Source organism: Tsukamurella pseudospumae, assembly GCF_001575195.1.
GTDB classification, from domain to species: domain Bacteria; phylum Actinomycetota; class Actinomycetes; order Mycobacteriales; family Mycobacteriaceae; genus Tsukamurella; species Tsukamurella pseudospumae.
The window spans coordinates 1-55,806 of the sequence record NZ_LSRF01000023.1; the positions used below are offsets into that span (position 1 = coordinate 1).

General features: G+C 70.5%; 55 protein-coding genes, 1 tRNA gene, 1 pseudogene and 1 riboswitch (1 of these 58 only partly in view). Of the genes and pseudogenes, 33 read left to right on the forward strand and 24 right to left on the reverse strand.

Going from position 1 to position 55,806, the window contains the following annotated elements:
- Together AXK60_RS09890 and AXK60_RS27390 are read left to right on the forward strand one after the other, a co-directional pair.
- A partial coding sequence (locus tag AXK60_RS09890) for a transposase (RefSeq protein WP_175399981.1) occupies window positions 1-267 on the forward strand: 267 nt, incomplete at its 5' end.
- 193 nt (window positions 268-460) lie between these two features.
- Complete coding sequence (locus AXK60_RS27390) at window positions 461-1,651, forward strand: DUF5343 domain-containing protein (RefSeq protein ID WP_197466879.1); 1,191 nt, start codon at window positions 461-463, stop codon at window positions 1,649-1,651.
- Here the strand turns inward: AXK60_RS27390 and AXK60_RS25780 are convergent.
- Entirely contained in the window at window positions 1,648-2,064 is a 417-nt protein-coding gene (locus tag AXK60_RS25780; protein WP_139057861.1) for a site-specific integrase, read from the reverse strand. The genes AXK60_RS27390 and AXK60_RS25780 overlap by 4 nt on opposite strands.
- Before the next feature lie 303 nt (window positions 2,065-2,367).
- Between AXK60_RS25780 and AXK60_RS09900 the strand changes: the two genes are divergently transcribed.
- On the forward strand, window positions 2,368-4,134 hold the full coding sequence (locus tag AXK60_RS09900) for a hypothetical protein (protein WP_068570984.1): 1,767 nt from the start codon (window positions 2,368-2,370) through the stop codon (window positions 4,132-4,134).
- A 62-nt stretch (window positions 4,135-4,196) separates the two neighbouring features.
- Window positions 4,197-5,351, forward strand: a complete 1,155-nt coding sequence (locus AXK60_RS09905) for a DUF7847 domain-containing protein (protein ID WP_139057862.1) — start codon at window positions 4,197-4,199, stop codon at window positions 5,349-5,351.
- A gap of 9 nt (window positions 5,352-5,360) precedes the next feature.
- Here AXK60_RS09905 and AXK60_RS09910 read toward each other — a convergent pair whose 3' ends face one another.
- The 5 genes from AXK60_RS09910 to AXK60_RS09925 all read right to left on the reverse strand — a co-directional run bounded on the left by AXK60_RS09910 (window position 5,361) and on the right by AXK60_RS09925 (window position 10,344).
- A complete protein-coding gene (locus AXK60_RS09910) occupies window positions 5,361-7,130 on the reverse strand; it encodes an HNH endonuclease signature motif containing protein (protein ID WP_068570986.1) in 1,770 nt (589 codons plus the stop codon).
- 83 nt (window positions 7,131-7,213) lie between these two features.
- Window positions 7,214-7,759 (reverse strand): hypothetical protein, encoded by a 546-nt coding sequence (locus tag AXK60_RS27605; RefSeq protein ID WP_244881081.1) that lies wholly within the window; start codon window positions 7,757-7,759, stop codon window positions 7,214-7,216.
- Between the two features lie 12 nt (window positions 7,760-7,771).
- Window positions 7,772-8,419: an acyltransferase family protein gene (locus tag AXK60_RS27610; RefSeq protein WP_244881082.1), complete on the reverse strand. Its 648-nt coding sequence runs from the start codon at window positions 8,417-8,419 to the stop codon at window positions 7,772-7,774.
- Between the two features lie 111 nt (window positions 8,420-8,530).
- Entirely contained in the window at window positions 8,531-9,664 is a 1,134-nt protein-coding gene (locus AXK60_RS09920) for an alkaline phosphatase family protein (RefSeq protein ID WP_068570987.1), read from the reverse strand.
- Between the two features lie 41 nt (window positions 9,665-9,705).
- Window positions 9,706-10,344 carry a Type 1 glutamine amidotransferase-like domain-containing protein gene (locus AXK60_RS09925; RefSeq protein WP_244881083.1) on the reverse strand — a complete coding sequence of 213 codons (639 nt, stop codon included), beginning with the start codon at window positions 10,342-10,344 and terminating at the stop codon, window positions 9,706-9,708.
- 57 nt (window positions 10,345-10,401) lie between these two features.
- On the opposite strand from AXK60_RS09925, the gene AXK60_RS09930 reads away from it, so the two are divergent.
- The 5 genes from AXK60_RS09930 (at window position 10,402) to AXK60_RS09950 (ending at window position 14,510) form a co-directional block, all read left to right on the forward strand.
- Window positions 10,402-11,334, forward strand: coding sequence for an ABC transporter substrate-binding protein (locus AXK60_RS09930; protein WP_068571072.1), 933 nt, complete (start codon window positions 10,402-10,404; stop codon window positions 11,332-11,334).
- A 92-nt stretch (window positions 11,335-11,426) separates the two neighbouring features.
- Window positions 11,427-12,392, forward strand: coding sequence for a FecCD family ABC transporter permease (locus AXK60_RS09935; RefSeq protein ID WP_082777952.1), 966 nt, complete (start codon window positions 11,427-11,429; stop codon window positions 12,390-12,392).
- Window positions 12,389-13,156, forward strand: coding sequence for an ABC transporter ATP-binding protein (locus AXK60_RS09940; protein WP_068570990.1), 768 nt, complete (start codon window positions 12,389-12,391; stop codon window positions 13,154-13,156). The genes AXK60_RS09935 and AXK60_RS09940 overlap by 4 nt, the downstream gene beginning before the upstream one ends.
- A gap of 5 nt (window positions 13,157-13,161) precedes the next feature.
- Window positions 13,162-13,875 (forward strand): adenosylcobinamide amidohydrolase, encoded by a 714-nt coding sequence (locus AXK60_RS09945; RefSeq protein WP_244881084.1) that lies wholly within the window; start codon window positions 13,162-13,164, stop codon window positions 13,873-13,875.
- 47 nt (window positions 13,876-13,922) lie between these two features.
- Window positions 13,923-14,510, forward strand: coding sequence for a hypothetical protein (locus AXK60_RS09950; protein WP_068570992.1), 588 nt, complete (start codon window positions 13,923-13,925; stop codon window positions 14,508-14,510).
- Here the strand turns inward: AXK60_RS09950 and AXK60_RS09955 are convergent.
- Entirely contained in the window at window positions 14,507-15,019 is a 513-nt protein-coding gene (locus AXK60_RS09955; protein ID WP_068570993.1) for a helix-turn-helix domain-containing protein, read from the reverse strand. The genes AXK60_RS09950 and AXK60_RS09955 overlap by 4 nt on opposite strands.
- A 22-nt stretch (window positions 15,020-15,041) precedes the next feature.
- Here AXK60_RS09955 and AXK60_RS09960 point away from each other — a divergent pair, with 22 nt between their 5' ends.
- The gene (locus tag AXK60_RS09960) at window positions 15,042-16,223 is read left to right on the forward strand and encodes a benzoate/H(+) symporter BenE family transporter (protein ID WP_139057863.1); all 1,182 of its coding nucleotides are present in this window, start codon (window positions 15,042-15,044) and stop codon (window positions 16,221-16,223) included.
- Here AXK60_RS09960 and AXK60_RS09965 read toward each other — a convergent pair.
- Both AXK60_RS09965 and AXK60_RS09970 read right to left on the reverse strand, forming a co-directional pair.
- Window positions 16,212-17,633 (reverse strand): protein kinase domain-containing protein, encoded by a 1,422-nt coding sequence (locus AXK60_RS09965; RefSeq protein ID WP_068570995.1) that lies wholly within the window; start codon window positions 17,631-17,633, stop codon window positions 16,212-16,214. The two genes, AXK60_RS09960 and AXK60_RS09965, sit on opposite strands and share 12 nt — an antisense overlap.
- Before the next feature lie 189 nt (window positions 17,634-17,822).
- A tRNA-Pro gene (locus AXK60_RS09970) sits at window positions 17,823-17,896 on the reverse strand.
- A 90-nt stretch (window positions 17,897-17,986) separates the two neighbouring features.
- Window positions 17,987-18,073: riboswitch (ZMP/ZTP riboswitch) on the forward strand.
- Between the two features lie 14 nt (window positions 18,074-18,087).
- On the opposite strand from AXK60_RS09970, the gene AXK60_RS09975 reads away from it, so the two are divergent.
- The 3 genes from AXK60_RS09975 to AXK60_RS09985 all read left to right on the forward strand — a co-directional run bounded on the left by AXK60_RS09975 (window position 18,088) and on the right by AXK60_RS09985 (window position 20,039).
- Window positions 18,088-18,912 (forward strand): bifunctional 5,10-methylenetetrahydrofolate dehydrogenase/5,10-methenyltetrahydrofolate cyclohydrolase, encoded by an 825-nt coding sequence (locus AXK60_RS09975; protein ID WP_068570996.1) that lies wholly within the window; start codon window positions 18,088-18,090, stop codon window positions 18,910-18,912.
- Window positions 18,913-19,033: 121 nt separating this feature from the next.
- Window positions 19,034-19,699 (forward strand): DUF1361 domain-containing protein, encoded by a 666-nt coding sequence (locus tag AXK60_RS09980; protein ID WP_068570997.1) that lies wholly within the window; start codon window positions 19,034-19,036, stop codon window positions 19,697-19,699.
- A gap of 19 nt (window positions 19,700-19,718) precedes the next feature.
- Complete coding sequence (locus AXK60_RS09985) at window positions 19,719-20,039, forward strand: hypothetical protein (RefSeq protein WP_068570998.1); 321 nt, start codon at window positions 19,719-19,721, stop codon at window positions 20,037-20,039.
- Between the two features lie 30 nt (window positions 20,040-20,069).
- On the opposite strand, the gene AXK60_RS27800 is transcribed toward AXK60_RS09985, so the two are convergent.
- From AXK60_RS27800 to AXK60_RS10000, 5 genes and pseudogenes are all read right to left on the reverse strand, one after another.
- Window positions 20,070-20,198 (reverse strand): MFS transporter small subunit, encoded by a 129-nt coding sequence (locus AXK60_RS27800; RefSeq protein ID WP_280512885.1) that lies wholly within the window; start codon window positions 20,196-20,198, stop codon window positions 20,070-20,072.
- A gap of 13 nt (window positions 20,199-20,211) precedes the next feature.
- Window positions 20,212-21,609, reverse strand: a complete 1,398-nt coding sequence (locus AXK60_RS09990; RefSeq protein ID WP_068570999.1) for an L-lactate MFS transporter — start codon at window positions 21,607-21,609, stop codon at window positions 20,212-20,214.
- A gap of 57 nt (window positions 21,610-21,666) precedes the next feature.
- Window positions 21,667-22,035 (reverse strand): DUF488 domain-containing protein, encoded by a 369-nt coding sequence (locus AXK60_RS27615; RefSeq protein WP_175399984.1) that lies wholly within the window; start codon window positions 22,033-22,035, stop codon window positions 21,667-21,669.
- 27 nt (window positions 22,036-22,062) lie between these two features.
- Window positions 22,063-22,806, reverse strand: a pseudogene (locus AXK60_RS09995) (uracil-DNA glycosylase); the annotation flags it as partial.
- Window positions 22,807-22,995: 189 nt separating this feature from the next.
- Window positions 22,996-24,273 carry an ATP-binding protein gene (locus AXK60_RS10000; protein ID WP_068571000.1) on the reverse strand — a complete coding sequence of 426 codons (1,278 nt, stop codon included), beginning with the start codon at window positions 24,271-24,273 and terminating at the stop codon, window positions 22,996-22,998.
- A gap of 177 nt (window positions 24,274-24,450) precedes the next feature.
- On the opposite strand from AXK60_RS10000, the gene AXK60_RS10005 reads away from it, so the two are divergent.
- The gene (locus AXK60_RS10005) at window positions 24,451-25,353 is read left to right on the forward strand and encodes an NADP-dependent oxidoreductase (RefSeq protein ID WP_068571001.1); all 903 of its coding nucleotides are present in this window, start codon (window positions 24,451-24,453) and stop codon (window positions 25,351-25,353) included.
- A 12-nt stretch (window positions 25,354-25,365) separates the two neighbouring features.
- On the opposite strand, the gene AXK60_RS10010 is transcribed toward AXK60_RS10005, so the two are convergent.
- From AXK60_RS10010 to AXK60_RS10020, 3 genes are all read right to left on the reverse strand, one after another.
- On the reverse strand, window positions 25,366-26,685 hold the full coding sequence (locus AXK60_RS10010) for an MFS transporter (RefSeq protein WP_068571002.1): 1,320 nt from the start codon (window positions 26,683-26,685) through the stop codon (window positions 25,366-25,368).
- A gap of 67 nt (window positions 26,686-26,752) precedes the next feature.
- Entirely contained in the window at window positions 26,753-27,178 is a 426-nt protein-coding gene (locus tag AXK60_RS10015; RefSeq protein WP_068571003.1) for a tautomerase family protein, read from the reverse strand.
- A gap of 29 nt (window positions 27,179-27,207) precedes the next feature.
- Window positions 27,208-27,909, reverse strand: a complete 702-nt coding sequence (locus AXK60_RS10020) for an SDR family oxidoreductase (RefSeq protein ID WP_068571004.1) — start codon at window positions 27,907-27,909, stop codon at window positions 27,208-27,210.
- Between the two features lie 88 nt (window positions 27,910-27,997).
- Between AXK60_RS10020 and AXK60_RS10025 the strand changes: the two genes are divergently transcribed.
- Window positions 27,998-28,534, forward strand: a complete 537-nt coding sequence (locus AXK60_RS10025) for a winged helix-turn-helix transcriptional regulator (protein ID WP_068746801.1) — start codon at window positions 27,998-28,000, stop codon at window positions 28,532-28,534.
- Here the strand turns inward: AXK60_RS10025 and AXK60_RS10030 are convergent.
- The 3 genes from AXK60_RS10030 to AXK60_RS10040 form a co-directional block, all read right to left on the reverse strand.
- Window positions 28,485-29,240 (reverse strand): YoaK family protein, encoded by a 756-nt coding sequence (locus AXK60_RS10030; RefSeq protein WP_082777945.1) that lies wholly within the window; start codon window positions 29,238-29,240, stop codon window positions 28,485-28,487. The two genes, AXK60_RS10025 and AXK60_RS10030, sit on opposite strands and share 50 nt — an antisense overlap.
- A 106-nt stretch (window positions 29,241-29,346) precedes the next feature.
- On the reverse strand, window positions 29,347-29,868 hold the full coding sequence (gene speG / locus AXK60_RS10035; RefSeq protein ID WP_068571005.1) for a spermidine N1-acetyltransferase: 522 nt from the start codon (window positions 29,866-29,868) through the stop codon (window positions 29,347-29,349).
- A gap of 63 nt (window positions 29,869-29,931) precedes the next feature.
- A complete protein-coding gene (locus tag AXK60_RS10040; protein ID WP_068571006.1) occupies window positions 29,932-30,318 on the reverse strand; it encodes a DUF1304 domain-containing protein in 387 nt (128 codons plus the stop codon).
- 168 nt (window positions 30,319-30,486) lie between these two features.
- Between AXK60_RS10040 and tig the strand changes: the two genes are divergently transcribed.
- The 4 genes from tig to clpX all read left to right on the forward strand — a co-directional run bounded on the left by tig (window position 30,487) and on the right by clpX (window position 34,781).
- Complete coding sequence (gene tig, locus AXK60_RS10045) at window positions 30,487-31,908, forward strand: trigger factor (protein ID WP_068571007.1); 1,422 nt, start codon at window positions 30,487-30,489, stop codon at window positions 31,906-31,908.
- 137 nt (window positions 31,909-32,045) lie between these two features.
- A complete protein-coding gene (locus AXK60_RS10050; RefSeq protein ID WP_175399982.1) occupies window positions 32,046-32,639 on the forward strand; it encodes an ATP-dependent Clp protease proteolytic subunit in 594 nt (197 codons plus the stop codon).
- An 18-nt stretch (window positions 32,640-32,657) separates the two neighbouring features.
- Window positions 32,658-33,320: an ATP-dependent Clp protease proteolytic subunit gene (locus AXK60_RS10055; protein WP_068571008.1), complete on the forward strand. Its 663-nt coding sequence runs from the start codon at window positions 32,658-32,660 to the stop codon at window positions 33,318-33,320.
- Window positions 33,321-33,506: 186 nt separating this feature from the next.
- On the forward strand, window positions 33,507-34,781 hold the full coding sequence (gene clpX, locus AXK60_RS10060) for an ATP-dependent Clp protease ATP-binding subunit ClpX (RefSeq protein ID WP_068571009.1): 1,275 nt from the start codon (window positions 33,507-33,509) through the stop codon (window positions 34,779-34,781).
- Between the two features lie 93 nt (window positions 34,782-34,874).
- On the opposite strand, the gene AXK60_RS10065 is transcribed toward clpX, so the two are convergent.
- Both AXK60_RS10065 and AXK60_RS10070 read right to left on the reverse strand, forming a co-directional pair.
- Window positions 34,875-36,494: an ABC-F family ATP-binding cassette domain-containing protein gene (locus AXK60_RS10065; protein ID WP_068571010.1), complete on the reverse strand. Its 1,620-nt coding sequence runs from the start codon at window positions 36,492-36,494 to the stop codon at window positions 34,875-34,877.
- Between the two features lie 34 nt (window positions 36,495-36,528).
- Entirely contained in the window at window positions 36,529-38,172 is a 1,644-nt protein-coding gene (locus AXK60_RS10070; protein WP_082777946.1) for a DUF2207 family protein, read from the reverse strand.
- Between the two features lie 46 nt (window positions 38,173-38,218).
- Between AXK60_RS10070 and AXK60_RS10075 the strand changes: the two genes are divergently transcribed.
- From AXK60_RS10075 to proB, 10 genes are all read left to right on the forward strand, one after another.
- Window positions 38,219-39,640, forward strand: a complete 1,422-nt coding sequence (locus AXK60_RS10075; protein WP_139057864.1) for a neutral zinc metallopeptidase — start codon at window positions 38,219-38,221, stop codon at window positions 39,638-39,640.
- 52 nt (window positions 39,641-39,692) lie between these two features.
- Window positions 39,693-42,395: a valine--tRNA ligase gene (locus AXK60_RS10080; protein WP_068571013.1), complete on the forward strand. Its 2,703-nt coding sequence runs from the start codon at window positions 39,693-39,695 to the stop codon at window positions 42,393-42,395.
- Window positions 42,392-43,819 carry a bifunctional tetrahydrofolate synthase/dihydrofolate synthase gene (folC, locus tag AXK60_RS10085; RefSeq protein ID WP_068571014.1) on the forward strand — a complete coding sequence of 476 codons (1,428 nt, stop codon included), beginning with the start codon at window positions 42,392-42,394 and terminating at the stop codon, window positions 43,817-43,819. Before AXK60_RS10080 ends, folC begins: the two co-directional genes overlap by 4 nt.
- On the forward strand, window positions 43,816-44,214 hold the full coding sequence (locus AXK60_RS10090) for a DUF4233 domain-containing protein (protein ID WP_068571015.1): 399 nt from the start codon (window positions 43,816-43,818) through the stop codon (window positions 44,212-44,214). The genes folC and AXK60_RS10090 overlap by 4 nt, the downstream gene beginning before the upstream one ends.
- Before the next feature lie 63 nt (window positions 44,215-44,277).
- Window positions 44,278-44,691, forward strand: a complete 414-nt coding sequence (ndk, locus tag AXK60_RS10095; RefSeq protein WP_068571016.1) for a nucleoside-diphosphate kinase — start codon at window positions 44,278-44,280, stop codon at window positions 44,689-44,691.
- Between the two features lie 302 nt (window positions 44,692-44,993).
- Complete coding sequence (locus tag AXK60_RS10100) at window positions 44,994-48,017, forward strand: translation initiation factor IF-2 N-terminal domain-containing protein (RefSeq protein WP_068571017.1); 3,024 nt, start codon at window positions 44,994-44,996, stop codon at window positions 48,015-48,017.
- A gap of 147 nt (window positions 48,018-48,164) precedes the next feature.
- Window positions 48,165-48,476, forward strand: a complete 312-nt coding sequence (gene rplU / locus AXK60_RS10105) for a 50S ribosomal protein L21 (RefSeq protein ID WP_068571018.1) — start codon at window positions 48,165-48,167, stop codon at window positions 48,474-48,476.
- A 44-nt stretch (window positions 48,477-48,520) separates the two neighbouring features.
- On the forward strand, window positions 48,521-48,784 hold the full coding sequence (gene rpmA, locus AXK60_RS10110) for a 50S ribosomal protein L27 (RefSeq protein ID WP_068571019.1): 264 nt from the start codon (window positions 48,521-48,523) through the stop codon (window positions 48,782-48,784).
- 114 nt (window positions 48,785-48,898) lie between these two features.
- Entirely contained in the window at window positions 48,899-50,359 is a 1,461-nt protein-coding gene (obgE, locus tag AXK60_RS10115) for a GTPase ObgE (RefSeq protein ID WP_068571020.1), read from the forward strand.
- A gap of 44 nt (window positions 50,360-50,403) precedes the next feature.
- Window positions 50,404-51,498 (forward strand): glutamate 5-kinase, encoded by a 1,095-nt coding sequence (proB, locus tag AXK60_RS10120; protein ID WP_068571075.1) that lies wholly within the window; start codon window positions 50,404-50,406, stop codon window positions 51,496-51,498.
- Between the two features lie 12 nt (window positions 51,499-51,510).
- On the opposite strand, the gene AXK60_RS10125 is transcribed toward proB, so the two are convergent.
- On the reverse strand, window positions 51,511-52,017 hold the full coding sequence (locus AXK60_RS10125; protein ID WP_414930012.1) for an SRPBCC family protein: 507 nt from the start codon (window positions 52,015-52,017) through the stop codon (window positions 51,511-51,513).
- Between the two features lie 108 nt (window positions 52,018-52,125).
- Here AXK60_RS10125 and AXK60_RS10130 point away from each other — a divergent pair, with 108 nt between their 5' ends.
- The 3 genes from AXK60_RS10130 to AXK60_RS10140 all read left to right on the forward strand — a co-directional run bounded on the left by AXK60_RS10130 (window position 52,126) and on the right by AXK60_RS10140 (window position 54,443).
- Window positions 52,126-53,133: an AurF N-oxygenase family protein gene (locus AXK60_RS10130; RefSeq protein ID WP_068571021.1), complete on the forward strand. Its 1,008-nt coding sequence runs from the start codon at window positions 52,126-52,128 to the stop codon at window positions 53,131-53,133.
- A gap of 111 nt (window positions 53,134-53,244) precedes the next feature.
- A complete protein-coding gene (locus AXK60_RS10135; protein WP_068571022.1) occupies window positions 53,245-53,862 on the forward strand; it encodes a ClpP family protease in 618 nt (205 codons plus the stop codon).
- Window positions 53,859-54,443, forward strand: a complete 585-nt coding sequence (locus tag AXK60_RS10140) for a ClpP family protease (protein ID WP_068571023.1) — start codon at window positions 53,859-53,861, stop codon at window positions 54,441-54,443. The genes AXK60_RS10135 and AXK60_RS10140 overlap by 4 nt, the downstream gene beginning before the upstream one ends.
- A 20-nt stretch (window positions 54,444-54,463) precedes the next feature.
- Here the strand turns inward: AXK60_RS10140 and AXK60_RS10145 are convergent, their stop codons facing one another.
- Window positions 54,464-54,805, reverse strand: coding sequence for a helix-turn-helix domain-containing protein (locus AXK60_RS10145; protein ID WP_068571024.1), 342 nt, complete (start codon window positions 54,803-54,805; stop codon window positions 54,464-54,466).
- An 80-nt stretch (window positions 54,806-54,885) separates the two neighbouring features.
- Here AXK60_RS10145 and AXK60_RS10150 point away from each other — a divergent pair, with 80 nt between their 5' ends.
- A protein-coding gene (locus AXK60_RS10150) for a glycoside hydrolase family 3 N-terminal domain-containing protein (protein ID WP_068571077.1) crosses the window boundary here: on the forward strand, window positions 54,886-55,806 show its 5' portion. The gene runs 81 nt beyond the window's last position; 921 of the gene's 1,002 nt are visible here — the first part of the coding sequence; it begins with the start codon at window positions 54,886-54,888; its stop codon lies beyond the right edge, outside the window.

Here is a 55,806-nt window from a genome sequence, read left to right on the forward strand (position 1 = left end):
CTGCACCGGTTCGCGAAGAACCGGATCTGGACCGCGATCGCCGCGCTGGCTGCCGACCTCATAGCCTGGACCCAAATGCTCGCCCTGACCAGCCATGATGCCCGCCGGTGGGAACCCAAACGACTGCGCCACCGACTCTTCTGCATCGCCGGATCCATCGCCCGGCACGCCCGCCGCACCCGCCTGCACCTCGCCGCGACAGCCCCCGACACCGGCCTGCTGATCGCCGGCCTACAGCGCCTGAACCGGATGCGAGCACCCACATGACCGACACGACTTCCTTGACAATCCGATCACGAAACACCCCCACGGGACAGTGGAACCCGACGCCACCCGACGCAACACCGGGCCGCATCACCATGCCCACGAACGAAACCCTCACTCGAGGACACCAATCCGAAACCGATCAGGAGGGGACGACCACCTCACGAAAGATCGAGGCTAGCGGGGAGACGGATCCATGGCGTTGCCGAAGGCCTACCTGACGAGCACGAAGAATCTCGGTGCTGTGCTGGAAGCAGCGCAGAATGCCCAGGCTCCAGAGCGATTCACTCAAAAGTTCTTAGAGGATCTCGGTTTCACTAGCAGCGCCGACCGACTAGTAATCGGAATGCTCAAGTCCCTGGAGTTCATTGGTGATACTGGAACTCCGCTGAAGAGGTATCACGAGTATCTCGACAAGACTGAGTCGAAGAAGGTGATGGCAAAGGCTATCCGAGAGGCTTATGCCGACTTGTTTCAAATAAACAAGAATGCACAGACCCTCACCAAGGCCGAAGCTCAATCCAAGATGAAAACCCTGTCGCAGGGGCAGTACAGCGACGACATTCTTAGCAAGATGGCTACTACATTCAAGGCGCTGTGCGGACTAGCCGACTTCGACGCGCCGACCGATAAAGATGCCTCCGATGACAGTGGTGATGATCCTGGTTCGGAGGACGACGGCAAGGGCGTCGACCAACCCTCTGGCAGCAAGCTGACAATGTCTGGGCTTCATTATAACATCAACATTCATCTTCCTGAATCCCGCGACCCCGCCGTTTACGATGCTCTGTTTCGAAGTTTGAATGGAGCATCTGGGGTGAACGGAGAGATGTACAACTTCGTATACCGCGCACTGTTGACAGAGGAGGCGCTGGATCGCGCCGGGCGGCACAAAGCGGTCGGATACGGCGACGAAGAAGCATTGCGCATGGCCCTGAACTATGATCTTCTCGATCAGGAAGATCTCGCCGCAGGGTTGCGTATGGCAAATATATATGCTGCAATTACCGCCTTTGAGCGAAGCGCTCGTACTTTTGTGGAAAAGGTTCTACAACAGGCCCACGGCGACAATTGGTGGGACACGAAGGTCTCCGACAAGATTAGAACCTTCGCGGAAGATCGTCGTGAAGAAGAAGACAAAGTCAAATGGCATGGCACACGAGGAGACGAGCCGCTAACCTATACGCAGATGGACCATTTGACGAAGATTATGCAGCAAAATTGGCCGGATTTCGAGCCATTTGTACGACGAATCGATTGGATGAACTCGATATTCTCCAATATCGAGCGCTCTAGAAACGTGATTATGCACAGTGGTGTCCTAGACGATGCTGACGTCGAGCGCGTCGGGATGAATATTAGAGACTGGATTCGCCAAGTCGGCTAACCCCATCCGCGCAGCGGGGTGACGTTGTCTCGGCGGGCTGCTCCGACGTTGCCGAGCGCGGCCATTGCCTCGGTGTGGTCGTCCTCGAATAGGTGGGCGTAGATGCCCATTGTGGTGTTGACCGACGCGTGGCCCATGTAGTCGGCGATCTGCTTCGGGTGCAGGCCCGCGCTGACACAGAACGAGGCGTAGGTGTGGCGCAGGCTATGGGCGGTGCGTCGTCTGGATCGGCGGGTCTTGGGCGAGTCGTAGACGGCGTGGGGTCCGGTCGCTGTGGTTTCGCCGGTGGCCGGAGCGCCGTGCACGACCAATGCGGTGCGCTGGACGCTGACGGATGGGTTGCGGCCAAGGTCGATGTCGCCGATTTGGAGGCCTGCGAGTTCGCCGCTGCGGAGGCCGGTCCAGGCGGCCATGTGGACCAGGATGTTGAACGGCCAGGATGTGGCGTCGGTGAGGTATTCGACCTGCTCTGCGGTGAGGAATGCGGCGTCCTCGGTCGAGCCGTGTGCGCGGGGTGTGGACCCCGGGTTGTTCAGCCCTAGTTTGGAAGACTAAGTCTCTCCAGCGGGGGCACGGGCTTCAGCTGGCGCTGAAAGCGGCAAATTGCCTGCTGGCGTCGGTTTCCGGCCGGGGACTTTGTCGTGTCGTGGGGTCGCGCGAAGAGGCGTACCGTCGGAGCGGATGGAGCCCGCGTGGGCGGGGGAACGGGGACAGGGATGAGTGGGGACCGGACGGCGTCGTTGACTGCGCTGATCGGGATCGTGGGGCGGGAGATCACGGCGACGGGGGTTCCGTGGGACGCGTTCGCGGTGGTGGCGTGGTTCGACCCGCCGGCCCGGACCGCACGGCTCGCGACGTGGTGGTACTCCGAACACGACGCTCTGCCGCGCCTCGTCGGATCGACCGCCCCGGCGGGACGCGCGTTCGAGGAACTCCGGGACGCGGTCGAGGTTCCAGAGCATCTGGTCCGCGTCGCCGTGGTGACCCACGTGCGGGCGAGCGGGGCGACGGACCTGCGCCTGCACACGGCCGCGGAGAATCTCGACTACTACCTCGGCGTCGGGGCGACGGCCGAGTCGATCGGCGGGGGACTGCGGCCCCTCGCGCCCCCGCAGGCCGCGTCGCCGCAGGCAGCGGCACCGTCGGACCCGAAGCCCGTACCGAGTACGGCGGGCCCCGACATGTCCCGCGTGGGGGTTCCGGACCACGTCCGGCGAGCCGCCGAGCAGGAGGCGCTGTCGGGACCGACGATCCCGCTGACCGTCTGGCGGCCGGATATGCGCGATCCGACCGGCGGCATGCCCGACGACCTCTGTGCGCGACTGTCCGCGGACGATGCCAGGCAGCTCGCCGACTACCTCGACGGCGGCGCGCTGGTCGCCGCGGCGCGCGGATTCCTCCCGGACCCGTGGAGCGGATCGGACCGCGGCGTCGTGCCGATCCACAAACGGACGGACGGGCACTTCACCTGGGACGACGCGATCACGTACTACGTCCGCACGTACCGGCTGAACCCCGGCTCGGCGATCCTCGCGCAGGCTCGCGCACGGGGCTTCGTGGCTCCCGATGTGCCGAAGGAACGGGTGAGCCGCATCATCGACCAGCTCTTCAGCGGCGCCCCGGGCGGCGGGAAGGTGCGCGAGTGGGGCGTCCGCCTCGACGGCAGCCAGGTGCTGCCCGGCGACGTGTACTGCGTGTACCGCGGGCGCGTGTACCGGTTCGGGCCCGACGCGTCGGCGGCCGGCGACTACTCCTCGGTCCGGATCACGGCACTGCCCGGGTCGGTGATCCCCGACGGCTTCGTCGAGGTGGACGAGTACGACGCCGTGAAGCAGACCTCGGCGTACGGCATCGTGCCCATGGCCGAGATCACCGGGATCCACCTCGTGGCCACGGCGTGCCGGTACAAGGGGGCCAAGGCGACCGTCTCCCGGATCGACGGCAACCGGTGGGAGCTGCAGATGGACGGCCCCGACGGTGACGGTCCGGCACCGTCGGACGCGGACTGGAAGATCTTCCCGCGGGTCGACGCGAGTCGGGCGCCGAGGTACTTCGCGCGGGTCGACCCCGACGAGGTGGCCCGCGTCACCGTCGTCGTGCTGGCGTGCCGCATGGTGAACGGGAGGCTCGTGACCGAGCGGGAGGCGTTGGGTACGAGCGCGGGGGACGTGGCGTACGGGATCCCCTCGGCGGCAGACAGTCCGTTCCTCCCGCCCCGGACGGCGGTCGAGACCTTCAGCCAGCGGATCGCGGCGATCGACCCGAACTTCACGAAGTTCGACATCAACCTGCACCGGCTGAAGCACGCGTGGCGGATAGCGGTCAGCGATCCGACCTTCGCCGGCTACTACGTCGATGACGACGGCGAGGTCTACCAGATGGATCCGGCTGTGCCGCCGGAGCAGGTCGACGTGCCACTCACCGCGGAGTACCTCGGGCGGCACCCCGCGATCGACCCGCCGGGAGGGTACTGGCCGGTGTGACCCGAGACGGAGGCGGCTTGCACGAAGTTGTCGGGACTGCATCCGCAATGCAGGATGGGTGTGTGAGCACAGATGAGCCGGTACGCCAGAGCTATCCGCAGTACGGCTACGCACAGCCCGGGTACCCACCGCCGGGGTTCCCGCCCGGACCGGGCTTCCCAACCGGACAGGGCTTTCCCGCCGGACCGGGCTGGGGCGCGCCCGCACCCGAGGTGAAGGTCGGCATCGTCCCGATCCGGCCGCTCGACCTCGGCGGGCTGTACGGCGGAGCCTTCGCGGCGATCCGCGCGAACCCGGCGGTGATGGTCGGGCTGACGGCGATCGTCGTGGTGCTCTCCCAGGTGGTCACCTTCCTGGCGCAGATCCCGCTGACCACTGTGTCGACGGATCCGAAGGCGGACGACGACGCATCGGTCGCCCTCATCCTCGGCTCGTCCGCCGCCAGCCTCGGGATATCCCTCATCGCAGCGATCGCCACTCTGTTCCTCACGGGCGTCCTCACCGTGGTCGTGGCGCGGTCGGTCCTCGGCGAGAAGACCAGCATCGGGGAGGCGGCTCGTCTGGTCGGCCCCAGGCTGTTGCCACTGATCGGGCTCAGCGTGATCCAGTTCCTCATCTTCTTCGTTCCGATGCTGCTCATCTTCGGAGCAGCGATCGGGATGACCATCGGCGGCCTCGGCAACACCGGCATGGTGGTCGGCACCGTCCTCGTCGCTGTGCTCGCGTTCGTGCTCATCGTGGCAGGCGCGATTGCTCTCATGCCCGCGTTCTCGCTGTCCTACCAGGCCGTCGTGCTCGAGCGACTCGGGCCGATCACCGCGCTGCGCCGAGCCTGGCGCCTGCAGGAGCCGGGGTACTGGCGACTCGTCGGCATCCTCCTGCTGACGTACGTCGTCACGGGGATCGTCGCCGCCATCGTCGCGATCCCGTTCGGCGTCGGCACGGCGCTGGTCGAATCGGGCGACGCGACGCGCAACCTCGCCGGTGGCACGGTCGTCGGGCTGGCGATCGCGGCGGTCGGATCCGCGATCGGACAGGTGCTGACGGTGCCCTTCACCGCGGGCGTCCAGGCGCTGCTCTACATCGATCAGCGGATGCGCAACGAGGGACTCGACCACGCACTGCGCGCCGAGGCGATCCACCGCTGGCAGACCGGGACGGTCGGCGTCCCGACGGAGAACCTCTGGGTGTCGAGCGGATATCCGCAGCAGTACTGACTTTCCGGGTCAGAACGGCGGCGGCTTCAGCGGCGCGGTGACGTCGTACGTGCGTCCCTGGGCCTCAGCCTCCCGACACTCCCGTTCGCGCTCGCGGGCTTCGGCTTCCGCAGCCTCGCGCCCGCGCCGTTCATGGCGGAGGAGCCGATTCTCGATGCGCAGCGCGCGCCGCGCCGTGGCCCGGCGCTTCGCGTCGGACTCCAACCCGTCGGGGTTCTTCGTGCGGGCCGGACCCGGCTCGGGGCCGTCCCAGATGATCAGTCCCAGGCCGGGGAGGAGATCCCTCGCCGTGCCGGGTGGGACCGTCCAGATGCCGCCGGCGGGATGCCGCCATTCGACGGTGCCGTCCTGCAGGATGTCGGACAGCCAACCGGTCTCCGTCTTGATCCGGTGGTGGAAACCGCAGAGCGGCACCAGGTTCCCGGCCGTGCCTCGGCCCGCCACCGTTGTCTGCCCGCCCGCGGAGGGGTCGGCATGGTCGTACTCGCCGACGTGATCGGCCTGGCATCGGCCCGCGGACACGCTGCACCCGGGGAACACGCAGGTGGGGTAGGTGAGCCGCATGACCAACAGTTGGTACCAGGTGGGCCGGTATCCGGACGCGCCGTGCGCGTGGACGGTGCCGGTGGCCGGGTCACGCCGCCCGAGGATGCGGAACTGGGTCCGGGACTGCGCGATCAACTCCCGGGCCTGTTCGACGGTGACCGGCCCGTTGAGGCCCGGATCGCCGGTCAGCACGATCGCCCCGCGTCCCGCTGCAGCCTCGGAATGGGGCTCAGCCCCGCAATCGGGCTGGGCCTCGGGCTCCGGGGCGGGATCGTGCTCGGGGATGGCTTCGGGCGCGGACTCCGGTGAGAAGAGGTCTGCTTCGGTGCAGGTCGCGTCGAACAGGTCGGTCTCGTTGAGCACGATCACGGCGAGTGCCTGGATGTCGGGTGAGACGGCCCCGGTTCGTGGGCGGGCCTCCCGGAGGTCGCACCCCTCCCGGCCGCAGCGGCAGCCCAGACTCCCGTAGCCCTCGGCCAGCGCGACGAGGGCGGCGACCTGCCGCTGCCCCAGCGTACGGCCGTCGTCTCGGCACACCGACTCCGCGACCGGGCCGACCAGGGCGGACAGGCGGATCGCCTCCGCCTTCGGCATGACCGCCTCCAGATCGACCAGCCCGTCGGCGCGAGAGTGGAACTCCAGCCGTTCCCGGGGCTCTGTCGGCGGAACCTCGCGCGCGGCAGCCGGATCGAGCCGAGTGAGTATCGACTTCGCGGCGTCGGCAACGGCACGCGCGGTGATCGACAGGCCCGCACGGGCAGCGAGCCACGCGGTGATCCGATCGTCGAACATCGCGGTCACCCGGTCGTCGAGAACCGCCGCGGAGGAGCGCAGGACCTCCCGGACGAGCGGCAGGCTGACTCGCCCGGCCGCGAACAGCTCGAACAGCCGAGGGCAGCGCTCCCGCAGATCGAGGCCGCGGTGGACCGCAGCGCCCGCGGCGGAGCGGCCGGTCCCGAGTGCAGCACCGACCTCTGCGACGAGCTCGTCCCAATCGTCGACGAAGCGGCGGGAGGACTCCTCCCGCACGCGACGCGCATCGTCCCGAAGCTCGTACAACCTGGTCAACACGGCGGAGCGCTCCGCCTCCAGCCGGTTCTGCTGCGCGGTCAACACGCGCAGCCGCGACAGCGCACCTGCCGCGCTCAACCCGGACACCGCACCGTCGAACACCCCGGGCAGCGGGGCGCTGGCCCGCCTGCCCAGTGTGAAGGCGTCGTCCGAGTGGTTCATGCCTTCTATTCTACCGCAGAAAATCGAACAAAAATGAGAATTATCGAAGAGGTTCGAGTGTGTGTTCGAAGTAAGGAGGTGTGTCAGGCGGCCGCGCTACCGCTGCGGATCCGGTCGCGCGCCACGAACCACCGGCTGACCGGCGTGCGGAGCATCAGGTCCACGAACAGCAGCGACATGGCCAGCACGATCACCGCGAGCGTCGTGGTGCGCAGCACGGCGGACGCGGGGAACCAGGTGCCGAGCACGTCGAAGAAGCCGAGATGGCTCAGGATGTCGAGCATCAGCGGATGCACGGCGAACACGCCGAACGCCCGCACCGTCGCCCATGACACGACGCGCTCACCGACGGGCCGCCCCGAAGCACGCAGGTCGTCCCACATCATCGCGGCGAGCCACAGCAGGATGACCCCCGCCACGTACCACGGCAGATAGAGGGGGTTCCATGCGGTGACCGCGCTGTCCGGCACGACGCCCGGGTGGGTGGCCCGCAGGTAGGCGATCAGGCTGAACGCCGACGCCGCGAGGCACACCGCGATGACGCGCAGTGCGTGCGATCGGAGCCAGCTCCCGACCGCCCCGTAGTGCTGGGCCGCGAGCATGCCGATCGCCATGAACAGCGCGTACATGGGGAGCAGCTTTCACATGTGGTTGAACAGCGTCTCCCACGGCTGGCCCTGCGGGCGCGGCGCGTACTGGTAGAACGCGAAGCAGCCCAGCTGGATCGCGGCCGCGGTGACCAGCACCGTCCACGGCCGGCCCTCGAGCCGTTTCGCCAGCTTCGACAGCGCCGGGAAGAACAGGTAGATCTGCATCGAGATGAGCAGGAAGTAGAGCTGGTACTTGGCGTCGCCGGTCAGCATGGTGCGGCCGAGATCGCCCAGCCACCGTCCGAACGACGGGAACGGGTCGCCCGCGATGAGTAGATGGTCCGTGATCGAGTACACCAGCGTCCAGACGAGGAACGGTCCCACGATCAGCCCGAAGCGTTTGCGCCAGAACTCGAGCGCCGTCATCGTGCGGCCGCGCATGCTCAGCACCAGCACGAACAGCGTGACCGCGACGAAGCCGTACCGCGTGATGTGCAGCGCCGCCGAGATGAGCCCCGTCTGGCGAAGGACGTCCGGCGTGTAGTTGATCGTCGTGACGCAGTGCGCGACGACGACCAGCAGGAACAGCGTCACCCGGGTCAGATCGGCGGTCTGCTCGCGCTTCGGCTTCGACGGCGCTGCGACGGACGCCGGCGATGGTGCGGCCGGCACCGGCTTCTGGGTTTCGATGGTGGGCACCACCCTAGGACTGAGCAGGGCTGCGCGTCTTCACCCCGTGCGGTCGATTTGTGACAATTCGAAATTCTACCCTCTTCGCTCACGCATCCCGCGCAGGGTGGGACCCGACCGTCAGCCGTTCACGACCACCAGCGGGATCGCCTGCTCATCGACGGTCCACGCCCCGTGATGGCCCAGCATGCGCGACTCCATCGGCTCCTGGCTCGGGGTCACCAGTACGGATCGTCCCTCGGCGACGGCCAGGACGTGGCCGATGCGGTGCGCGACGACGGGGTTGGGGGGAGTGGGGCCGAACCAGTGCTCGTCGAGGGCCTGCTCGCGGCTGACGACCCGGGCGTGCCCGGCGAGGGTGCCCGTCCACCGGGCCAGGACGTCGTCGACGTGGTGCCCCCGCTGGAGGTAGACGTGCCGTACCCGCGCCTCGCCGGCGATCACGCGCACGCCCTGGCGCAGGGCCGGCAACGCGTCGAGGTTCACCAGGGACTCAGCCTGGATCATGCCGTGATCGGCGGTGACCAGCAGTGTGCAGGAGGGCGGCAGGTCGGCCAGCAGGTCCGCGAACATCGCGTCGACGGCGCGCAGCGCGGCCAGCCACTCCGGGGAGCCCGGACCGTGCACGTGGCCGGCCGCGTCGAGCAGGCCCGTGTAGGCGTAGGCGAACCGTCGGGCAGCGGTGTCGTGCCGCGCCACGGCGAGCACGCCCTCGCGGACCTCGTCGAGGGTGGACGCCGCGTGCAACACTCCGGCTGCGCGGAACGAGGCGCGGGTCAGGCCCGACTTCTCCTGGTAGGCGGGCACCACGTAGTGGATCTCGGCGCCGGCGTCGGCGAGGGTCTCGAGCTTGCTGCGGCGGCGCTGCAGTTCGCGAGGAGGGTGCGACTCCCGGGCATCTGGCCCGGATGCGCCGTCGATGGTCCAGCGCAGGGAGTTGAACAGGCGCCGGCCGTGCTCGTCGGGCACGCCGAAGCTGTAGCCGACGATGCCGTGCGCCGCGCAGGGCGCCCCGAGCGCGAGGCTCGACAGGCTGGTGGCCGTGGTGGCGGGGAAGCCCGCGTCCAGCGTGACGCCGGCGTGCGCGGCGAGGGCGGGAGCGGTATCGGCGTGCCGCCGCAGGAGCTCCGCGCCGAGCCCGTCGACGAGCAGCAGCACGACATCACGCTCCACCGTCAGGCCCAGGGGGTTCTCACCCGGGATGCCGAAAGCGGTACAGACCGAGGGCAATACGTCGGAGAGCATGCCGGTCATCGATCGATCGTAACGTCCGCAAAGGCCCGTCGAGGCGGGAACTACGTGATGACGGACGGGATCAGCGTGGCCGTGCCGTCCTCCACGAGCAGTGCCTGATCGTCGTTGACCCGGGTCAGCGGGAACCGGCCGCCGTAGGTGCGCACCACCTCCTCGATCATCGAGGGAGGGTACGGCGGGAGCAGGCCGTCGGCGTGCGGGATGACGACGGTGTCGACGAGGCCCAGCCCGGTGAAATCCGTGACGCCGGGGGCGTCCGCGGGGTCGTCGAGGGGCGCGACCGGCTCGACGTTCGGCCCCGCGACGACCGATCCCGCACTGAGGCCGATGTACGGCAGTCCCGCCCGCACCCGCTCCGTGAGCACCTCGCCGGTGCCGTTGCTCTGCAGCGCGCCGAGCAGGACGAAGGTGTGCCCGCCCGAGAGGTAGACGGCGTCGACGGTGCCGAGATCCGAGGCGAAGTCCCGCGCGTCCCGGTACTTCCCGACCGTCATCCGGGTCAGCCGGAATCCCAGGTCGGTGAGCTGATTCCATTCGAACGAGCCGAAGGGCTGATCCGCGTACGGTGCGCCGGCGTCGTCGATGAAACCGAGCCGCAGGGCGCTCGGTTCCCGTCCGGTGTGCCGGCGCAGGAAGCCGGGGAGCGCCCCGGCGTTCAGGGACATCAGCAGCAGGTTCACGATCGCAACAGTACGGCCTCTGCCACACTGGATCCGCACGAACCGGAGGAGAAGACGATGCGTTCGCACCGGAACACGGCGGCCCTCGCTGCATTCGCGGCGCTGCTCGTCCCCGTCGCGGCCTGCGGCTCGGCGGCGGAGGAGCCGCAGGGGCGGACGGTCGTGGTGGACGCCGCCAACGGCCGGATCGCCGTCCCGGTCGCGCCGCAGCGGATCGTCTCGCTCGCGCCCACGCACACCGAGACCCTCTTCGCGATCGGGGCGGGGAAGCAGGTCGTCGCGGTCGACGACCAGTCCAGCTACCCGGTCGAGGCCCCGCGCACGGCGCTCTCGGGTTTCACGCCCAACGCCGAGGCCGTCATCGGCTACAAGCCCGACCTGGTGGTCGTCTCCGACGACCAGCACGGCATCGTCGCGGCGTTGCAGAAGGTGGGGATCCCGGTGTTGGTGGAACCCGCGGCCAAGGACCTCGACGATGCGCTCGACCAGATCTCCGACCTCGGCGCCGCGACCGGCCGGCAGGCGGATGCGAAGGCGCTCACCGCACGGATGCGCGCCGCCATCGACGAATCGGTCCGTGCCGCACCGCGGACCGCCCAGCCGCTGAGCTACTTCCACGAGCTCGACCCCCAGCTGCACACCGTGACCTCGTCGACCTTCATCGGGAAGGTATACGGCGCGTTCGGGTTGCACGACGTGGCCGACGCCGCCGACACGGCGGGCACGGGGTACCCGCAGCTCTCCCAGGAGGCGCTGCTCCACGCGGATCCGGCGTTGATCCTGCTCGCTGACGCCCAGTGCTGCGGCCAGACGCCCGAGGTCGTCGCGCAGCGCCCGGGCTGGCGCGACCTGCGGGCGGTGCGGGACGGCACCGTCGTCGCCCTTCCGGCGGACGTGCCCTCCCGCTGGGGACCGCGCCTGCCCGACTTCTACCGGGCCGTCGCCGATGCGGTCTCCCGTGCGGCGCAGAAGGTTCCGGCCGGGCGGTGAGTGCTCCGGTCCGATCGTCGACGGTGCCGCGGCGCGCGAGCGGGCTGCGTCCGGTGCCGCTGCTGGTCGCCGTCGTCGCGCTCCTCGCGTCGATGCTGGCGGGACTGCTGGTCGGGGCGGTCCACCTGCCCGCGCGCGCCGTCCTGACGGAGCTCGTCGATCTGCTGCCCGGCGTCCATGTCGACTCGGGGCTCACGCGCCTCGAGCGGAACCTGCTCGTGGAGATCAGGCTTCCGCGGGTGCTCGCGGCAGCGCTCGTCGGTGGCCTTCTCGCGATCGCGGGCGCCGGCTACCAGGGCGTCTTCCGCAACCCGCTCGCCGACCCGTACCTGCTCGGCGCTGCAGCGGGAGCGGGCGTCGGTGCCACCGCGACCATCGTGTTCCTGCCCGGCGATCCCGCGGCGACGGTGCCCGTCGCGGCGTTCGTGGGTGCGCTCGCGGGCGTCGCCCTCGCCTACGCGTTGGGCAGTGCCACAGGTGGGCGAGGCACGTCGACGCTGCTCCTGGCCGGCGTCGCGGTGTCCGCGTTCCTCAGTGCGGTGCAGACCTTCCTCATGCAGCGCGACGCCCAGGACCTGCAGCGGATCTACTCCTGGGTGCTCGGCGGCGTCGCCTCCGTCGACGGTCCGCGGCTGCTCGCCGTCCTGCCCTACGCCGGGATCTCCGTGGTCGCGCTGCTGCTCCACGGTCGCCTGCTCGATGTCCTCGGGGTCGGCGACGACGAGGCCACGACCCTCGGCGTCTCGGCGCGGCGCGTCCGGTTGCTGGTGCTCGTCGCGGCGTCGCTCGCCACCGCCACCGCCGTCGCGGTGGGCGGGCTCATCGGGTTCGTGGGCATTGTCGTCCCGCACGTCGTGCGCCGGCTCGCGGGGACCTCGTACCGGGCGGTCCTTCCACTCTCCCTCCTCGGCGGTGCCGCCTTCCTCGTCCTCGCCGACATCCTCGCGCGCACCGTCGTCTCTCCCGGCGAGCTGCCGCTCGGTGTGGTCACCGCGTTCGTCGGCGGTCCTTTCTTCGTCGTCGTGCTCCGTGCGATGCGGGGACGGAGCGGGCTGTGAGCGTGGAGTTCTCCGACGTCGATGTCGCGCTCGACGGGCGCCCCGTGCTGCACGACGTGGCGATGACGGCACCGTCGGGCTCGTGGACCGCGGTGATCGGGCCGAACGGGGCCGGGAAGTCCACGCTGTTGCGCGCTGCCCTGGGCCTGGTGCGCAGCGGGGGAACGGTCACCGTCGACGGGGCCGACCCACGCCGGCTGCGCCCGCGCGAGCGCGCCCGGGTCCTCGCCTACGCGCCGCAGTCGCCGCAACTCCCGGAAGGCATGACGGTGTTCGACTACGCCCTGCTCGGCCGGGCGCCGTACGTCGCCTACCTGGGGCGCGAGAGCGCGGGCGACCGCCGGATCGTGCGTGCCGTGCTGGCCCGGCTCGGCCTGGCGGAGTTCGCCGAGCGCGACGTCGATCGCCTGTCCGGCGGCGAGCGGCAGCGCGTCGTGCTGGCCCGCGCCCTCGCTCAGGAGGCGCCCGTGCTGTTGCTCGACGAGCCGACGACAGCCCTGGACATCGGGCACCAGCAGCAGGTCATGGACCTCGTGGACCGCCTACGCCGCGACGACGGGCTGACCGTGATCACCACGATCCACGACCTCACGCTCGCGGCGCAGTACGCGGACCGGCTGGTGCTGCTGTCCGCCGGTCGGGTCGCGGCGTCCGGGACGCCGGCGCAGGTGCTCACGGCGGATCTCATCGCCGCGCACTTCGGCGCCCGCGTGCACGTCGAGTCCGGACCCGACGGCCGGCCGGTCCTGGGGCTGCTGCGATGAACTCGATGAACCTGGAGACCACCCACCGCGACGAGGACGGCGCCGTCGGTCTCGCGGCGACCGTCTGGCTGCTCGGCGACGGAATGCGCGGCGTCTCGTCCGCGATGGTCGGCGGTGGGATCGGCCCCGTCCACTGGGTGCTCAACGCGCAGGTCCCGGGCGGGTACGCGCGGATGGATCCCGTGGCGCACCTCGCCGATCTCGCGGCGGCGCACGGCCTCCGGGGGCGCGGGGTGGGCATGCTCACCGCAGCGTCCGTGGACCGGACGGTGCTCCGGTCCGACGGCGGCGTCGAGGTCGCCGCGACCGTCGGGCTGCGGGTGCCGACGTGGGCCGCTGCGCCCGAGGACGTCGTCGACCCCGAGCTCGCCCCGGAGCGGCTGCCGGGTCACCACGTCCGGCCGAGACCGGGGACGATCAACATCCAGGTCCTCGTGCCCGTACCGATGTCCGACGGTGCGCTGGTCAACGCCGTCATGACCGCGACGGAGGCGAAGACGCAGGCGCTCCTGGAGGCGGGATACCCGGGCACGGGGACGGCATCGGACGCGGTGTGCATCGTGGCGCCGGTGGCGTCCGTGCGGTCCGCGGGGGAGGCGGGGGAGCCCTTCGGTGGGCCGCGGTCGGCGTGGGGCGCACGGATCGCCCGAGCGGTGCACTCCGCGGTGACGGCCGGGGCCCACGACTACTCCGCGAGGCTGCGGGAACGCCGGCTCTGAGCCTGTCGCTGCGCCGGGAGGGATCAATGTTTACTCTTGATGCAGGAGTGACGATTGATCTGGAGGCCGCGATGCGCACACGACTCGCGATGGCGGTGGTCGTCGGCTGCTCGGCGCTGCTCGCCGGGTGTTCGGCGACGGTGTCCGGGAACGGCGCGAACGGTGTGACGGTGATTCCGGGCGGCGTGGGGCCGGGGATCGCCACGCCCGCTCCGGAGGCGCCCGCGGCGACGACCACGGCACCGTCGACCACGACCAGCGCGCGGCCCTCGGGCGCGGCCGCGACGGCGGTCGTCCTGCCGGAGAACGGCAACGGCGACACCGTCATTCGGACGCGGAGCGGGCGCACCACCTGTCGGGTCAGCGAGACCAGCGTCGGCTGCCAGTTGGAGTTCGACCGACCCCGCCCGCGGACGGAATCCGGCGACGACGCGAACGGCGTGAACATCACGAGCGACGGCGACCTCACCTACGTGCTCGGCAATCTCGGAGTGGCGGATCCCATCACGCTCGACTACCGGACCTACACGGCGCGCGGATGGTTCATCGTCGCCAACGAGTACGGAACCGCCTTCACCCACCGGACCACCGGGCACGGGATGGTCGTCGCCTCGTCGGGCGTGAAGACCTTCTAACGCGGGGTCGTGATCACCACGACGGCCTCGGCGCCGTCGACGGTGGCGAACCGGTGCGGCCCGTCGCTGGTCCAGCTGCGCGAGTCGCCCAGCTGCACGAGTCGTTCGTCGCCCAGCGGGCCGACGGTCAGCGCCCCGTCGACCACCGTGAGGTGCTCCCGGACCCGGTCACCGTGCCCGGGGGAGACATGGTCCGACCCCGCGGGGAACTCCAGGCGGAAGACCTCGACGGTGACGCGGGGCAGGTGTCGCACGGAGAGGAGAGCGGTGCGCATGCCGCCGTCGGCGACGCTGTGGGCCCCGGGGGATTCGCCGACCAGGGCGGTGAGGGGCACGTCGAGCGGAACGCAGAGGGCGTAGAGGGTCTCGACCGTGGGATTGCGCCCGCCGGCCTCGATCTCCGAGAGCGATCCCTTGCCGACACCCGCGCGGCGGGCGAGTTCGGACAGGCTGAGGCCGCGTTCGGTGCGGAGTTCGCGGAGACGGCCGCCGATATCGGGGGAGGGCATGACCCCATGCTACGTTCTGTTCATGGAACGTTCTGAGAACGGAACGATGGTGCCCGTCGGGGCGGGCATCGTCACCGCCCTCGTCGGCTACACCTCCGCCTTCGCCGTGGTGCTCGCGGGCCTGCGCGGAGTGGGGGCGAGCCCGGGGCAGGCCGCGTCGGGGCTGCTGGCGGTCACGGTGACCATGGGAGCGGCATCTGCGCTGCTGTCCTGGCGGTACCGGATGCCGATCATCAGCGCCTGGTCCACGCCCGGTGCCGCGCTGCTCGCGACCACCGGCGCCGTCGCAGGCGGGTGGCCGGCCGCGGTCGGCGCGTTCGTGGTGTGCGGCGTTCTCTTCGTGGTGACGGGGCTGTGGCCGGCCCTTGCGCGGTGGGTGCAGCGGATCCCCGCGCCGATCGCGCAGGCCATGCTCGCGGGCGTCCTGCTGCCGCTGTGCATCGCGCCGGTGAAGGCGCTCGCCGCGCATCCCGCGGCCGTCGCGCCGGTGCTGCTCGTGTGGCTGGTGCTGCTCAAGGTCCGACCGCGGTGGGCGGTCCCGCTGGCGTTCGTGGTGGCGTTGGTCGTCATCGCGATCGCCCTGGTGCGCGACGATGCCGTCCCCGCCGTCTCGGCGCTGGTGCCGCACGTGGAGTGGACGACGCCCGCCTGGACGCTGCAGGCGATGACCGGCGTGCTGCTGCCGCTCTACATCGTGACCATGGCCTCGCAGAACATCCCCGGCGCGGCCGTGCTCGCGACCTACGGCTACTCGGTGCCCTGGCGGCCGGCACTGACGGTGACCGGTGTCCTGTCGGCGGTCGGCGCGCCCTTCGGCGGGCATGCGATCAACCTCGCGGCGATCAGCGCCGCCCTCGCCGCAGGACCGGATGCGGGGCCGGCGTCGCGCCGCTGGATCGCCGGTGTGTCCTCGGGTGCCGCGAATCTCGTTCTCGGCGTGGTCAGTACGGGCCTGACAGCGGTCGTGCTCGCGGCGCCCGAGGGGGTGATCCAGGCCGTCGCCGGCGTCGCGCTCGTGGGCGCGTTCGCCGCTGCGTGCGCGGGGGCGATGGCGGAGGAAGCGGCCCGGGTACCGGCAGCGGTGACCTTCGTCGTCGCCGCGTCCGGGACGACGGTGGCCGGTATCGGGTCGGCGTTCTGGGCGCTCGTGGTCGGCATCGTCGTGTACGTGCTCCTGGGCGTACGGCGCTCGCTAGAGGAGTGAATCCTGCTGAGGCTTCGACGTTGTGGCGGTCGTGGACGTCGACGTGGACGTCGGCGTCGTGGTCGTGGCGGTGGTGGTCGTGGCGGTGGTGGTCGTCGTGATCGAGGTGGGGGTGGCGCTCGTCGGCGTCGTCGTCGACGAGGTGGTCGTCGTCGACGTCGGTGTGCCGGTGGGCCGCGGCACGGTGGAGGTCGTCGGCCGCGCGCCGTCCGTCGGCCTGACGAGGAGCGCGGGGTCGACCCGGTCGGACGGGTGCTCGGCCATCGTCCGCGGTGCGGGGTGCGCCCCGGGATTGTTCGCCGTCGGGCCCGCAGTGGTTCCGGCACCGTCGTCCCCGCCCGAGCCGGTCACGGCGAACGCGCCGCCGAGGGCGAGCGCGGCGACGGCCAGCGCACCTGTGGCCGCGGCGAATCGTTTCCGGCGACCGCGGGTGGAGGGGCGATCGTCCCGGGGCTGTGCCCGGACGGTGGATCCGGTGGGCGCTGGAGCCTGAGGCCGCGTGATCACCGTGCGCGGCTCGACGGGGCGGCGCACCGTCGGGGCGTACGCTGCGGTGCGGTCGGTCCGGGACCGGCCCGCCGGAGACCGCCGGGCCTGCGTGATCGCCTCCGCCAGCTCGCCTCCGTCGGCGTATCGGCGCTGCGGGTCCTTCTCGAGGGTGCGCATGATGACGTCGTCGATCGAGCCGGGGACCCACGCCGGTAGAGCCGGTGGCTCCTGCCGGATGTGCTGGACGCAGAGGGCGACCGCGGTCTCCGCGGCGAACGGCGGACGGCCGGTGAGGCATTCGTAGCCGACGACGCCGAGGGCGTAGACATCGGAGGCGGCGGTGGCGTCCTCGCCGGAGGCCTGTTCGGGGGAGATGTACCGGGCGGTGCCCATGACCAAGCCGGTCTTGGTGACGGGTGCGGCGTCGACGGCTTTGGCGATGCCGAAGTCGGTGATCTTCGCCTGCCCGGTGGGGGTGATGAGGATGTTGCCCGGTTTGACGTCACGATGCACCAGCCCTGCCGTGTGGGCGACCTGGAGAGCGCGGCCGGTCTGTTCGAGCAAGTCGAGGGTCTGGGCTTCGCTGAGGTGGCCGAGGCGGGAGAGGACGGCGTTGAGGGGTTCGCCGTCGACCAGTTCCATGACGAGGTAGGCCAGGGGCGCGCCGCCGGCCCGGTCCTCGGTCTCGCCGTAGTCGTAGACACCGGCGATACCGGGGTGGTTGAGGGCGGCGGTAGTGCGCGCCTCGTTGCGGAAACGGGTGAGGAACTCCTGGTCCTCGGAGAGTTCCGCTCTGAGCACCTTGACCGCCACGCGCCGGTCGAGGCGGGTGTCGATCGCCTCCCACACCTGGCCCATGCCGCCGGTGGCGATGAGCCGGAGGAGTTCGTAGCGGTCGGCGAGTGCGGTTCCGCAGCGCATGGTTGGTCCTCCTTCGTCGGGGATCGTCGCTCGTGCACCGGCTCGGGCCAACAGTGGACGATGGGCGCGCACAATCGGCACGGAGCGCCGTGCAGGACGGATCGGGGTACGGCGTACTTCCGGTCTATCTCGGAGGAGGGCCGAATCGTTACTGAAGTGCCTCGGGCGCCGTGGCGCCGGCGTGTTGTGTCGGGATGACAGGATTCGAACCTGCGACCCTTCGCTCCCAAAGCGAATGCGCTACCAAGCTGCGCCACATCCCGTGATCGCTCGCGCGACCAGGTAGAGAGTACCTGCAGGGAGGACTCCGACTGCGCTCGTATCGGCGGAACCGGCCCGAGGGCGCTAATGTGGGCGGCGGCCGTGACTGGCGCATCAGCTGGGACACCAGTGGGGAGCGGCCCACCGGAGCATCCGTGCCGCGCGCCTGGGCAGTTCGACCCAGGAGGCGCCCATGCCCGTAACCACGATTCTGTCCGGCAGCGACCCCGCGCGGCGCATGAACGCCGCGACCGCTGCGCGAGCCGCCCGGCTGACGGTCGTGCCGACCCTGGCCACGGTCCTCGTCGGCGATGATCCCGGATCGGCGAAGTACGTCGAGATGAAACGACGTCGTTGTGCGCAGTTCGGGCTCGGTTCGAAGCACGTGCACCTTCCAGCGGAGACGTCCACCTCAGCCCTCCTGACGGTCCTCGCCGGCCTCGCCGAGGACCCGGATGTGCACGGCATCCTGCTCCAACACCCGCTTCCACCACAGATCGATGAACGCGCCGCGTTCGACGCGATCCCGCTCGCGAAGGACGTGGACGGGACGAGTTCCGCGGCTTTCGCCGCCGCGGCGCTCGGGCGACCCGGCCACCGGAGCTGCACGCCCGCGGGGATCGTCGCACTGCTGGACCATCACGGCGTGGAGCTCGCGGGTGCGGACGCGGTGATCGTGGGCCGATCCGCGATCCTGGGGAAACCCTTGGCGGCGATGCTCACCGAACGCGATGCGACGGTCACGGTGTGCCACAGCCGCACGAGGGATCTCGGCGCGCACACCGGTCGTGCCGACGTCGTGGTCGCGGCAGCCGGAAGGCCGGGCCTGATCACGGCGGAAATGATCCGTCCCGGCGCGGTCGTCGTCGACGCGGGCTTCACCCCGGGCGATGTCGCGCCGGACGCGGTGGGAGTGGCGGGTGTCCTCACGCCGGTGCCGGGCGGAGTCGGACCGATGACGATCTCGATGCTCCTGGCGCACACCGTCGATGCCGCTGAACAATGTGCCCGTGAGTAACGATCCGGACAGGAGCTCGACGATATCCGCACCCGGCCCGCCGTCCACACGGCCACGGAACGGATTGTCCGCTGGAACTGACGGCTGCTAACCATCTCCTGCAGGCTGGCAAACTGGTCGGATGACGAGAACGCGCGGCACCCTGCTGCTGGCCTCCCTGCTCGCCACGACTGCGCTGACCGTGGTCCTCGGGACCACCGATACGGCGGCTCCGCTCACGTACCCGAGCCGGTTCCTCATCTGGAACCTCTTCCTCGCCTGGATCCCGATGCTGTTCGCGGTGGGCTTCTCGACGGTGCGCCGCCGCTGGGCGCTCGTTCCGCTCGGGCTGGGCTGGCTGGCGTTCCTGCCCAACTCGCCGTACCTGGTCACCGATCTCGTGCACCTGGGAGACGGGGAGAACATGTGGCGGCACGTGCTGCAGTACGGGTTCGCGGCCTGGACGGGAATCCTGCTCGGCGTCGTCTCGATGCTGCTGGTGCACCGGCGCGTGCAGCGCGAGTTCGGCGCGCGCTGGGGCTGGCTCGTGGTGGTGTTGAGCGTAGGGCTGTGCGCGATCGGCGTGGTGATCGGGCGGTTCCAGCGCTGGAACTCGTGGGACCTGGTGACGCGGCCGGACGCCGTCGTCTTCGCCACGCTCGACTGGGTCACCTCGCCCTTCTCGTACGTTCAGTCCACCGGGGTCGCGGCCGCGGTGGCCGCGTTCTTCGGGCTCGCGTACCTGACGATCTTCTCCCTGACGCCGCCGGTCGCGGCCGCGACGGAGTCGGCCCCGGACCGGGAGTGAGCGGCGTACCGTCGGGCCTGTGTACCTGGAGCGATTCGTCGCGGACGGCTACCTGGACGCCGACCGCGCAGACAGGCTGAGCTGGGAGTCCGCGCGGTACGTGTCGCGGATCTACCTGGTGGTGGGCGGGCGTCGCCTGCTCGCGCAGAACCTGCCGCTGTGCTGGGCCGACCTCGGCGTCGGGCCCGGTACGCCGATAGCCCTGGAGGTCACCAGTGGGAATCGCGGACTGCTGGAGGACGAGCAGCGCGCGATCGCGGGGTTCGCGGACCGCTTTCGCGAGGTCCTGATCCCGCCGGAGCCGCGTCGGGCTCGCCGCTGGTGGTCCCGCAGGGGCTGAGCCGGCCCGTGCGGTTCTGGCACGGTCGAGTCAGCCGTGGAACAGCTGCAGCGCGGCGTCGACGGCGTTGTAGAGGCCGTACAGCAGGGGGATGGTGACGACGGCCCAGGTCACCACGAGCTGGACGGTGTGCCGCTGGGCGGCTTCGGTCTCGGTCACGGGTTCACTCCTGTCAGTGGGCCGCTTCGACGGCGTCGACGACGGGGCCCTTCTCGTGCCAGCGCGCGGACACGGGGCGAATGGCGAGGTTGGCGAGGAAGCCGACGACGAGCACGCCGACCATGATGTACAGCGCCAGATGGTAATCCGAGGCCTCGAGCGGGATCGTTGTGCCGGTCGCGTCGACGCGATCCTTCTTCGAGTCCAGCACCCGGTTGACGATCAGCGGTCCCAGTACGCCCGCCGTCGACCACGCGGTCAGGAGCCGGCCGTGGATCGCGCCCACCTGGTACGTGCCGAACAGGTCCCTCAGGTACGCGGGGACCGTCGAGAAACCGCCGCCGTAGAAGGAGATGATCACGGCGCAGAACAGTACGAACAGCGCCGTCGACGATGCGCCGACGGTCGCGAGCCCCAGGTACAGCAGGATTCCCACGCCGAGGTACATCATGTACGTCGGCTTGCGCCCGATGTAGTCCGAGGTGGTGGACCAACCGAGCCTGCCCGACATGTTCGCGACGGACAGCAGGCCCACGAACCCCGCGGCGACGGTCGCCGACACCGTGGACACCCCCGAGCCGTCGCGGAAGAAGTCCTTGATCATGTCGGCGGCCTGCTCGAGGATGCCGATACCCGCGGTCACATTGCACAGCAGCACGATCCAGAGCAGCCAGAACTGGGGCGTCTTGATCGCGTTGGCCGCGGAGACGTTCCCGGCGCTCACCATCGACTTCGACGTGGCGGCCGCCGGATCGAATCCCGCGGGCAGGTAGCCCGGCGCGGGCACGCGAATGGTGAAGACGCCCATCATCATCACCACGAAGTAGGCGATGCCGAGGGTGATGAACAGTTTGGTCACGGCGCTGCCGCCGGCCGCTGCACCTCCGTACCAGTCGAGCAGTTCCTTCGACAGGGGCGAGGCGACCATGGCGCCGCCGCCGAATCCCATGATGGCCATGCCCGTTGCGAGCCCTGGACGGTCGGGGAACCACTTCATCAGCGTGGAGACCGGCGAGATGTAGCCGAGCCCGAGTCCGATGCCGCCGACCACGCCGTAGCCGAGGTAGAGCAACCACAGCTGGCCGGTCGCGATGCCGGCCGCGGCGATGAGGAAGCCCGCGCCCCAGCAACTCGCCGCAGTGAACATGGTGCGCCGCGGCCCGACCCGGTCGACCCAGGTGCCGAACACCGCGGCGGAGAGACCCAGCATGACGATGGCGATGGAGAAGACCACGCCGATCATCGTCTTGTCGGTGTCGAAGTGCTTGACCAGTGCATCCTTGTAGACGCTGGTCGCGTACACCTGCCCGATACACAGGTGGATCGCCAGTGCCGCAGGGGGGATCAGCCACCGGTTGTAGTGCAGCGGTGCGACGGAGTGCTCTCGATCGAGGAACGACAGTGCGGCCACTGCGCGAAACTAGCAGCCCGGAGGGTGCGACGGTGCCGGTCCGGCAACTTAGGACCGTCAACGTACGAGCGGGTCGCGGCCCTCGAGGAGCGCGGCCAGCACGTGCGCCTGACTGATCCCCTCCGCCTTCGACGCGGTCAGCAGCGTGACGGGCCCGTTTGCTACGAGCTTCGCAAGGTCCGCATACGCCGCGGCCGCCTCGGGCTCCGCGAGCTCGGCGCGGTACCGCGTCACGAACTCCGGGTACTTCGCCGGATCGTGCTCGTACCACTTGCGCAGCTCGGTGGACGGCGCCACCTGCTTGCACCACTCGAACAGGTCGGCCCGGTCCTTACTGACCCCGCGCGGCCACAGGCGGTCGACGAGGACCCGCTTCCCGTCGGTGGCCTCCTCGGCCTCGTACACCCGCTTGACCTGCACAGTCATTGTCGCACCTTCCGTCGTTCGCTCGGCTGCGATGCGCCTCGCGTTCCGCAGCACGTCCTCCAGCATGGCCGGTGTGAGCCGTCCGGTGAAGGTGTTCTGCTGGCTCACGTGGAAACACCCGAGGACGGTGAGCCGGCGTCCGTCCGGGTGCCGCAGGTCCACTCGTGCGCCGTGGCCGAACTTCGGGCGGGGCCGAGGGACCGTCCACCCGCCCTCCGCGAGCACGGAGAACAGTGCCTGCCAGCCGAACCCGCCCAGCACGACGGCGACGCGCACCGTCGGGAGGAGTTCGAATTCGCGTGCCAGGAAGGGTGAGCAGGTGCGGCGCTCCTCCGGCGTCGGCTTGTTGTCCGGCGGTGCGCAGTGGACGGGGGAGCTGATCCGGGTGTCGACGAGTTCCAAGCCGTCGTCGATCGCGGTGGCCGTGGGCTGATTCGCCAGGCCCACCGCGTGCAGCGCGGCGAACAACACGTCTCCGCTGCGGTCGCCGGTGAACATCCGGCCCGTGCGGTTGGCGCCGTGCGCCGCAGGCGCCAGACCGACGATGAGGATCGACGCGCCGACCGGCCCGAAACCGGGAATCGGCCTGCCCCAGTAGGTCTGGTCCGCGAACGACGCGCGTTTGACCCGCGCTACCTCCTCGCGCCAGGCGACGAGCCGCGGGCACGCCCGGCAGGTGGTGATCAGTGCGTCCAGTTCCTGCACGGTCCGTGCGCTTCCCGCCGCCGACGGTGCGTCCTCCGGTCGGGTGGATCGGGCTCGCGTGGGCATGCTTCGAGGCTATCGCTGTGAAGGAAAGTGCTCCGGATATGGGCGAGGCCGGTGGCACCTGTAACGCGCCCCGGCCTCTGTTTCACTGAGCGGTTTACAGTCACGCTCACGAACTTGAGTACAAGGATAGCAGGATTCGCCGAGTATTCGAAATCGTGCACCCGCTCGGCTCCTCGGCGCACGACCCGGTCACAGGCGCGCGTAGGTCTCGATGTCCTCCGAGAACTCCGCGGCCACCGCCGGCGAGACCGTGGCTCGGGTCGCGCCCAGCGCTGCGAGGTAGTCGTCGGTGCTCAGCTCCTGGGGCGGGGCGCCTTCCTCGGCGTCGAGCGCACGGGCCAGGGCGTCCTGTGAGGCGCGCCGCGCCGCGTACTCGATGTCGGCGGGGGTCATGCCCTCGCTGGCGACGGTCAGGGCGTCGATGTCGATCGCACCGATCACGTGCTCCGGGATGTAGCGACCCCAGATCGCGGAGCGTGCGCCGGCGTCGGGGAGCCCGATCGGCATGACGTAGTCGAACCGGCCGTGCCGGAGGAACGCGTCGTCGAGCGCGCGGACGAAGTTGGTGGCGCACACCAGGAGTCGACCCTCCTGGTCGCGGAACTCCGCCACCTGCTTGAGCAGCTCGTTGGTCACGCCCTGCGTGGGTGACGGCGGGTCGCCGCGGCGGTGCGAGGCGATCTCCTCCACCTCGTCGATGAACACCACGGCGTGCTCGAGCGATGCGATCGATTCGAACGCGGACCGCAGTGCGCCGGCGAGGCCGCCGGGGGAGTCGGCGAGGCGGGAGGGGAAGAGCTCCACGAAGGGCCAGTCCAGTCGCGATGCGACGGCTTTCGCGAAGGTCGTCTTCCCGGTGCCGGGCGGACCGAAAAGCATCACCGCGTGCGGCGGCATCACGCCGAATCGCTCCGCCATGTCCGGTCGCGCGAGCGGCGTCACGAGGCGCTGCTCGAGCATCTCCTTCTCCTGTCGCATGCCGCTCACGCCGTCCCACAGGTGCCGCGGCAGCAGCCGCCCGCCCACCTCCTTGAGCAGGTCGAGCTCGCGGCGCTGCACGGGCATCGAGCGCTCCAGGTACCGCACCGGATCGCGGATCTCGAAGCCGTTCTCCGACAACGCGGCTGCGGCATCGTCGTCGCCCGAGGTGAGGACGGAGAGCTTGCCGAGCCCCAACGGGGCCATCCGCCGTTCCAGGGCGTCGAGCAGCGTGCCCGCGACGCGACGGTCGATGTCCGGGGCGACGTCGAAGAACACGATCCACCCCTGAGCGTGGGCAGCGCGGCCCACCGCCACGGCGACCACGCGATCGTCCACCGTCGCGACCATCGCGTGGTCCTGCTGACACGACGCGATGACCTCCGCCATCGAGTACACGGGCGTCGTGCCGCGGTGGTGCGCGGCCTCCCACAGCTGCACGACGGTGTCGAGGTCGTCGTCGTGGAAGTCCCGGATGCGTGGCCTCATGGGTGGCAGTGTGGCACGGGTCACATGTGTGCGCATGTGGGTTTTGCGGGTCCGAACCCACGGTGCCTCAGGGGTCGCGCCCCGAGGGTCGCGGTGTTGGGAGTCCCACCGATCGCGGAGGACACTGGGCACCGGAACACTGTGCCACCGGGTACGGAGCGGACGGGCGGGGCGGCGATGCGGGCGGTGCGGTTCGATGAGTTCGGTGGGCCGGAGGTGTTGCGGATCGTCGAGATCCCGGCGCCGCACCCGGGCCCGGGGGAAGTGCGGATCGCCGTGCTCGGCGCTGGGGTGAACGCGAGCGACTGGAAGAAGCGCGAGGGCCTGATGGATCCGGGACTACCGCAGTACCTGGGCTACGAGGCGGCCGGAGTCGTCGACGAGGTGGGCGAGGGAGTCTCGGACACCATGCTCGGTGACCGGGTGTTCGGCTTCTGTCCCGACGGCAGGGCGCAGGCGGACCTTGCGGTGCTCGCGCACTACGCACCGATTCCCGCCGGACTCGATGCGCAGGCCGCGGCCGCCCTGCCCTCCGCCGTCGAGACCGCGACCCGGGCCCTCGATCAGCTCGGTGTGCAGGGCGGGACCGTGCTGATCAACGGCGCGTCGGGTGGCATCGGCAGTGCCGCGGTCCAACTGGCGGTGGCGCGGGGAGCGCGGGTGATCGGCATCGCGGGACCGCGGAACGCCGAGTACGTCCGCGATCTCGGCGCCGATCCCGTCGCCTACGGGGAGGGCGTGGTGGAGCGCGTCCGTCGGATGGTGCCGGGCGGTGTCGATCGCGCCCTCGACATCGCCGGCAACGGAGTTCTGCCGGAACTGATCCTGCTGGCCGGCGGGCCGGATCGAGTGCTCACCGTCGCCGATGTCGACGGTGCCGCGGCGTACGGCGTCGTCTTCAGCCGCGGCGACGGCGGGCGTGCGCTGCACGCGTTGGACGATCTCGGCGTGCTCCTGGCCGCCGGCCGCTTCTGCGTACCGGACGTGCAGGCCTTCCCGTTGGCGGAGGTGGCGCGGGCGCAGGAGCTCAGTCGGCGCGGCGGGTTCCGCGGCAAGATCGTGCTCGTGCCCGGCGAATGACGGTGTGCCCGTTCACGGGAGCCGAGCGACCCGTCTGATCCACGCCGTCGCCGCCACCGAGATCGCGGCCGTGGCGACCAGATATCCCGCCGCGGGCCACGGCGCACCGTCGGCCCCGTGGATCAGGGCGGTGAGGATGAGGGGAGTCAGGCCCGACGCGTAGATACCCGAGAACTGGTACACGACGGACAGTCCCGTGTAGCGGACCTCGGTGGGGAACAGGCTCGCGAAGAAGGTGCCCTGCGCGGCGTAGAAGAGGCCGTGGACGAACCCGAACACCACGACGAGGCCCACCGTGAACCAGGCGATCGACGCGGTCCCGAACAGTGCGAACACGGGGAACACCGCGAGGCCGTAGAGCAGCACGCCGGTGCCGTACACCCGGCCCGGCCCGATCCGGTCCGCGAGTGCGCCCGCGAACGGGATCACCGCGGCCATGACGAGGGCGGCCGCGGTCACGGCGAGCAGTACCCCGATCTTGTCCATCGCGAGCGTCGCCGTGGCGTAGGTGATGGCGAAGACGCCCCACGTGTTGAACGCGCTACCCTCGGCCCACCGCGCGAGGCACCCGGCGATCGTGTTGCGGCGCAACACGGGATCGCCCAGCAGCTGACGCAGGGGCGTGCGGGTGGTGTCCAACGTCGCCCGGGCCGCCACGAACGCGGGGGTCTCGTCGACCGCCAGCCGTACGGCGACGCCGATCACCACCAGCACGATCGACACGGCGAAGGCGATCCGCCACCCGAACCGGAGGAACTGGTCGTCGTCGAAAACCGTTTGCAGCAGTGCGAAGACGGCGGTGCCGAGTCCGAGGCCGAGCGCGAGACCCACCTGCGGGACCGCACCGAATCGGCCCTTGCGGCCCTCGGGCGCGTGCTCGACGGCCAGCAGGACCGCGCCCGCCCACTCCCCGCCGAGCGCGAAACCCTGGACGATCCGCAGCAGCAGCAACAGGATCGGGGCCAGGACACCCACCTGGCCGGCGGTGGGGAGCGCGCCCATCAGTGCCGTCGCCACACCCATCAGCAGCATCGTCAGCGCGAGGGTCTGCCGCCGGCCGATCCGATCACCGACGTGCCCGAAGACGAGACCGCCGATCGGACGCATGACGAAGCCCACGGCGAACGTGACGAAGCTGAGCATCGTTCCCACGAACGAACTCGTCTCCGGGAAGAAGAGTTTGGTGAAGACCAACGATGCCGCGGTCGAGTAGAGGAAGAAGTCGTACCACTCGACAGTGGTGCCCAGCAGCGACGCCGCGACCACGCGCCGCAACTGCGCAGGGTCGGGAGCGGAGGGCGCGGGAACGGGTTCGACGGTGGCGGTGCTCACCGATCGGAAGCTATCGGCGGTCCGGGGTCCCCGTCACCGGTTGTGCTCGCGGTGACCGTAATCGACGTCAGTACGTCGAGGACCGGTTCGTCTCCGCCCAGGTCCGCTCCGCCTCGGACTGCGCCGGTGGGGGTACGAGGCCGTTGATCATCCACATCTCCTCGCTGGTGTCGTCGACATGGAATTCCCACTGCAGGTCGGGGTGCCGGGCGAGCGACGGTGCGACCATCCCGCGCACCCACTGCGCGATCTGTGTCCGACTGGTCGAATCGGCGGCGTGGCGGGCGATGTGGTCGATCGCGATGCGCACCGCGACCGGGGCGCTGGTGCCGCCGATGAAGAAGTCCTGTGGTGCGACCTCGTGGAAGAGGACGACGACGTAGAAGCGCGGCAGGCCGATCGCCGCGTACTGATCGGTGATCGCTGCGGCGAGCGATTCCTTCTCGGCGGCGGTGAAGACATCGGGCGTGTGGTGGATGTTCCAGAGCGGCATGATGATTCCTTCGGTTCGGATTGGTCGGGTCAGGCGCCGGCGGGGAAGGTCAGGGCTTCGACGGGGCCGGAGAGGGCTGCCTTCGTGATGGTCGTGATCTCGTCGGCGAGGATCTCCACCTCGCCGGTGGCGACACCGTCGAGGATCGCCGTGGCGATCTCGTCGGGCGTCGCCTTGGGGACCGGGATCGCCGACACCATGTCGGTATCGATGAAGCCCGCGTGCACGCCGACGACCTGGGTGTTCTGCGCGGCGAGTTCGACACGGAGCGAATTCGTGATCGACCACGCGGCGGCCTTCGACGCGCCGTAACCGCCGGAGCCGGACAGCCACGAGAGCACGGAGTGCATGTCGACGAGGGCGCCACCGCCGTTCGCCGCCAGTACCGGAGCGAAGGCCCGCGCCACGCGCAGCAGGCCGAGCGCGTTGACGTCGAACATCGCCTCGATGTCCGCGAGCTCGCCGGTCGCCAGTGGTGTGGGAGTCATGATCCCGGCGTTGTTGAACACGACCTCGGCATCCGACGCGAGCCGCGCAAGGGCCTCGGCGGATTCCGTCGAACGGACCTCGAGGGCGACGGGAACGACCTCGGGGCGGGGATCGGTGAACGGCTCCCGCCCCGTCGCGTAGACCTTGCGTGCCCCGCGGGCCAGCGCCCCGTCGACCAGCGCGGCACCGAGGCCCCGTCTGCCTCCCGTGACGACGATGACGGCGTCCTTGATGGCGACCATGACTGCTCCTTCTGAGTAATGACTACGTTAGTCAGCTCGATTCAAGCATCTTCGTCTGGGTAACGCAAGCGTTAGTTATGATCGGGTGATGGAGTTCGAGGAGCGACTGCGGGACCGAAGTACCTGGGCGATCGGCGACGGCTGCTCGGCCGCGCGCACGCTGGACCTGCTCACCACGAAGACGGTGTTCCTCGTCGTGCGGGAACTCCTCTACGGCACGACGCGCTTCGACGATCTCGTCACTCGGACGGAGACCTCCGCCCCTGCGGTGTCGCGCGCGCTCAAACAACTGACCTCGGCGGATCTCATCGCAGCGACGGAGTACCGCGAGCCCGGGGCGCGTACCCGCGCGGAGTATCGGCTCACGGCGGCGGGTCAGGACCTGCTGCCGGTGTTCCTCGCGCTGATCCAGTTCGGCGACGCCCACCTGCAACCCGAGGGGGCGCCGCTCGTCTTCGTGGACACGGAGTCGGGGGAGCCGGTCCGGACCAGGCCGGCCGCGGCCGGGACGGAGGTTCTCCCGGACGCGATCGAGATCCGGCTCAACCGGGACCGGTGGGGCGCGCCGGAGCGCGTCAACCCAGCAGCTTGCGGCGATCCGAGTGCAGGAAGGTCACCAGCGTGATCGCACCGCAGAGAAGGCCCGCCGCGAGGATCACCTGCGGGCCGGTCACGAAGGAGCCGATGATGCCGCCGACCGCGGCGCCGAGGACGAATCCCGCGTACACGAGGGCGTAACCGAGCCAGTCGAAGACGGTGCCGTTGCCGGTCGCGTGCCGCTCGATACCCTGCCCGAGCTTGACCAACGTGCCCGTCACGTACGAGAGAGGGACCGAGACCTCGCCGTTCTTCGTGAACGAGGTGTTCAGGGCGCCCAGCGAGAAGGTGATGATCAGGATGGGGATGAAGCGCACCTGGGGCTCCGCGAAGCCGTCCAGAACGAAATCCGTCGCCGACGCGAGCAGCAGGCCCGCGGTGGTGAGCACCGTCGGCCCGTGCGCGTGGTTCTGCCAGAAGTAGCGGCGGCAGATCGACGCCACGACGACACCGATCACGAAGGCGACGATCAGCGCCGTGGCCGCGAGCGCACCCGCCCCGGCCACCTGCTGCGCGTCGGACGCCTTGAACCACGTGAGCACGGCGCGTTCGGTGTTGCCCGTCATGAAGGTCACGAAGTATCCCGCGGAGTGCAGGAAGGCGACCGCGCCGACCATGCCCGCCATGCCGGCGAGGAGCCAGGACAGGCGTGCGTCGGGTCCGATCGCGGCGTCCCGGGAGACGACCGGGCGGGGCTGCGGCTTCGTGGGCTGTTGCTCCGTCGGGGTGGTCATTCCCCATGGTTACCGACGGGAAGCATCCTTCGCCGTACGGCCGCACCGATTCACACCCGGCCGCCCGTCAAGGGCGGGTCACATCACGAGCCGGGGGAGGCCGAGGTCACGCCGGTGCGTCGTCCACCGCGAGGAAGTCGCGCTGGAAGACGCCCATGAGCCGCGCATCGCGGTACCGGCCGTTCGAGAAGAACTGCTCGCGGAGCAGCCCTTCCTCGGTGAACCCCAGCTTCTCGTAGACGTGCGCCGCCTTCTCGTTGGCCACGTCCACGTAGAGGTACACCTTGTGCAGGTTGAGGATCCGGAACGCGTAGTCGAGCGCCCTGCGGGTGGCGATGCTCGCGTAGCCGCGCCCCTGCTGCGCCGGCGCCACGATGATCTGGAACTCGCAGTTCCGGTGGATGACATTGATCTCGACGAGCTCGACCAGGCCCACCGGCAGCCCGTCGTTCTCGATGATGAACCGACGCTCGCGCTCGTCGTGGATGTGCCGCTCGTAGATGTCCTCGAGCTCGGCCAACGCGTCGAAGGGCTCCTCGAACCAGTACGACATCACTGCCCGGTCGTTGAACAGGCCGTGCACGAACCGCAGGTCCGTGCGTTCCATCGCGCGCAGCTGGACGGTCATGGAGTCCACGCTAGGCCGCCGTGGGGCCGATCGCCAGTGGGTCCGCCTCCCGGGGATGCGCCCCTACTGTGCAGCCAGCCCGATGCCGAGGAACACCACCGCGAGCAGCGGCGCGAAGCCCTGGATCGCCGCCGCGCGGAGCTTGGTCCGGTCCGAGAGGGCGAGCACGAGGGCCGCCGCGAGCATCGAGCCGACGCCCACGAGGATCAGGGTCGCGCCGACGGCGCGCTGCGGCCCGAACAGCGCGAGGCCGAGGAACACCGCGATCGCCAGGAACAGGTTGTAGAAGCCCTGATTGAAGGCGAGAGGCCGGGTGATCTCCGCCGTCTCTGCCGTCGTGCCGAAGGTCGCACGCGATCGCGGCGACGTCCACGCGATCGATTCCAGGTAGAAGATGAAGCAGTGCACGAGCGCCGCGACGGCGGCGAGAACGAGTCCGGCGGGGATCATGTGTTCATCATGGCCGATGACCGCCCGTCCGCCACCCTCCCGGCCTGAACCGGCCCGGCACCGTCGCGTACGATTGTCCGAGTGCCGTGGGCCCGACGGGGCCCCGTGCTGCCCGCAGGAAACCGCACATCAGGCGGCCTCCTGCTGATACCAACCCGAGGAGAACGAGTGAAGAGCACCGTCGAGCAGCTGAGCCCGACTCGCGTCCGCCTGAGTGTCGAGGTTCCCTTCGACGAGCTCGCGCCCGATTTCGATCGCGCCTACGAGACGCTCGCGCAGCAGGTCAACATCCCCGGCTTCCGCAAGGGCAAGGCCCCCGCGAAGCTGATCGAGGCGCGCGTCGGCCGCGACGCCGTGCTCTCGCAGGTCATCAACGACGCGCTGCCCGGCAAGTACAGCCAGGCCGTCCTCGACTCCGAGGTCAAGGCCCTGGGACAGCCCGAGATCGACATCGACAAGCTCGAGTACGGCGAGACCTTCTCGTTCACCGCCGAGGTCGACGTGCGCCCCGAGATCACGCTGCCCGACTACTCGGCCATCGAGGTCGAGGTCCCGTCACTCGAGGTCACGGACGCCGATGTCGACGAGCAGATCGAGGGCCTGCGCGCCCGCTTCGGCACCCTCAAGGGCGTCGAGCGTGCGGTCGAGACCGGTGACTTCATCACCATCGACCTGTCGGCCACCGTCGACGGCGCGGACGTCGAGGACGCCAAGACCACCGGCCTGTCGCACGAGGTCGGCAACGGCCAGCTGATCGACGGGCTCGACGAGGCCGTCGTCGGCCTGTCGGCGGGCGAGTCGAAGACCTTCCCGACCACCCTCGTGGCCGGCGAGTTCGCGGGCAAGGAGGCGGACGTCACCGTCGTCGTCGGTTCCGTCAAGGAGCGCGAGCTGCCCGAGCTGGACGACGAGTTCGCCCAGCTCGCGAGCGAGTTCGACACCGTCGACGAGCTGCGCGCCGACCTGCGTGAGCGCGTCGAGCAGAACAAGCGGCTGGGCCAGGCCGCCGACATCCGCGACGCCGTGCTCGACAAGCTGCTCGAGTCCGTCGAGGTGCCGCTGCCGGAGGCGGTCGTCAAGGAGCAGACCGACGCCAACGTGCACGACGTGCTGCACCAGGTGGGCCACAACGAGGAGCTCCTCGAGACCGCGCTCAAGGCGCAGGGCACCACGCGCGAGGAGTTCGAGAACCAGGCCCGCGAGTCGGCCGAGAAGCAGGTGAAGGTCCAGCTGCTGCTCGACGCGATCGCCGACGCCCAGGACGTGCAGGTCGACCAGCAGGAGCTGCAGGAGCACATTCTCTTCCAGTCGCAGCGCTACGGCGTGCAGCCCGCCGAGTTCATCCAGCAGATCCAGCAGGCCGGGCAGCTGCCCGCCCTGTTCCAGGAGGTCCGCCGGGGCAAGGGCCTCGCGGACGTCGTGCTCGAGGTGACGGTCAAGGACGCCGACGGCAACGCCGTCGACACCAAGGCACTGTTCGACCGTGACGACGCCGGCGAGGAGCTCGCCGAGGAGGCCGCCTCCGAGGAGGCCGTCGTCGCCGAGGCCGAGGAGATCACCGCCGAGGGCTCCGCCACCGACGAGAAGTAGTTCGACCAGGGATCGCCCCGCAGCCGGATCCGGCTGCGGGGCTTTCTGCCCTCAGCGGAGCCGGGCGCGCCGGGGGACGTTCCGCCCCCGTGCGTTCGTTAGTGTCGATGTCAGCAAAGAAAGGCAGGGAGCAGCGGATGACCTCCAACCCCATCATGCGGACCGGACTCGCCGGTTTGAACCTCAACGATTCGGTGTACAGCCGCCTCCTGGAGTCGCGGATCATCTTCCTCGGCAGCGAGGTGAACGACGACATCGCGAACCAGCTCTGCGCGCAGATGCTGCTGCTGTCCGCGGAGGATCCGACCAAGGACATCAACCTCTACATCAACTCGCCCGGCGGCAGCATCTCCGCCGGCATGGCGATCTTCGACACCATGGAGTTCGTCGAGTGCGATGTCGCGACGTACGCGATGGGCATGGCCGCGTCGATGGGCGAGTTCCTGCTCGCCGCCGGCGCCAAGGGCAAGCGCTACGCGCTCCCGCATGCGCGCATCATGATGCATCAGCCGTCCGCCGGCATCGGCGGCACCGCGGCCGACATCGCGATCCAGGCCGAGCTCTACCGCAAGACCAAGATCGAGATGAACCGCCTCAACGCGCAGTTCACCGGCCAGCCGATCGAGAAGATCGAGGCCGACGCGGACCGCGACAACTGGTTCACGGCCGAGGAGGCCCGCGACTACGGCTTCGTCGACCATGTCGTCAGCCGCGCGAGCGCCGTCAAGTAGCGAGAGGACTTCACTTCAATGACCGACGGTTTCCCCCAGAACACGGCGCAGGGCCTGCACCTGCCGCCGCAGTCCCGCTACACGATTCCGCAGTTCTTCGAGCGCGCCGCCAACGGTGAGCAGCGGGTCATGGACCCGTACGCCAAGCTCTTCGACGAGCGGATCATCTTCCTCAAGACCCAGGTCGACGAGGTCTCGGCGAACGACGTGATGGCGCAGCTGCTGGTGCTCGAGTCGCAGGACCCGGACCGCGACATCACGCTGTACATCAACTCGCCCGGCGGCAGCGTCTACGACGCGCTGGGCATCTACGACACGATGCAGTACGTCCACTGCGACGTCGCGACCGTCGTGCTCGGCACCGCGGCGTCCGCGGCGGCCATCCTGTTGGCCGGCGGTACGCCGGGCAAGCGCGCCGCGCTCCCCAACTCGACGGTGCTGATCCACCAGCCGCGCAGCGGCGGCGGGGCTCGCGGGCAGGTCTCGGACCTGGAGATCCAGGCGGCCGAGATCGAGCGCGTACGCAACCGTCTCGACGAGATCCTGGCGAACCACACCGGCCAGACCTTCGAGCGGATCCGCAAGGACACCGACCGCGACAACATCCTGACGGCCGACCAGGCCAAGGAGTACGGCATCGTCGACACGGTGTTCCCGTACCGCAAGGCGTCCGCCAAGTAATTCGAGCAGGTGACCGGGGGCCGCGACACGCCGCGTGAGCGGGTTCCGCGGCCCCCGGCGCCACCTGCAGCAAGCTGTTCATATCGGTCGCCGGGAATTCGGTTCGCGGGTACCGTCGACATCAGACGTCGGCTGCCCTCGGGACTGCGGGCAGACCAGTCATCGGCAAGGGAAGTAGGGCACGGCATGGCACGGATCGGGGACGGCGCAGACCTGTTGAAGTGCTCCTTCTGCGGAAAGAGCCAGAAGCAGGTCAAGAAGCTGATCGCCGGTCCCGGCGTGTACATCTGCGATGAGTGCATCGACCTGTGCAACGAGATCATCGAGGAGGAGCTCGCGGAGTCCAGCGATGTGAAGCTGGACGAGCTGCCCAAGCCGGTCGAGATCCGCGACTTCCTGGACAACTACGTGATCGGGCAGGACTCGGCCAAGCGGAACCTCGCGGTCGCGGTCTACAACCACTACAAGCGGATCCAGGCGGGCGAGCGCAAGGACGCGCGCGGCGAGAGCGTGGAGCTGGCGAAGTCCAACATCCTCATGCTCGGCCCCACCGGCTGCGGCAAGACCTACCTGGCGCAGACGCTGGCGAAGATGCTCAACGTGCCCTTCGCCATCGCCGATGCCACCGCGCTCACCGAGGCGGGTTACGTCGGCGAGGACGTGGAGAACATCCTCCTCAAGCTGATCCAGGCCGCCGATTACGACGTCAAGCGCGCCGAGACCGGCATCATCTACATCGACGAGGTCGACAAGATCGCCCGCAAGAGCGAGAACCCGTCGATCACGCGCGACGTGTCCGGCGAGGGCGTGCAGCAGGCGCTGCTGAAGATCCTCGAGGGCACGCAGGCCAGCGTCCCGCCGCAGGGTGGCCGCAAGCACCCGCACCAGGAGTTCATCCAGATCGACACGACGAACGTGCTGTTCATCGTGGCGGGCGCCTTCGCCGGGCTCGAGAAGGTCGTGGGCGACCGGATCGGCAAGCGGGGCCTGGGGTTCGGCAACGAGGTGCGCACCAAGAGCGAGGTCGACACCGTCGATCACTTCGCCGACGTGCTGCCCGAGGACCTGATCAAGTTCGGCCTGATCCCGGAGTTCATCGGCCGCCTCCCCGTCATCGCGTCGGTGTCCAACCTGGACAAGGAGTCGTTGGTCTCGATCCTCTCGGAGCCGAAGAACGCCCTGGTCAAGCAGTACCAGCGCCTGTTCGAGATGGACGGCGTGGAACTCGAGTTCGACGAGGACGCCCTCGGTGCCATCGCCGATCAGGCCATCCATCGCGGCACCGGAGCCCGCGGGCTCCGCGCGATCATGGAAGAGGTCCTCAACCCCGTGATGTTCGACATCCCGTCGCGCGACGATGTGGCGAAGGTCGTCGTGACGGGGGAGACGGTGCGCGACAACGTGCTGCCCACCATCGTGCCCCGCAAGCGCTCGCACGAGCGCCGCGAGAAGAGCGCGTAACCACGCGTCGACCGCGCCCCGACCGGAACCGGTCGGGGGCGCAGTCGTTTCCGCGTCACCGCGTCACCGCGTCACCGCGGCGCCGACGCCCGGTCAGCGCGTGCGCTGCACCCGCGCCTCGCGCCAGACGGGCTCCGCGGCCTCGCGCACGGCACCGTCGGACCCGAACACCAGGAACCGGTCGAACGAGCGCGCGAACCACCGGTCGTGCGTGACGGCCAGCACCGTGCCCTCGTACGCCTCCAATGCGTCCTGCAGCGCCTCGGCGCTCTCCAGGTCGAGGTTGTCGGTCGGCTCGTCGAGCAGGAGGGCGGTGGTCCCCGCGAACTCGAGCAGCAGCACCTGGAGCCGGGCCTGCTGTCCACCGGACAGACTCTCGAACCGCTGGTCCGCCTGCCCGTGCAGCTCGTACCGGCGCAGCGCCGGCATGGATCGCCCGAGGTCGGCGGCGTGCTCCTCGCGGAGGATCTGCACGAGCGTCCGGCCCTGCAGCTCCGGATGCGCGTGCGTCTGCGCGAAGTGGCCCGGGATCACGCGAGCGCCGAGCGCCGCGGTGCCGGTGTGCGCCACGTCCTCACCCGCGAGGAGCCGCAGGAAGTGCGATTTGCCCGAGCCGTTCGACCCGAGGACCGCGACCCGCTCGCCGTAGAACACCTCGAGGTCGAAGGGCTGCATGAGGCCCGTGAGCTCCAACTGCTTCGCGGTCACCGCGCGTACCCCGGTCCGCCCACCCCGCAGGCGCATGGTGATCTCCTGCCGACGCGGCGGCTCCGGCGGCGGCCCGGCCTCCTCGAAGCGCCGCAGCCGCGTCTGCGCGGCTTGATACCGGGATGCCATGCCGTCGTTGAACTTCGCCTGCTCGCGCAGCGTCAGGACGAGCTTCTTGAGCTGCTGGTGCCGTTCGTCCCAGCGTCGCCGGAGCTCGTCGAACCGGGCGAAGCGTTCGTCGCGGGCGCGGTGGAAGGTGGCGAAGCCCCCGCCGTGCACCCAGGTGTCCGATCCGCCGGGGGCGGGCTCGACGGCGACGATCCGGGTCGCCGCGCGGGAGAGCAGTTCCCGGTCGTGGCTCACGAAGAGCACGGTCTTGGGCGTCTGCCGCAGCTGCTCCTCGAGCCATTCCTTGCCCGGCACGTCCAGGTAGTTGTCGGGCTCGTCGAGGAGGAGGACCTCCGCGTCACCCCGGAGCAGTGCCTCCAGCGCCAGCCGCTTCTGCTCGCCGCCGGACAGCGAGGTCAGCCCGCGCCACTGCGCGCGGTCGTAGGGCACGCCCAGCGCCGCGACGGTGCACGCGTCCCACAGCGTCTCGGCCGCGTAGCCGCCGGCGTCGCCCCAGTCGGTCAGCGCGTTCGCGTAGCGGATCTGGTTGGCGTCGCCGTCGTCGTCCATGAGCACCAGCTCCACGGCGTCCAGCTCGCGCGCCACCGCCTGCAGTCGCGGAGGGGAGACGGACAGCAGTAGATCGCGGACCGTCCGGTCGTCGCGCACCGACCCGATGAACTGCGGCATCACCCCGACACCGCCGCTCGAGGTCACCGTGCCGCCGTGCGGCTCCAATTCGCCCGCGAGGAGGCGCAACAGGGTGGTCTTGCCCGCGCCGTTGCGGCCGACGAGGGCGGCGACGGCACCGTCGCCGATCCGGAACGAGACGTCGCCGAGCAGCGCCCGTCCGTCCGGCAGGTAGTACTCCACGTGCGTCGCCTCGAGATGCCCCATTCGTCCTATTCTGGACGTGGCGGCCGCGTGGACGCTAGTCGATTTCCCCGGCCGCCGCCTGCGCCGCGACGCCGTCGAGGACGGCGCCCAGCGTCGTGAGACCGGCGACGGGGCCTTGCGCGGAGCGGTACCAGTCCAGGGGCGCTCCGACGGTGCCGCCCCAGGTCCCGACCCATCCCCGCAGGTCGCCGAAGGCGTGCGCGTACGGCAGGCCCCGCTCGAAGAGCTGTGCGCGCTGTTCCGGCGGCAGCGCGCCGACGTTCGTCGCGATCAGGTACTGCCGCATCCCGCCCACGCCGGCCGCCAGGCGGCTGCCCGCGACGGTCCGCTCCGGGAGCAGGAGGGCGGCCACCGTCAGACCCAGTCCGAGGATGATCACGGCGAGCGCCCAGAGCACCGTCGCCCCGACGAACGCACAGATCAGCGCCGCGATCGCGCCCACCTCGGCCACCGCGAAGGCGAGCGCCGTCCGGCGCGCCCGGTGGAGCGCGCGGACCCAGCCGCGCTCGATCACGGACGCGCGGGCCGCGGATCGGGCACCGGACAGCGCCACGGGCCGGGCGCCGCCCGTGAGCTCGCCGGTCGTGGTGGACTCGGCGCCGTCCGGCAGGATCGCGTCGACGACGGCGCGCTCGGTGGGCGAGACGGCGTCGTCGAGCGGCGCGCGGCGGGAGATCTGGTAGTCCCCGCCCGGCAGCTGGGCGATCCAGAGGTAGCCGCGGACCGCGAGGTCGAGCACCGTCGCGCCGATGTCGGACGGGCGCACGCGGCCGTCCACCAGCGCACCGACCTGGCCGGGGAGGACACCGTCGGGCGAGGCGAAGGCGACGGTGCCGGCCCGCCCACCCGCAGCGCCCGCGGGGACGAGCAGGTCGGCAGTCGGGCCCGCGGACTCGGCCGCCGCGTCGTCGGCGCGGCGGCGCAGCAGCGCGAACCCGGCCGCTGCCAGGGCGAGGACGGTGCCCAGCGACAGTGCGATCAGCGCTGCGGTACCGGGCTCGGCGGCGCGGGACGGGGCCGCGGAGGTGAACCTCGCGTCCGCCTTCACCGTGCGCGCGGGCAGGAGCACGGTGAAGACCGCGGCCTTGCCCTTCGGCAGCCCGGTCTGTTGCATGGAGACGTGCCCGGTGGCGTCGGTCTCGGTCATGGAGCACAGGCGCCGCTCGCCGGGACTGCCGATGCCGCACAGCGGGGAGTCCGGCGCGGAGGCCGGAGAGCCGAACGTGGCGGTGAGGCGTTCGAGGTCGACGGTGTACCCAGCGGCGATCGGCCAGGTGAACTGCTGCAGCTCCGGGCCGTTCTCCACCGTGCCGCGCACGGTGTACGTGACCTTCGTGGTGCCGCCCGGCGCGGAGACCTGCAGTGCGCCGTCGGCGACAGCGGCGGTGCCGTTGTCCGCCTTCACGTCGGACACCGTGAAGTGCTGGATCCGGGAGCCCTCGACCTGCACGTCGAGCGGGAGTCGCTGCGCCACAGCGCGACCCGTAGGGGCGGTGATCGTCGTCGTCACGCCGAGCGTGCCGTCGTCGCGGAGGTCCATCGCGACGTCCACCCCGACGCCGTTCGGATCGGCCGCTGCGGGCGCGACGGCGAACAATGCCGCCAGCAGGCCCACGAGCACGATCGCCGCCGGCCTGCCGAGCAGCCCCGCACCACGCATCCCTCTGTCCTCCCACATGGCTAGGTACGATAACGGACGTCCAGGGGTGGAGAGGGGCGCAGACGTGGGGAATCCGTACGATCCGCGGGGCCGCGGCTACCCGCGCCCGGGCACGCCCGCTGGGCCTCCGCCGCCGCGCCGGGTCCCCGTCCCGCCGCCCGCGCAGGCCCCACGTCCCGCACCCGCGCACGGTCTCTCGGGTCAGTACCGCATCTCCGCCGGCGTCCGCAGGCCGACGGTGCCGCCCCGCCCGGCCGGCCCGGTCCGTCCCTACGCCCCGAGTTACGGCCCCGGAGCCGCGCGCCCCGGAGTCCCTCGGCCGCAGGTCGCGCAGCCCGCGTATCGGCCCGTCCCGCAGCGACCGGTCCCCGCGGCGCCGCCCCGCGTCGTGCCTCCCGCCCAGTGGTCGATGCCCGCCCCGTACCGCGGGCCCGCCGGCAACGGGGCACCCGTCGGGTACGGGCGCCCCGTCGGCTACGGGGCGCCGGCGTGGGCGCCGCTCCCGCCCGTGCGCTCCGGCGGCGGACCGTGGGTCGCCGTGCTGGTCGTCGCGATCGTGGTGCTGATCGCTCTGCTGCTGGGCGTCGCGGTGCTCGCGCTGGCGGGCAGGTCGACGGTGGACACGGGTGCGTCGCCCACGGGGGCGCCGGGCGGCCCCGTCACCACGTCGGAGGCCACCTCGACGCCCCCGGCCGCCACCACGCGCACGACCTCGCAGCGCGGGACCACCGGCTCGTCCGTGTCGGCCGGCTCGACCCCCACGGGAACGGCTGCGCTCCAGGGAAATCCGCTGTTCGCGAATGCGAACGCCGGGCTGCCGACCCAGCCGTGCACCGCGACGGGCTGGCCCTCCGACAGCGCTGCGGGCAAGCGCTTCTTCGACAGCATCGCGCCGTGCCTGGACCGGGCCTGGCAGTCGGCGACCGAGGGCGCCGGACTGAGTTACCGCAAGCCCACCGTGCTCGTGCCGTCCGGTACGAAGCTCTCCTCGCCGTGCGGCACGACCGATCTGGCGACGGAGAACGTGGCGGCGTTCTACTGCCCCTCGAACGAGACCCTCTACATGCCGCCGAGTGGGTTGGAGGTGGACCGCTACGGGAACCAGCCGGTGATCTACCTGTCCGTCTTCGCGCACGAGTACGGGCACCACGTGCAGCGGGTGACCGGCATCCTCGCCGCCGAGGTGCGGCTGGAACGGCAGTACGGCCGCACCTCGGACCGCGGGCTCGAGGTCTCGCGCCGCACCGAGCTGCAGGCGCAGTGCTTCAGCGGGATGCTGGTGAAGTCGGTGAGTGACACCGGTGGTCAGTTCACCAGCCGCGACTACCGGACGGCGTTCGAGGACCAGGAGCGGGGCGACCAGCCCGGCTCCGACCGCGACCACGGGACCAGCGCCCACGCTCAGGGCTGGTGGAACACCGGCTACCAGACGAATCGACTGGCGCGGTGCAACACGTGGGCGGCGTCGTCGAACGACGTGGCGTGAGCACAGCCCCGCCCGGCGGAACACCCTCGCATGCGCTGACTAGAATCGTGGGGTGACTACTGCGCCGCGCGACTCCGCTCTCGACCGACTCCCCGCCGCCTGGGAGCCCGGTGCGGTAGAGGCGGACATCTACGCCGGCTGGGTGGGCGCGGGCTACTTCACCGCCGACAACACCTCGCCCAAGCCCGCGTTCTCCGTGGTCCTGCCGCCGCCGAACGTGACCGGCAGCCTGCACCTGGGCCACGCCCTGGACCAGACCATCACCGACGCGCTGTGCCGCCGTAAGCGGATGCAGGGCTACGAGGTGCTGTGGCTGCCCGGCACCGACCACGCCGGCATCGCCACGCAGTCCCTCGTCGAGAAGCAGCTCGCCGCGGAAGGGACCAGCCGCCGCGAGATCGGCCGCGAGAAGTTCCTCGAGCGCGCCTGGGCCTTCAAGGAGGCCAGCCACGGCAACATCACCGGCCAGATGCGTCGCATCGGCGTGGGCATCGATTGGTCCCGCGAGCGGTTCACCATGGACGAGGGCCTCTCGCGCGCCGTCCAGACCATCTTCAAGCAGCTCTTCGACGCCGGTCTGATCTACCGCGCCGAGCGACTCGTCAACTGGTCCCCGGTGCTGCAGACCGGCATCTCCGACCTCGAGGTCGACCACAAGGAGGTCGACGGGGAGCTCGTCTCCTTCCGGTACGGGTCCATGAACGACGGTGAGCCGCACATCGTCTGCGCCACCACTCGCCTCGAGACGATGCTGGGCGACACGGCGATCGCCGTGCACCCGGACGACGAGCGCTACCGCGCGCTGGTCGGGACGACGCTCGCGCACCCCTTTCTCGACCGCGGCATCCCCGTCGTGGCCGACGACTACGTCGACCCCGAGTTCGGTTCCGGCGCGGTGAAGATCACCCCCGCGCACGACCCCAACGACTTCGCCCTCGGCCAGCGGCACGGCCTGCCGATGCCCACGATCATGGACGAGACCGCCCACATCGTCGGCACCGGAACGCCGTTCGACGGCATGGACCGGTTCGCCGCCCGCAAGGCGATCCGTGAGGCGCTGGCCGAGCAGGGCCGCATCGTCAAGGAGATCCGCCCGTACCGGCACAGCGTCGGCCACAGCGAGCGCTCCGGCGAGCCGATCGAGCCGCGGCTGTCGATGCAGTGGTGGGTCAAGGTGGATCGGCTCTCGAAGGCTGCTGGTGACGCGGTCCGCAGCGGCGACACCACGATCGTCCCCGAGTCGCTGGCGCCGCGGTTCTTCGACTGGGTCGACGAGATGCACGACTGGAACATCTCCCGCCAGCTGTGGTGGGGCCACCGCATCCCCGTCTGGTACGGCCCGGCCGACGCGGACGGCGTGCGGGACGTGGTGTGCTGCGGCCCCGACGACACACCGCCCGCGGGCTACGAGCAGGACCCCGACGTGCTGGACACCTGGTTCAGCTCGGGCCTGTTCCCGTTCTCCACGATGGGCTGGCCGGACTCCACGGCCGACCTGGCGAAGTTCTATCCCACGTCGACGCTGATCACCGGCTACGACATCATCTTCTTCTGGGTCGCCCGGATGATGATGTTCGGCACCTTCATCGGCGAGGAGCCGAACGCGCCCGGCAAGGTGCCCTTCCACGAGGTGCTGCTGCACGGCCTCGTGCGCGACGAGTTCGGTAAGAAGATGTCCAAGTCGAAGGGCAACGGCATCGATCCGCTGGACTGGGTCGAGGAGTACGGCGCCGACGCGCTGCGCTTCACCCTGGCCCGCGGCACCATCCCCGGCGCCGACCTCAACGTGGGCGCCGACGCCGCGGCATCGTCGAGGAAGTTCGCCACCAAGCTGTTCAACGCCACCAAACTGGCGCTGATGAACGACGCGCACGTCGGTGAGCTCCCGGCCCGCGATCAGCTCACCGACGCCGACCGCTGGATCCTGGACCGCCTCGCGGCGGTGCAGGCCGAGGCCGACGCCGCCTTCGACGCGAACGAGCTGGGCAAGGCGTGCGAGGCGCTGTACCACTTCGCGTGGGACGAGCTGTGCGACTGGTACCTGGAGGTCGCCAAACTGCAGCTGCACGCCGCGAACGATCACGGCGACGCGGCGCTCGGCGAGAACACCCGCCTGGTGCTCGGCAAGGCCCTCGATGTCGTGCTGCGGATGCTGCACCCGACGATGCCCTTCGTCACGGAGGTGCTGTGGAAGGCCCTCACCGGCGGTACCTCCCTGGTGATCGCCGACTGGCCGTCCCGCGACTGGGCGCCCGCCGAGATCCCCGCCGACGGTGTCGAATCCGCCCGCAGCTTCGCGGACCTGCAGCGTCTCGTCACCGAGATCCGCCGGTTCCGCAGCGACCAGCTGCTCAAGCCGGGCCAGCGGGTCGCCGCGCGGCTCACCGGCCTCGACGGGGCGGGCCTGACCTCGCTCGCGGCCGCGGCCGCGAACCTGTGCCGCCTGACTCCGCCGGAGGAGGGCTTCGCCGCCACGGCGTCGCTCGAGGTCCGGCTGGCCGGGGGCACGGTCACCGTCGAACTGGACACGTCCGGCACCGTCGACCTGGGGGCCGAGCGGGCGCGCCTGGAGAAGGACCTCAAGGCCGCGCAGAAGGAGCTCGACGGGACCACGGCCAAGCTCGGCAACGAGGCCTTCCTGGCGAAGGCGCCCGACGCCGTCGTCGACAAGATCCGGGGGCGGCAGAGCGTCGCGCAGGAGGAGGTCGAGCGGCTGACGGCGCGGATCGCGCAGCTCGGCGGGGGCGCCGCGTGACGGTCCCCGCCTTCGCCGCCGACCCCGACGACCTGGCCGAGCTCGCCCGCGTCGAGGCGGAACTCGATCAGCGCTGGCCCGAGACCAAGATCGAGCCGTCCCTGGCGCGGATCTCCGCGCTCATGCAGCTCCTCGGCTCGCCGCAGGACGCGTACCCGTCGATCCAGATCGCAGGAACGAACGGCAAGTCGTCGACGGCGCGCATGATCGACTCGCTGCTGCTCGCTTTCTCGCGCCGGACGGGCCGGATCACCAGTCCTCACCTGCAGCTCGCCACCGAGCGCATCGCGGTCGACGGTGCGCCGCTCACAGCACGTCAGTACGTGGAGACCTACCGCGAGCTCGAGCCCTTCATCGAGCTCGTCGACGCGCAGTCCGAGGCCGCCGACGGTCCGCGGATGAGCAAGTTCGAAGTGCTCACCGCGATGGCCTTCGCGGCGTTCGCCGAGGCCCCCGTCGACGTGGCGGTGGTGGAGGTCGGGCTCGGCGGCACCTGGGACGCCACGAACGTCGTGACGGCCGAGGTCGCCGTGATCACGCCGATCGGCCTCGACCACGTCGAGATCCTGGGCCCGGACATCCCGTCGATCGCGGGGGAGAAGGCGGGGATCATCAAGCGCGCGCCCGAGCGGCTGATCCCCAAGGACACCGTCGTGGTCGTGGGCAAGCAGGAGCCGGCCGCCATGGACGTGCTGCTCCGGAAGGCCGTCGAGGCCGATGCGGCCGTCGCGCGTGAGGGCTCCGAGTTCATGGTCGTCGAGCGGCGCGTCGCCGTCGGCGGGCAGCAGCTGACCCTGCAGGGCCTGGGAGGCGTCTACGACGAGATCTTCCTGCCCCTGCACGGCGAGCACCAGGCGAACAACGCCGTGGTCGCGCTCGCCGCGGTAGAGGCCTTCTTCGGCGCGGGCGCAGACCAGCAGCTCGACCTCGACACGGTGCGGGAGGGCTTCGCGAAGGCCGCGTCGCCGGGCAGGCTCGAACGCGTCCGTACCGCCCCGACGGTGCTCATCGACGCCGCGCACAACCCGCACGGCGCGCAGGCGCTGGCGCGCACCATCGAGACCGAGTTCGGTTTCCACACGCTGATCGGCGTGGTCTCCGTGCTCGCCGACAAGGACGCGATCGGCGTGCTGACCGCCCTGGAGCCCGTGCTCGACACCGTGGTGGTCACGCACAACGGCTCGCCGCGGGCGCTCGAGGTCGAGCGGCTCGCCGCGATCGCCGAGGAGATCTTCGGCGAGGACCGCGTCGTCACCTCACCCACGATGATCGATGCGGTCGAGACCGCGATCGCGCTCGCCGACGACGAGTCGGACGACGGCTTCGACACCGGCGCACCGGCGTCGGGCGTCGGCGTGCTCATCACCGGCTCGGTGGTGACCGCGGGAGCCGCGCGTTCGCTGTTCGGAAAGGAACCCCAGTGAGTACCCAGCGGTTCACGCCGCCCACCAAGGACCCGTGGAAGAGCTTCCGCGGCATCCTGTCCGGCACGCTGATCCTCGAGATGATCGTGATCCTGTTGGCCCTGCCGGTGGTGATCCGGCTGTCCCCGGGGCTGTCGGGCCTGAAGGTCGCGTACGTCCTGATCCTGGCCGCGGCCTGCTTCGCCGGCTGCATGGTCGTGAAGAAGCCGTGGGCCATCCCCGCGATCTGCGCGCTGCAGGTCGCCGTGATCGCCGGCTTCGCGGTGCACTGGGGGATCGGCGCCGTGGGCGTCGTGTTCGCCCTGGTCTGGGCGTACATCGTCTACATCGAGCGGGACGTGAAGAAGCGGATGGCCGAGGGGCGGCTGCAGGGCCAGGAGCCGATCGCGGACTGAGCCGGCGCACCGTCCGGGGGACCGTCGTCGACGGTGACCGCACCGTCCCGTTAGTCTGTGCCCGTGACTGAGCGGACTCTGATTCTCATCAAGCCCGACGGCGTGCGGCGCGGCCTGTCCGGGGAGATCCTGGCGCGCATCGAGCGGAAGGGCCTGACCATCGCGGCCCTCGAGCTCAAGCACGTCTCCATCGAGGTGGCCGAGGGCCACTACGCCGAACACAAGGAGAAGCCCTTCTTCGACTCCCTGCTCGAATTCATCACCTCCGGGCCCGTCGTGGCCGCGGTGCTGGAGGGCCCCCGCGCGATCGCGGCGTTCCGTCAGCTCGCCGGCGGCACCGACCCCGTGGAGAAGGCCGTGCCGGGCACCATCCGCGGTGACCTCGGCCTGGAGACCCAGGAGAACCTCGTGCACGGTTCCGACTCGCCCGAGTCCGCTGCGCGCGAGATCGCCCTCTGGTTCCCCGGTCTCGCCTGACCTGCGTCGACCCACGTCCCCCGGGCCCGCGCCGCGCGAACCGCGCAGCGCGGGCCCGATACTTTTCCGCCGCGGCTGTGACGTGTGGGATGATGAGTCGGACGCACGTCGGCGCGCGCAACCGCGCAGCACCGACCGGCCCGGCAGCTCGGCGAACACCGAGCAAGCGTGCGCCACGCACGAGACACGTGCAGACCTTGACAAACGTGAGGCTTCAGGTCACCTGGAGCCCCACCACACGACACGCCCCCGCGTGGCCGCGACCGAGTAGTGATCGCGCCCGGGGGTCGGTAGGAGATTCAGTGGCCGACAACACGTCGCCGGAAGAACAGAACAACGAAGCTCGGGAGGAGTTCCCGCAGAAGCTGCGCGTCCACGCGCTGGCGCGTCTGCTCGGGCTCACGAGCAAGGAGGTGCTCGCGCACCTCGGTGATCTCGGATTCGTCGCGCGCAGTGCGCACTCGAGCATCGACCGCAGCGCCGCCGAGCGCGTCCGCGATCGCATCGCCGAGCTCGCGGGCGGAGCACCCGAAGTCGCTGACCAGCAGGTCGCGGCCGAACCCGCCACCGCGGCACCCGCCGAGCCCGTCGAGGAGACCCCGTCCCTCTTCTCCGAGGCCGCAGTCATCGAGCCCATCGCCGAGGTGGCCCCGTCGACCATCGACACCACGGTGCCGCTGTTCCTGCAGCCCGAGCAGGTCGAGCCCGCGCCGCGGAAGGCGCGCGCGCCGAAGAAGAAGGACGTCGTCGAGGACGCCCCGGAGCCCGAGGCCCCGGCCGTCGACGCTCCCGCGACCGAGCAGGACACCGAGCCGGTCGCCGAGGCCGCCGCCGAGCCGGCGGAGTCGGCATCGTCGTCCGACGATTCCGCGGACGACGAGGGCGCCGGCAATCGCCGCCGCCGCCGGGGCCGTCGTGGCCGCGGTCGCGGTCGCGGCGAGAACGCCGACGAGCAGGACGGCCAGGACCAGGCCGAGCAGACCGACGGTGCGCCCGCGCAGGACGCGAGCACCGACGAGCAGCAGCCCGAGGCGGACGGCGCGGCCGCCGCCGAGGAGAAGACCGACGAGGCATCGTCGGACGGCGCCGAGGGCGATGACGTCGAGGACGTGACCGACGGTGGCTCGCGTCGCCGCCGGCGCCGTCGCCGGCGCCGCACGGGCGCGGGGGAGGACGGCGCCGAGGCGGCCTCGTCCGACGACCCGCCCAACACCGTCGTCCACGAGCGCGAGCCGCGGGAATCGCGTCAGCGCGCCCGCCGCGACGAGGTGCGCGGCATCAGCGGCTCGACCCGCCTGGAGGCCAAGCGCCAGCGCCGCCGCGACGGCCGCGACACCGTACGCCGCCGCCCGCCGATCCTCACCGAGTCGGAGTTCCTCGCCCGCCGCGAGGCCGTCGACCGCGTGATGGTGGTGCGCGAGCGCACCGGCGTGGGGCCGTCGCAGGGCCAGGACGGCCACACCGTGCCGCACCCCGCCGACTACACCCAGGTCGCGGTCCTCGAGGACGGCGTGCTGGTGGAGCACTTCGTCACCTCGTCGAGCTCGGCGTCGATGGTCGGCAACATCTACTTGGGCCGCGTGCAGAACGTGCTGCCCTCGATGGAGGCCGCGTTCGTCGACATCGGCCGCGGCCGCAACGGCGTGCTCTACGCCGGCGAGGTCAATTGGGACGCCGCCGGTCTCGACGGCAACGCCCGCAAGATCGAGCAGGCCCTCAAGCCCGGCGATCAGGTGCTGGTGCAGGTCTCCAAGGACCCGGTCGGCCACAAGGGCGCCCGGCTGACGACGCAGATCTCCCTCGCGGGACGCTTCCTGGTGTACGTGCCGGGCGGCGGCTCCGCCGGCATCTCGCGCAAGCTGCCCGACACCGAGCGCAAGCGCCTCAAGGAGATCCTCAAGGAGATCGTCCCCGCCGACGCGGGCGTGATCATCCGCACCGCGTCCGAGGGCGTGAGCGCCGAGGAGCTCGCGGGCGATGTCGCGCGGCTGCAGGCGCAGTGGGCCGAGATCGAGGCCGCTTCCTCGCAGAAGGGCGTCAAGGCGCTCTACGAGGAGCCGGACCTGCTGGTCAAGGTCGTCCGCGACCTCTTCAACGAGGACTTCAGCAAGCTCGTCATCGAGGGCCGCAAGGCCTGGGACACGACGTCGAAGTACGTCGGTGATGTCGCTCCCGACCTGCTGCCGCGGGTCGAGAAGTTCGAGAAGGCCCACGCTGACGCGCCGGACGTCTTCGCGACCTTCCGCATCGACGAGCAGCTCGCGAAGGCCATGGACCGCAAGGTCTGGCTGCCCTCGGGCGGCACCCTGGTCATCGACCGCACCGAGGCGATGACCGTCGTGGACGTCAACACCGGCAAGTTCACCGGCGCCGGCGGCAACCTCGAGGAGACGGTCACCCGCAACAACCTCGAGGCGGCCGAGGAGATCGTGCGGCAGATGCGCCTGCGCGACATCGGCGGCATGATCGTCGTCGACTTCATCGACATGGTCCTCGAGTCCAACCGCGACCTCGTGCTGCGGCGCCTCACCGAGGCCCTGGGCCGCGACCGCACTCGCCACCAGGTCTCCGAGGTCACCTCGCTGGGCCTGGTCCAGATGACCCGCAAGCGGATCGGCACGGGCCTCGTCGAGGCCTTCTCCACGCCGTGCCAGGCGTGCGCCGGCCGCGGCATCATCGTCCACGACGCGCCCGTCGAGTCGGCGGGCGGCGGCGAGGAGGCCGGCCGCTCGGGGGAGCGGTCCGAGGGCACGGGCCGCAAGAAGCGCAAGCGTTCCAAGTCCGACGGTGCCGTCCAGGCCCCGGAGGCGCAGCCCGCGCCCGCGAAGGAGCCCGTCGCGCACAAGGGTGAGCATCCGATGTTCCGGGCGATGGCGGCGCACCACGATGAGGACGGTAACGAGGTGGCCGCGCCGGTGACGGAGGCGGCGGCCGAGGCACCCGAGGTGTTCGATGTGGCGCCCGAGGCACCTGCCGCCGAGCCCGAGCAGGCTCCGGCGGCGCAGGCCGCGCCTGCTGCCGCACCGCCCGAGGCCGCACCGGTGGCCGAGCAGACGCCGGCGGAGCAGGCACCGTCGGCCCCGCGCCGCCGCCGGGTGGCGCGGAAGGCGCCCACCACGACGTCGGCGTCCGCGCAGACGATCGTCGTCGACATCGCGATCCCCGTGCCCGACGCGCCGACCGCCCCCGCGGGCGATGCGGCCGGTGCATCGGTGGCGGAGCCCGCGCGCAAGCGGGCCCGGCGCCGTGCCGCTGCCCGGCCCGCGGGACCGGCGGCGGGTGGCGTCGAGGGTGACGGTGCCGACAAGGCGGACCAGCCGGTTTGACCCTGGCGTCGGCGTTCCCGTAGCCTGGGAAGGTCGCTTTTCCGGCGGCGCGCTCGTGTGTGCGTGTTCCGGAGTACCCGCGTGATACGAGCCGCGCACCTGGCGCGCGCTGAACTACGAGATGTGTAAGAAGAGGTAAGCCCGAAGATGGCCACGTATGCGATCGTCAAGACCGGCGGCAAGCAGTACAAGGTCGCCGTCGGCGACCTGGTGAAGGTCGAGAAGATCGACGGTGAGCTCGGTAGCAGCGTCAAGCTGCCCGTGGCGCTCGTCGTCGACGGTGCGAACCTCACCACCGACGCCGCCGCGCTGGAGAAGATCTCGGTCACCGCCGAGGTCGTGGATCAGGTCAAGGGACCGAAGATCCGCATCCACAAGTTCAAGAACAAGACCGGCTACCACAAGCGTCAGGGCCACCGGCAGAAGCTGACGGTCGTCAAGGTGACCGCGATCGCCTGACCGGCGAATCAGACCACTCACACTTTTAGTACAGGAGTAGCCAGATGGCACACAAGAAGGGCGCGTCCAGCTCGCGCAACGGTCGTGATTCCAACGCCCAGCGACTGGGCGTCAAGCGGTTCGGTGGCCAGAAGGTCAGCGCCGGTGAGATCATCGTCCGCCAGCGCGGCACCCACTTCCACCCCGGCGTGCTCGTCGGCCGTGGCGGCGACGACACGCTGTTCGCCCTCGCGGCGGGCGCCGTGGAGTTCGGCACCAAGCGTGGCCGCAAGACGGTCAACATCGTGCCGGTCGCTGCGGAGGCCTAGTCCGCGGCAGCAGTACGAAGTCTTCTCGAAGGCGGGCGTGGTCTCCTTGTCAGGGGCCCGCCCGCTTTCGTCTTTCCGCCCTCGGGCGGGCACACGGTAGAAAGAGGTTCATCCATGTCCAGGTTCGTCGACCGCGTGACGGTGCATGTCACGGCAGGTAACGGTGGCCACGGCTGCGCCTCGATCCACCGGGAGAAGTTCAAGCCGCTCGGCGGCCCCGACGGCGGCAACGGAGGCCGCGGCGGCTCGGTGATCCTCGAGGTCGACCCGCAGGTGCACACGCTGCTCGACTTCCACTTCCGCCCGCACCTCAAGGCCACCAACGGCAAGCCCGGCGAGGGCGGGAACCGCGAGGGCCGCTCCGGGCAGGACCTCATCCTGAAGGTGCCGGACGGCACCGTCGTCCTGGACACCGACGGCCGGATGGTCGCCGATCTCGTGGGCGCGGGCACCCGGTTCGACGCCGCGCAGGGCGGCCGCGGTGGCCGCGGCAACGCGGCGCTGGTGTCGAAGGCGCGCAAGGCGCCCGGCTTCGCGCTGCTCGGCGAGGAGGGCCAGACGCGCGATCTGGTGCTCGAGCTCAAGTCGGTCGCCGATGTGGGACTGGTCGGCTTCCCGTCCGCGGGCAAGTCCTCGCTGGTCTCGGTGCTGTCGGCCGCGAAGCCCAAGATCGCCGATTACCCGTTCACCACGCTCGCGCCGAACCTCGGCGTCGTCTCCGCTGGGGAGACCACCTTCACCATCGCCGACGTCCCGGGCCTCATCCCCGGCGCGTCGACGGGCCGCGGCCTGGGCCTGGACTTCCTGCGCCACCTCGAGCGGTGCGCCGTGCTCGCGCACGTCGTGGACTGCGCGACCCTCGAGCCCGGCCGTGACCCGGTGAGCGATGTCGACGCGCTGGAGGCCGAGCTGGCCGCGTACCAGCCGGCGCTCGCCGCCGACACGGGCCTGGGCGACCTGTCCGAGCGCCCGCGCATCGTCGTGCTGAACAAGGCCGACGTGCCGGACGCCGAGGAGCTCGCCGAGATGGTGCGCCCCGAGTTCGAGAAGCGCGGCTGGCCGGTCTTCGTGATCTCCGCGGTGGCGCACACGGGCCTGCGCGAGCTGACCTTCGCGCTCGCCGAGCTCGTGCAGCGCTACCGCGAGGAGCGGGGGACCCCGGTCGCCCGTCGCCCCGTCATCCGGCCCATCGCCATCGACGAGTCCGGGTTCGAGGTCATCTCCGATCCCGCGCAGCCGGGCGGCTTCATCGTGCGCGGACCGCGGCCCGAGCGGTGGATCAAGCAGACGCCCTTCGACAACGACGAGGCCGTCGGCTTCCTCGCCGACCGGCTCAACCGGCTCGGCGTCGAGAAGGAGCTGGTCAAGCTCGGTGCGGAGCCGGGAGCCCCGGTCACCATCGGCGACGTCTGCTTCAACTGGGAGCCCTCGCTCGGCACCATCGACGACGTGCCGGTCACGGGCCGCGGCACCGACATCCGGCTCGAGCAGAACGACCGCGTGGGCGCCGCCGAGCGTCGCCACCAGCACGACGTGCGGCGCGGCCTGGCGAGCGACGACGAGGACGACCTGTGACCGAGGCGCCCGCGACGCCTCACGGCGAGCTGCTCGACGGGGACATGCGCGCCCTCGTCGCGGGCGCCCGCAAGCTGGTGGTCAAGATCGGCAGCTCCGCGCTGACCGATCTCGAGCACGGCCTCGCGTCGGACCGTCTGGACGCGCTGACCGACGCGATCGTCGCGCGCCTGGACCGGGGCACCGAGGTCGTCGTGGTGTCCTCCGGCGCGATCGGCGCGGGCATGGCGCCGCTGGGGTTGAAGCGACGGCCCACCGACCTCGCGACCAAGCAGGCCGTCGCCTCGGTGGGGCAGCTGCAGCTGGCCAACGCCTGGGGCGCCTCCTTCCGGCGCTACGAGCGGATCGTCTCGTTGGTGCTGCTCACCGCGCACGACATCGGGCTCCGCGTGCACGCGGCCAACGCGCAGCGCACGCTGGACCGGCTGCGCACGCTCGGTGCCGTCCCGATCATCAACGAGAACGACGTGGTGGCCTCCAACGAGGTGCGCTTCGGTGACAACGACCGGCTGGCCGCCCTCGTCGCACACCTGACCGGCGCCGATGCGCTGGTCCTGCTGTCCGACGTCGACGGGCTCTACGACGGGGACCCGCGCAAGGGCGAGGCCTCGCTCATCGCGGCCGTCGACGGCCCGGAGGACCTCGACGGGGTCGTGGCCGGTTCCGGCGGCGCACTCGGCACGGGCGGGATGGCGTCGAAGCTGTCCGCCGCTCGGCTCGCCGCCGACGCGGGAGTGCCCGTGCTGCTGACCGCAGCGGCGGTCGCGGACCGGGCGCTCGACGGTGCGGATGTGGGCACGGTCTTCCGTCCCCGGGCCGTGCGCCTGTCGGCGCGGCGGTTCTGGGTGCGGCACGCCGCCGACGTCCACGGGGACCTCGTGCTGGACGACGGTGCCGTCGCCGCGGTCGTGGACCGCCGGCGATCGCTGCTGCCCGCGGGCGTGCACGGTGTGAGCGGCACGTTCTCCGGGGGAGACGTGGTCAACCTGTGCGACGCGGCGGGCACCGTCCGGGCCCGCGGCGTCGTGGCCTACGACCACTCGGAGATCGAGGCGATGCTCGGTCAGGGCACCGCGGAGTTGCCCGAGGGGTTGCGGCGTCCCGTCGTCCATGCGGACGACCTCGTGCCGGTGCGCTGAGAGCGCTCCTCGCTACGCCGCGCCCTCGAGGTCCCGGCGCAGTGCCGCCTCGGAGGCTTTGACCGCCTGGACGGCGAAGGGCTCGATGATCATGCCGAGGGCCTTGCCCGCGAAGCCGCCCGGCAGGTCGTAGGTGAACTCGACGGCGAGCTCGGTGCGCCCCTCGTCGACGGCGCGGAACCGCCACCGCGACGTGGTGCGGAATCCGGAGATCGACTTCAGCGTGATCAGGCTGTCCTCGTCGAACTCAGTGACCTCGACGACGGAGCCGATCTCCTTGGGGCCGATCTTCACCGCGGAGTCGTACACGGCGCCGAGGCCGTAGTCCTTCGCGCCCTGCGGCACGAACCGGCTGATCCCGAAGAACCACTGCGGCACGGTCCGGTAGTCCGCGACGTGCGCGAAGGCGGTGCTCACCGGCACGGTCGCGGTCGCGGTGTGGTTGATGGTGGTCATGGAACCTCCGGCGTCGGCGGTGCGGGCGACGATCATCTGGGACCCGGTGTCCCGGGTGATCACGGCAGACCCTACAGGCCGGACCTGGGCGTTCATACAGACAGGTAGGAAATGTCCATCATCGTGGTACATTTTTGGTAGAGCTGTGTCATCGAGAACCCGGAGGTCGTCATGGCGCTGCACATCACGCACATGGGGCGCACCCGCGGCCGCCCGTTCGCGGGCCAGGCGGAGTACGAGCAGACTCTGCAGGACCTGTCCGAGGCCTCGGTACTGCGCAACTTCGATCCGTACGTCGACATCGATTGGGACTCGCCAGAGCTGGCCGTGGTACCCGACGATCCGCGGTGGATCCTCGACTCCCGCTTCGATCCGATCGGTCGGACCGCGTGGTACCAGTCGCAGCCGCGCGCCAAGCAGATCGAGATGGGCATGTGGCGCCAGGCCAACGTGGCCAAAGTGGGGCTGCAGTTCGAGTCGGTGCTGATCCGCGGCATCATGCAGTACACCGCCCTGCAGCCGAACAATTCGCCGGAGTTCCGCTACGCCACGCATGAGGCGAAGGAGGAGTGTCAGCACACGCTGATGTTCCAGGAGTTCGTCAATCGGATCGGCATGGACGTGCCCGGCGGTCCGCTGTGGTTCCGGCGGCTCTCGCCGATCATCCCGTTGGCGGCCACCACCTTCCCGATGATCTTCTACATGGGCGTGCTCGGCGGCGAGGAGCCGATCGACCATGTGCAGAAGCAGTTCCTGCGCTCCGGCATCGAGCAGCACCCCACCATGACCGCCGTCATGCAGCTCCACGTGGCGGAGGAGGCGCGGCACATCTCGTTCGCGCACCAACTGCTCGAGCACCGCATCCCCACCCGCGGCGCATTCCCGCGGTTCCTGCTCTCGCTGGCGCTGCCGCTCGTGATGCGTTCACTGCTCACGGCGATCGCGGTGCCGCCGCGCGAGTTCCGCAAGCGCTTCGACATTCCGCGCGAGGTCTGGAAGCAGATGTACTGGCGCTCGCCCGAGTCGCAGGTCATGAAGCGCGAGGTCTTCGGCGACGTCCGCCTGCTCGCGGAGAAGACGAAGCTGATGAACCCGGTTTCGCGCCTCCTGTGGCGGGCGCTCGGCATCGACGGTCGCGTCTCCCGCTTCCGGAGCGAGCCCGCCTACGCCGCCGGCTGATCCTCCGCGGAGCCGCACGATCCGATCCGCCTGGGGCGGAGCTGCTGTGAGCGGTTCCGCCTCAGGCGGATTCGTCTTCCCCGGCGACGCGACCCGCGTCACGATGGGGGCATGACAGACACACCCACCACCCCCAGGTTCAGCGAGCGGGTGCGCCGTGAGCTCTACGACCATCGGGTCGTCGTGCTCGACGGTCCGCTCGACGACGACAACGGTTCCCTTCTCGCCACGCAGATCCTCTCGCTCGCGGCGGCGAGTCCCGGCGACATCGCGCTGTGGATCCACTCGCCCGGCGGCTCCGTGCCGTCCATGCTCGCGATCCGCGATGTCATGCGGCTCGTGCCGTGCGATGTCTCCACACTCGTGCTCGGGATCGCCTACAGCGCAGGACAGTTCCTGCTGTCCGCGGGCACGCCGGGCAAGCGGCGCGCACTGCCGCACTCCCGGGTGCTCATGCACCAGGGCTCCGCGGGCATCGGCGGCACCGCCGTCGACATCGAGCTGCAGGCCGGCGACCTGCGGCACACCCGCGACACGGTGCTCGGCCTGATCGCGGAGGACACCGGGCGGCCGCTGGAGCAGATCTTCGAGGATTCGCTGCACGACCGCTGGTACACGGCGCAGGAGGCCCGCGACTACGGCTTCGTCGACGAGATCGTCGACTCCTTCGACACCATCGTCCCGGGCCGTCGCCGCACCGGTTTCGACCTCGCGGGGGCGGTTCGATGAGCACCTACACGATCCCCAATGTGATCGACCGGCGCCCCACCGGCGAGCGCATCACCGATGTCTACTCGCACCTGCTCTCGGAGCGGGTCGTCTACCTCGGCACCGGGATCGACGCCGGGGTCGCGAACGCGATCGTCGCGCAGCTGCTGTTCCTCGCCTCCGACGGCGAGGGCGAGATCCAGCTGTACATCAACTGCGAGGGCGGCGATCCCAGTGCGGCCCTGGCGATCTACGACACCATGCGGTACATCCGGCCGCCAGTGGCGACCACCTGCGTCGGGCAGGCCGTCGCGGTGGGGGCGGTGCTGCTCGCGGGCGGCGCACCGGGCCGGCGGATGGGTCTCCCGCACTCACGGGTCGTGCTGCATCAGCCGTCGGCGCAGGGACGCGGCACGATTCCGGACCTGATCCTGCAGGCCGACGAGGTGATCCGCGTGCGCGCCCAGATGGAGCGGGTCCTGGCGCGGCACACCGGCCAGACCCCCGAGCAGCTCCGCGCCGATACGGACCACGACCGTGTCTTCACCGCCGCGGCGGCCGTCGACTACGGGCTGATCGACGAGGTGATCGAGGAGGCCTGAAGCAGGCCCGGCCGGGGCGGTCAGGCCGCCAGGGCGAGCAGCCGCGGGCCGGGGGAGACCCGACGGGGCGCCGCGACCGGTCCGGTGGCGACGACGCCGAGCCGCACCACCGGGCGTGCGGCCTGCATTCGCAGACCCACCGCGACGGCGATCGCACCCACGTCGGTGTCGAGCGCATCGGCGATGGCCGAGAGCATCTCGCTGGACGGATCCTTGAGCCCGCGCTCGATCTCGGAGAGGTATTGCGGAGAGATCCCGGCGCGCTCGGCGGTGTCGGCCAGCCGCTCGCCGCGCTCGTGCCGCTGCCGGCGCAGGTGGGCGCCGAGCTCGTGCCGGAACAGTGCCTCGTTGCGGGTCTCCATGGACTCACGCTACGACGGGCCGGGCCGCGGCACCGTCGGATCCGCTCTGAGCAGCGTGCGAGTGGGTACCCTCGATGATCATGGTGGACTTCGACCGCAGGGCGTTCCTCGTCGCGGGCACGGGTGCCGTGTTCGCGACCCTCACAGCGGTGTCCGCAGGGAGGGCCGCGGCGGCGCCGGACGCGGGGCGGCGAGTGGTGTACTCCTACAGCGGCCTCACGCCGCCCGGGGAGCTGCTGACCAAGGTCTCGCAGGGGCGCGTGGGCGGCGTCATCTTCTTCTCGGAGAACATCTCGTCCGCGGCGCAGCTCGCGGAGGTGACGGCCGAGTTCCGCCGGGCGGCGAAGGGCTCGCTCACGCTGCTCACCGATCAGGAGGGCGGCCAGGTCAACCGGGTGCCCGGCGGCCCGTCGGCGTCCGCGAAGCAGGTGGGCACCTCGGCCGACCCGGCGTCAGCTGCGAGGGCGCAGGGTGCAGCGGCGGCCGCGGTACTCGGCGGGGCCGGGATCTCCGGCGACCTCGCGCCCGTGCTGGGCGTTCACAGGTCCGCGGGCGACTTCCTGGACGCCACGCAGCGCAGCTTCTCGTCCGACCCGCAGGTCGTCGCGGACTGCGCCGCGGCCTTCATCCGGGCAGCGCAGGGCGCGGGGATCTCGGCGTGCGCCAAGCACTTCCCGGGCCTGGGAGCTGCTCCGGCGGGGGCGAACACGGACCTGACCACGGTCACCGTCGACCTGCCGGCCGCGACCCTGCAGTCGGTCGACATGGCGCCGTACACCGCCGCGATCGCGGCGGGGGTGCGGATGGTGATGCCGTCGTGGGCCGTCTATCCCGCTCTGGATGCGGCGAACCCGGCCGGCATGTCCCGCACGATCCTGCAGACCCACCTGCGCGGCCGTCTCGGTTTCTCGGGCACGATCATCACCGACGCGCTGGAGGCGGGAGCCCTCGCCGCGTACGGCTCCACGGGGCAGCGGGCGGTCGCGGCGGTCCGGGCCGGC

What these genes read in the sequence shown, in the direction of transcription:
- AXK60_RS10040 (WP_068571006.1), bottom strand. Translation starts at nt 30,318, where the DNA reads ATGATCCCCGCCGGACTCGTTCTCGCCGCCGTCGCGGCGCTCGTGCAC.
- AXK60_RS10020 (WP_068571004.1), bottom strand. Translation starts at nt 27,909, where the DNA reads ATGGTCGCCATCAAGGACGCCGTCATCGTCGTCACGGGAGGCAGACGG.
- AXK60_RS09935 (WP_082777952.1), top strand. Translation starts at nt 11,427, where the DNA reads ATGCTGGCGGGACTGCTGGTCGGGGCGGTCCACCTGCCCGCGCGCGCC.
- clpX (WP_068571009.1), top strand. Translation starts at nt 33,507, where the DNA reads ATGGCACGGATCGGGGACGGCGCAGACCTGTTGAAGTGCTCCTTCTGC.
- AXK60_RS09900 (WP_068570984.1), top strand. Translation starts at nt 2,368, where the DNA reads ATGAGTGGGGACCGGACGGCGTCGTTGACTGCGCTGATCGGGATCGTG.
- AXK60_RS10015 (WP_068571003.1), bottom strand. Translation starts at nt 27,178, where the DNA reads ATGCCGCTCTGGAACATCCACCACACGCCCGATGTCTTCACCGCCGCC.
- AXK60_RS09960 (WP_139057863.1), top strand. Translation starts at nt 15,042, where the DNA reads ATGGAACGTTCTGAGAACGGAACGATGGTGCCCGTCGGGGCGGGCATC.
- AXK60_RS10030 (WP_082777945.1), bottom strand. Translation starts at nt 29,240, where the DNA reads ATGACCACCCCGACGGAGCAACAGCCCACGAAGCCGCAGCCCCGCCCG.
- AXK60_RS10140 (WP_068571023.1), top strand. Translation starts at nt 53,859, where the DNA reads ATGAGCACCTACACGATCCCCAATGTGATCGACCGGCGCCCCACCGGC.
- AXK60_RS09975 (WP_068570996.1), top strand. Translation starts at nt 18,088, where the DNA reads ATGCCCGTAACCACGATTCTGTCCGGCAGCGACCCCGCGCGGCGCATG.
- AXK60_RS09910 (WP_068570986.1), bottom strand. Translation starts at nt 7,130, where the DNA reads ATGAACCACTCGGACGACGCCTTCACACTGGGCAGGCGGGCCAGCGCC.
- AXK60_RS09980 (WP_068570997.1), top strand. Translation starts at nt 19,034, where the DNA reads ATGACGAGAACGCGCGGCACCCTGCTGCTGGCCTCCCTGCTCGCCACG.
- rplU (WP_068571018.1), top strand. Translation starts at nt 48,165, where the DNA reads ATGGCCACGTATGCGATCGTCAAGACCGGCGGCAAGCAGTACAAGGTC.
- AXK60_RS09955 (WP_068570993.1), bottom strand. Translation starts at nt 15,019, where the DNA reads ATGCCCTCCCCCGATATCGGCGGCCGTCTCCGCGAACTCCGCACCGAA.
- AXK60_RS27615 (WP_175399984.1), bottom strand. Translation starts at nt 22,035, where the DNA reads ATGACTGTGCAGGTCAAGCGGGTGTACGAGGCCGAGGAGGCCACCGAC.
- rpmA (WP_068571019.1), top strand. Translation starts at nt 48,521, where the DNA reads ATGGCACACAAGAAGGGCGCGTCCAGCTCGCGCAACGGTCGTGATTCC.
- AXK60_RS10070 (WP_082777946.1), bottom strand. Translation starts at nt 38,172, where the DNA reads ATGTGGGAGGACAGAGGGATGCGTGGTGCGGGGCTGCTCGGCAGGCCG.
- AXK60_RS10055 (WP_068571008.1), top strand. Translation starts at nt 32,658, where the DNA reads ATGACCGACGGTTTCCCCCAGAACACGGCGCAGGGCCTGCACCTGCCG.
- AXK60_RS10135 (WP_068571022.1), top strand. Translation starts at nt 53,245, where the DNA reads ATGACAGACACACCCACCACCCCCAGGTTCAGCGAGCGGGTGCGCCGT.
- AXK60_RS09945 (WP_244881084.1), top strand. Translation starts at nt 13,162, where the DNA reads ATGAACCTGGAGACCACCCACCGCGACGAGGACGGCGCCGTCGGTCTC.
- AXK60_RS27390 (WP_197466879.1), top strand. Translation starts at nt 461, where the DNA reads ATGGCGTTGCCGAAGGCCTACCTGACGAGCACGAAGAATCTCGGTGCT.
- proB (WP_068571075.1), top strand. Translation starts at nt 50,404, where the DNA reads ATGCGCGCCCTCGTCGCGGGCGCCCGCAAGCTGGTGGTCAAGATCGGC.
- AXK60_RS10005 (WP_068571001.1), top strand. Translation starts at nt 24,451, where the DNA reads ATGCGGGCGGTGCGGTTCGATGAGTTCGGTGGGCCGGAGGTGTTGCGG.
- AXK60_RS09965 (WP_068570995.1), bottom strand. Translation starts at nt 17,633, where the DNA reads ATGCGCTGCGGAACCGCACTCGCCGACCGCTACGAACTCCTCCGGCTC.
- AXK60_RS10050 (WP_175399982.1), top strand. Translation starts at nt 32,046, where the DNA reads ATGACCTCCAACCCCATCATGCGGACCGGACTCGCCGGTTTGAACCTC.
- AXK60_RS10025 (WP_068746801.1), top strand. Translation starts at nt 27,998, where the DNA reads ATGGAGTTCGAGGAGCGACTGCGGGACCGAAGTACCTGGGCGATCGGC.
- AXK60_RS10065 (WP_068571010.1), bottom strand. Translation starts at nt 36,494, where the DNA reads ATGGGGCATCTCGAGGCGACGCACGTGGAGTACTACCTGCCGGACGGA.
- AXK60_RS09930 (WP_068571072.1), top strand. Translation starts at nt 10,402, where the DNA reads ATGCGTTCGCACCGGAACACGGCGGCCCTCGCTGCATTCGCGGCGCTG.
- AXK60_RS10130 (WP_068571021.1), top strand. Translation starts at nt 52,126, where the DNA reads ATGGCGCTGCACATCACGCACATGGGGCGCACCCGCGGCCGCCCGTTC.
- AXK60_RS25780 (WP_139057861.1), bottom strand. Translation starts at nt 2,064, where the DNA reads ATGGCCGCCTGGACCGGCCTCCGCAGCGGCGAACTCGCAGGCCTCCAA.
- obgE (WP_068571020.1), top strand. Translation starts at nt 48,899, where the DNA reads ATGTCCAGGTTCGTCGACCGCGTGACGGTGCATGTCACGGCAGGTAAC.
- AXK60_RS09920 (WP_068570987.1), bottom strand. Translation starts at nt 9,664, where the DNA reads ATGACCGGCATGCTCTCCGACGTATTGCCCTCGGTCTGTACCGCTTTC.
- AXK60_RS10145 (WP_068571024.1), bottom strand. Translation starts at nt 54,805, where the DNA reads ATGGAGACCCGCAACGAGGCACTGTTCCGGCACGAGCTCGGCGCCCAC.
- AXK60_RS10000 (WP_068571000.1), bottom strand. Translation starts at nt 24,273, where the DNA reads ATGAGGCCACGCATCCGGGACTTCCACGACGACGACCTCGACACCGTC.
- AXK60_RS27605 (WP_244881081.1), bottom strand. Translation starts at nt 7,759, where the DNA reads ATGTACGCGCTGTTCATGGCGATCGGCATGCTCGCGGCCCAGCACTAC.
- speG (WP_068571005.1), bottom strand. Translation starts at nt 29,868, where the DNA reads ATGACCGTCCAGCTGCGCGCGATGGAACGCACGGACCTGCGGTTCGTG.